The 42,238-nt window shown below is 64.3% G+C and carries 38 protein-coding genes and 1 pseudogene; 15 read left to right on the top strand and 24 right to left on the bottom strand.

The annotated features are described in order from the left end of the window. The 24 genes from ABW22_RS03980 to prpR form a co-directional block, all read right to left on the bottom strand. Positions 1-396, bottom strand: a 396-nt coding sequence (locus ABW22_RS03980; protein WP_193393276.1) for an alpha-D-ribose 1-methylphosphonate 5-phosphate C-P-lyase PhnJ, incomplete at its 3' end; no start/stop codon positions are given. Further along, positions 393-1,520 carry a carbon-phosphorus lyase complex subunit PhnI gene (locus ABW22_RS03975; protein WP_059752157.1) on the bottom strand — a complete coding sequence of 376 codons (1,128 nt, stop codon included), beginning with the start codon at positions 1,518-1,520 and terminating at the stop codon, positions 393-395. The genes ABW22_RS03980 and ABW22_RS03975, both read right to left, overlap by 4 nt. Next, positions 1,520-2,098: a phosphonate C-P lyase system protein PhnH gene (gene phnH / locus ABW22_RS03970; RefSeq protein ID WP_202813907.1), complete on the bottom strand. Its 579-nt coding sequence runs from the start codon at positions 2,096-2,098 to the stop codon at positions 1,520-1,522. The genes ABW22_RS03975 and phnH overlap by 1 nt, the downstream gene beginning before the upstream one ends. Continuing rightward, positions 2,091-2,582 (bottom strand): phosphonate C-P lyase system protein PhnG, encoded by a 492-nt coding sequence (gene phnG, locus ABW22_RS03965; RefSeq protein WP_059752154.1) that lies wholly within the window; start codon positions 2,580-2,582, stop codon positions 2,091-2,093. The genes phnH and phnG overlap by 8 nt, the downstream gene beginning before the upstream one ends. Before the next feature lie 43 nt (positions 2,583-2,625). Next, on the bottom strand, positions 2,626-3,435 hold the full coding sequence (gene phnE, locus ABW22_RS03960; RefSeq protein WP_059752152.1) for a phosphonate ABC transporter, permease protein PhnE: 810 nt from the start codon (positions 3,433-3,435) through the stop codon (positions 2,626-2,628). Continuing rightward, entirely contained in the window at positions 3,432-4,247 is an 816-nt protein-coding gene (gene phnE, locus ABW22_RS03955; RefSeq protein ID WP_059752151.1) for a phosphonate ABC transporter, permease protein PhnE, read from the bottom strand. The genes phnE (ABW22_RS03960) and phnE (ABW22_RS03955) overlap by 4 nt, the downstream gene beginning before the upstream one ends. Beyond that, positions 4,210-4,989, bottom strand: coding sequence for a phosphonate ABC transporter ATP-binding protein (phnC, locus tag ABW22_RS03950; protein WP_059752149.1), 780 nt, complete (start codon positions 4,987-4,989; stop codon positions 4,210-4,212). The genes phnE (ABW22_RS03955) and phnC overlap by 38 nt, the downstream gene beginning before the upstream one ends. A 55-nt stretch (positions 4,990-5,044) precedes the next feature. After that, positions 5,045-5,914, bottom strand: a complete 870-nt coding sequence (gene phnD, locus ABW22_RS03945) for a phosphonate ABC transporter substrate-binding protein (protein WP_059752147.1) — start codon at positions 5,912-5,914, stop codon at positions 5,045-5,047. Positions 5,915-5,962: 48 nt separating this feature from the next. Then, the gene (phnF, locus tag ABW22_RS03940; RefSeq protein WP_059752146.1) at positions 5,963-6,691 is read right to left on the bottom strand and encodes a phosphonate metabolism transcriptional regulator PhnF; all 729 of its coding nucleotides are present in this window, start codon (positions 6,689-6,691) and stop codon (positions 5,963-5,965) included. A gap of 299 nt (positions 6,692-6,990) precedes the next feature. After that, complete coding sequence (locus ABW22_RS03935) at positions 6,991-7,854, bottom strand: isocitrate lyase/PEP mutase family protein (RefSeq protein WP_059752144.1); 864 nt, start codon at positions 7,852-7,854, stop codon at positions 6,991-6,993. A 2-nt stretch (positions 7,855-7,856) separates the two neighbouring features. Beyond that, a complete protein-coding gene (locus ABW22_RS03930; protein ID WP_059752142.1) occupies positions 7,857-9,245 on the bottom strand; it encodes an FAD-dependent oxidoreductase in 1,389 nt (462 codons plus the stop codon). Further along, positions 9,242-9,844, bottom strand: coding sequence for a cysteine hydrolase family protein (locus tag ABW22_RS03925; RefSeq protein ID WP_059752140.1), 603 nt, complete (start codon positions 9,842-9,844; stop codon positions 9,242-9,244). The genes ABW22_RS03930 and ABW22_RS03925 overlap by 4 nt, the downstream gene beginning before the upstream one ends. Beyond that, positions 9,841-11,892 carry a hydantoinase/oxoprolinase family protein gene (locus ABW22_RS03920; protein ID WP_059752138.1) on the bottom strand — a complete coding sequence of 684 codons (2,052 nt, stop codon included), beginning with the start codon at positions 11,890-11,892 and terminating at the stop codon, positions 9,841-9,843. Before ABW22_RS03920 ends, ABW22_RS03925 begins: the two co-directional genes overlap by 4 nt. After that, a complete protein-coding gene (locus ABW22_RS03915; RefSeq protein WP_082708502.1) occupies positions 11,889-13,613 on the bottom strand; it encodes a hydantoinase B/oxoprolinase family protein in 1,725 nt (574 codons plus the stop codon). The genes ABW22_RS03920 and ABW22_RS03915 overlap by 4 nt, the downstream gene beginning before the upstream one ends. Next, positions 13,610-14,104, bottom strand: a complete 495-nt coding sequence (locus ABW22_RS03910) for a 3-isopropylmalate dehydratase (RefSeq protein ID WP_059752134.1) — start codon at positions 14,102-14,104, stop codon at positions 13,610-13,612. Before ABW22_RS03910 ends, ABW22_RS03915 begins: the two co-directional genes overlap by 4 nt. Continuing rightward, positions 14,101-15,378 carry a 3-isopropylmalate dehydratase large subunit gene (locus ABW22_RS03905; RefSeq protein WP_059752133.1) on the bottom strand — a complete coding sequence of 426 codons (1,278 nt, stop codon included), beginning with the start codon at positions 15,376-15,378 and terminating at the stop codon, positions 14,101-14,103. The genes ABW22_RS03910 and ABW22_RS03905 overlap by 4 nt, the downstream gene beginning before the upstream one ends. Then, positions 15,375-16,322 (bottom strand): tripartite tricarboxylate transporter substrate binding protein, encoded by a 948-nt coding sequence (locus ABW22_RS03900; RefSeq protein WP_059752131.1) that lies wholly within the window; start codon positions 16,320-16,322, stop codon positions 15,375-15,377. Before ABW22_RS03900 ends, ABW22_RS03905 begins: the two co-directional genes overlap by 4 nt. 27 nt (positions 16,323-16,349) lie before the next feature. Next, entirely contained in the window at positions 16,350-17,060 is a 711-nt protein-coding gene (locus ABW22_RS03895) for an ABC transporter ATP-binding protein (RefSeq protein ID WP_059752129.1), read from the bottom strand. After that, positions 17,057-17,821 (bottom strand): ABC transporter ATP-binding protein, encoded by a 765-nt coding sequence (locus ABW22_RS03890; RefSeq protein WP_059752127.1) that lies wholly within the window; start codon positions 17,819-17,821, stop codon positions 17,057-17,059. The genes ABW22_RS03895 and ABW22_RS03890 overlap by 4 nt, the downstream gene beginning before the upstream one ends. Further along, positions 17,814-18,794, bottom strand: coding sequence for a branched-chain amino acid ABC transporter permease (locus tag ABW22_RS03885; RefSeq protein WP_059752125.1), 981 nt, complete (start codon positions 18,792-18,794; stop codon positions 17,814-17,816). Before ABW22_RS03885 ends, ABW22_RS03890 begins: the two co-directional genes overlap by 8 nt. Then, a complete protein-coding gene (locus tag ABW22_RS03880) occupies positions 18,791-19,663 on the bottom strand; it encodes a branched-chain amino acid ABC transporter permease (RefSeq protein ID WP_059752123.1) in 873 nt (290 codons plus the stop codon). The genes ABW22_RS03885 and ABW22_RS03880 overlap by 4 nt, the downstream gene beginning before the upstream one ends. A 17-nt stretch (positions 19,664-19,680) precedes the next feature. Then, positions 19,681-20,883, bottom strand: a complete 1,203-nt coding sequence (locus ABW22_RS03875; RefSeq protein ID WP_059752121.1) for an ABC transporter substrate-binding protein — start codon at positions 20,881-20,883, stop codon at positions 19,681-19,683. Between the two features lie 19 nt (positions 20,884-20,902). Further along, positions 20,903-21,697 carry a GntR family transcriptional regulator gene (locus tag ABW22_RS03870; RefSeq protein ID WP_059752119.1) on the bottom strand — a complete coding sequence of 265 codons (795 nt, stop codon included), beginning with the start codon at positions 21,695-21,697 and terminating at the stop codon, positions 20,903-20,905. A 259-nt stretch (positions 21,698-21,956) separates the two neighbouring features. Further along, on the bottom strand, positions 21,957-23,870 hold the full coding sequence (gene prpR / locus ABW22_RS03865; RefSeq protein ID WP_059752117.1) for a propionate catabolism operon regulatory protein PrpR: 1,914 nt from the start codon (positions 23,868-23,870) through the stop codon (positions 21,957-21,959). 206 nt (positions 23,871-24,076) lie between these two features. Here prpR and ABW22_RS03860 point away from each other — a divergent pair, with 206 nt between their 5' ends. The 15 genes and pseudogenes from ABW22_RS03860 to ABW22_RS03795 form a co-directional block, all read left to right on the top strand. Then, positions 24,077-25,306 (top strand): CaiB/BaiF CoA-transferase family protein, encoded by a 1,230-nt coding sequence (locus tag ABW22_RS03860; protein WP_330218745.1) that lies wholly within the window; start codon positions 24,077-24,079, stop codon positions 25,304-25,306. Between the two features lie 56 nt (positions 25,307-25,362). Beyond that, positions 25,363-27,435, top strand: coding sequence for a hydantoinase/oxoprolinase family protein (locus ABW22_RS03855; protein ID WP_059752113.1), 2,073 nt, complete (start codon positions 25,363-25,365; stop codon positions 27,433-27,435). A gap of 31 nt (positions 27,436-27,466) precedes the next feature. After that, positions 27,467-29,362 (top strand): hydantoinase B/oxoprolinase family protein, encoded by a 1,896-nt coding sequence (locus ABW22_RS03850; RefSeq protein WP_059752111.1) that lies wholly within the window; start codon positions 27,467-27,469, stop codon positions 29,360-29,362. A gap of 19 nt (positions 29,363-29,381) precedes the next feature. Further along, positions 29,382-30,335 carry a hydroxymethylglutaryl-CoA lyase gene (locus ABW22_RS03845; protein ID WP_059752110.1) on the top strand — a complete coding sequence of 318 codons (954 nt, stop codon included), beginning with the start codon at positions 29,382-29,384 and terminating at the stop codon, positions 30,333-30,335. Then, positions 30,332-31,324 carry a WD40/YVTN/BNR-like repeat-containing protein gene (locus tag ABW22_RS03840; RefSeq protein ID WP_059752108.1) on the top strand — a complete coding sequence of 331 codons (993 nt, stop codon included), beginning with the start codon at positions 30,332-30,334 and terminating at the stop codon, positions 31,322-31,324. The genes ABW22_RS03845 and ABW22_RS03840 overlap by 4 nt, the downstream gene beginning before the upstream one ends. A 17-nt stretch (positions 31,325-31,341) precedes the next feature. Then, complete coding sequence (locus ABW22_RS03835; protein WP_059752106.1) at positions 31,342-33,729, top strand: efflux RND transporter permease subunit; 2,388 nt, start codon at positions 31,342-31,344, stop codon at positions 33,727-33,729. A gap of 52 nt (positions 33,730-33,781) precedes the next feature. Then, a complete protein-coding gene (locus tag ABW22_RS03830) occupies positions 33,782-35,335 on the top strand; it encodes a DUF1302 family protein (protein WP_202813906.1) in 1,554 nt (517 codons plus the stop codon). A gap of 26 nt (positions 35,336-35,361) precedes the next feature. After that, positions 35,362-36,615, top strand: coding sequence for a DUF1329 domain-containing protein (locus ABW22_RS03825; RefSeq protein WP_059752104.1), 1,254 nt, complete (start codon positions 35,362-35,364; stop codon positions 36,613-36,615). A 114-nt stretch (positions 36,616-36,729) separates the two neighbouring features. Then, on the top strand, positions 36,730-37,605 hold the full coding sequence (locus tag ABW22_RS03820) for an isocitrate lyase/PEP mutase family protein (RefSeq protein WP_059752102.1): 876 nt from the start codon (positions 36,730-36,732) through the stop codon (positions 37,603-37,605). Next, positions 37,602-39,014, top strand: a complete 1,413-nt coding sequence (leuC, locus tag ABW22_RS03815) for a 3-isopropylmalate dehydratase large subunit (protein ID WP_059752100.1) — start codon at positions 37,602-37,604, stop codon at positions 39,012-39,014. The genes ABW22_RS03820 and leuC overlap by 4 nt, the downstream gene beginning before the upstream one ends. A gap of 11 nt (positions 39,015-39,025) precedes the next feature. Further along, positions 39,026-39,679, top strand: a complete 654-nt coding sequence (gene leuD / locus ABW22_RS03810) for a 3-isopropylmalate dehydratase small subunit (RefSeq protein WP_059752098.1) — start codon at positions 39,026-39,028, stop codon at positions 39,677-39,679. A gap of 52 nt (positions 39,680-39,731) precedes the next feature. Continuing rightward, positions 39,732-40,262, top strand: a pseudogene (locus ABW22_RS18240) (AbrB family transcriptional regulator); the annotation flags it as partial. A gap of 21 nt (positions 40,263-40,283) precedes the next feature. Further along, the gene (locus ABW22_RS18235; RefSeq protein ID WP_269083893.1) at positions 40,284-40,817 is read left to right on the top strand and encodes an AbrB family transcriptional regulator; all 534 of its coding nucleotides are present in this window, start codon (positions 40,284-40,286) and stop codon (positions 40,815-40,817) included. A 110-nt stretch (positions 40,818-40,927) separates the two neighbouring features. Continuing rightward, the gene (locus tag ABW22_RS03800; protein WP_059752096.1) at positions 40,928-41,572 is read left to right on the top strand and encodes an N-carbamoylsarcosine amidohydrolase; all 645 of its coding nucleotides are present in this window, start codon (positions 40,928-40,930) and stop codon (positions 41,570-41,572) included. Positions 41,573-41,597: 25 nt separating this feature from the next. Beyond that, positions 41,598-42,238, top strand: a 641-nt coding sequence (locus ABW22_RS03795) for a polysaccharide deacetylase family protein (RefSeq protein ID WP_059752094.1), incomplete at its 3' end; no start/stop codon positions are given.

Below are 42,238 nucleotides of genomic sequence, written 5' to 3'. Positions count from 1 at the left end.
TTGCAGCACCAGCACCTGGTCTTCAGTCAGCGGCGTCTCGGGAATGCGGTGGCGCGACTGGATCAGCGTCGCTTCCTGCGTGCGCTCGGTGGTGTCGACGCCGGGGCAGGTCAGCTCGACAAACTGGCGCAAATTGACCGCGTTGACCGAGTCGTCGGCGCCCTGGTCAATCACCTTGAGGTTGTCGTCCGGGCCGATTAAAGACAAGGTGACTTGCAGGCCGCCGGTGCCAAAGCCCCGGCCCATGGGCATTTCGCGCGAAGCGTAGGGCGTCTGGTAGCCGGGGATGCTGATGGCTTTGAGGATGCAGCGGCGCACCTCGCGCTTGGCGTATTCGTCGAGAAAACCGAAGCTGTAAGCGGCTTCGTCTTGTGGCAGTTCGTAGCCGGGGTTCATGCCTTGACTCCTTGTGTGGCAGTTACCGTGGACTGCGTGGCCTTGGACTGCGTGGTGCGCAGACGGTCCATATCGGACTGGAAGGTCACGTAGTGCGGCATCTTGTAGTGGCTGGCAAAACCCATCGAATCGACGCCGTCGACGTGCAGCAGCACGAATTCCGGGTCTTCCGAGGGGTTGCTGGGGCCGTCGCGCATGCCTTTTTGCAGCGCGCGGTCGAGAATCGCCATGGCAATGGCCTTGACCTCGTTGTGCCCGAAGCAGGCGCCATAGCCGAGGGTGAAAACCGGCGGTCCGTCGTTGTCGTCGCTTTCGTACATGGCGACCACCTCGCATTCGGTCATCAGCACCTCGCCGGCCTCGATCAACTCACCGGTGACCGGGTGCGGCAGCATGACGGGCAGGTAGCCCACGCGCAGTTCGGCAATGGTCGGGTGTACGTCGCCGTAGCCGCGCATGTTGGAGTACGCAATGGCCAGCAGCGACCCGGTTTCGGCCCGCGCCATGGTGGCCAGCGCCGCCGAGCGCGGCACCGGAAAGACCAGCGGCTCGCGGGTGATGTCAAAGGCGTCTTGCGCCCGGGTAGCCAGCGGCGGCAGCAAGCCGTCGGCGCGCAAGGCGTCCAGCACTTTGGGGAAGGTGTCGGGCAGGTCCGCGCCCGGGCGCTGCTGCATGAAGCGGCTGGCGACGCTGCGAAACGCCTCGGGCGATTCGTCGGCCAGGTCCAGCCGCATCAGGCGCAAGGCGTAATCGTAAGTCGGCCCGAGCATCTGGCCGCCCGGAATGTCCTTGAAGGCCGAGGAGATGCGCCGGATCAGGCGCATCTTCGAGGTGTCCTGCACCGGCATTTCCAGCAGGCGCGGCTTGGTCGAGCGGTAGGCGCGCAGGGCAAAAGCGGCTTCGAGCGTGTCGCCCTGCATCTGCTTGATGGCCAGTGCCGCCAGACGCGGGTGGTAGAGCCCGCCCTCGGACACCACGCGCGAGGTCAGCAGACGCAACTGGTGCTCAATGGCGGACAGCGACAAGGGCGCGCCCGCATCGCCTTCTGCCGTGCGCAGGGCTTCGACGGCGGCGTGCGAGCCTTCGATGGCGCGCCCGCCGCCTTTGATGGCAACATAACCCATTATTGTTCTCCTTGTGCGGTGATGCGGGTGACGGGCGTGATGGACGTGGTTCTGGGCAAGGCAAGGACGCGGCTGCGGTCGATCAGGATCAGGTCCACGCCCAGCGGGAAACCTTCGTTCCAGCACCGGCGGCGCGCTATCCAGGCCGGGTCCAGCCCGGCGATGGCCAGCGACTGGCTGGCGGCGATGCCGGGGCCTGAAAGCTGCCATGCGGCGCCCTCGCCCAGCTTGGCGACTTGCAGCAAGATCGTGGCGCCCAGCTCGGGCGACTCCAGCGTGCCCAGGCTGGGCTCGAAGGCCGGTGGCAGGCCGCCGTCGGCCACAATGAATTGCGCCCGTTCGGCGCCTGCCATGCGGGTTTGCAGGCGCTGGCGCGTCAACGCGTCGATCAGTTGCTGCGGGTCGGCCAGCGTGACCTCGCTGTCGACCAGCGTTGCCAGCGTTTGCGTCAGCGCGGCGTCGCCCGCCAGGGTTTCAATGCGGCCCGGAAAACTGAAGGCGCGCATCAACTGGCGAAACACGCCTTGCTGGCGCTGCGGGCCCCAGGCTTGCAGGTCTTGGTCTGTTACTTCACTCATCATCGTCTTCCTCTGTTGTGCCCAGCAGCGAAAAATCCACCCGCGTGGTCGCCAGCAAGGCTTGGCGCTGCGCTTTTTGTTCGGACAGGCGCGCCTGTCCGGCGGCCAGCACCGGCAGCGCTGCTTCATGGCCAGGCAACTGGCCCGCCAGCACGGCATCGATCACGGCGATGGCGCGCGCCAGGCTGGCGCGGTCGTCGAGCAATTGCGCAGCGCCTTCGGACAAGGTGCCGTCGGCGCTGGTCACGCGCACACGGGCCACAGCCAGCGGCACTTCGCCGGGGTAATAGGCCTCGCCCTGTGCGCTGTCGCGCAGCTTGAGCAGGGCCAGGCCCGATTGGGGCAGTTGAATATCTTGCACCGCGTGCTGCTCGCACAGGCGGCGTGCCAGGGCGCGCACCGACTCGGGCGGGCAAGCCAGCAACAGGCGCGGCCATTGGGCGCGCACCGGCATGCCCTCGGGCATGGGATAGGTAAGTGTCATGGGGGAGTGCTTTCAGATAGCGGTTCTTTGCGGTCCAGGTTGATCAGCCCAGTCGCCTGCGCAGCCACGCCGAGGCGTAGTCGATGATCAAAATGGTGACCAGGATGACGAGAATCAGCGCTCCCGACTTGCCGTAGTCAAACATTCTGACCGTGTCGTGCAAGGCCAGTCCGATGCCGCCGGCGCCGACCAGGCCGAGCACCGAGGCCATGCGCACGTTGCGGTCCAGGATGTAGAGGGTGAAGCCCAGCGCCTCGCGCAGGATCGACGGCCAGCCGGCATACATGACGAGTTGCGGGAAATTCGCGCCGGTCGATGCAACGCCTTCATAGACCCCCTGGTCGACGCGCTCCAGGCTCTCGGCAAAGAACTTGCCGAGGAAACCGGCGGTATGCACCCCCAGCGCCAAGGCGCCGGGCAGCGGCCCCAGCCCAAGGGCGGCGACGAAGACCAGGGCCAGCAGCAGGTCGGGCATGGCGCGCATGAAGTTCAGCACCTCGCGCACCAGGCGGTAGACCAGCGGATGCGGCGACAGGTTGCGCGCCGCCAGCGGCGCCAGGAAAAATCCCACCACCAGCGCAAACACCGTGCCCCACAGGGCGGTGGCCAGCGTGATCCCCATCAGCTCCAGATATCTAGATAAGTCTGAAAAATCGGGCTCGCGGTAACGGCTGAAATATTCGCCCATGTCCGCCACGCCGTAGACCAGCGTCTCGAACGATATCTCCAGGTCGTGCACGATCAGCCACAGCACCGCCAATGTCGCCGCCAGCCATACCGGGAACAGGTTGCGCGGCCTGGGGGGAAAGGCCGGCACCGACGAAGCCGTATATATTTTGCTGATCTTGTTCATGCCCGCGCTCCGTGAATGATGCGGCTGCGCAACTGATCCGACAAGCGGTCCAGCAGCGTCACCACCAGGTAAATCGCCAGCGCGATCAATATCAAGCGGTCGTACTGGAACAGGCGCATCGCCATCACCAGGTCGTAGCCGATGCCGCCGGCGCCGACCAGGCCAAGAATGGTGGCGGCGCGCAGGTTGTGGTCAAGGATGTACATCACCGTGCCGACGAAATCGGGCAGTGCCTGCGGCAGCATGGCGAACAGGCGCACCTGCAACCAGCCGGCGCCGTGCGCCCGCACACCTTCGACCGGCTTGTGATCGACCACCTCGATGGCTTCGGCAAAGAACTTGCCCATGAAGCCGACCGTCACCAGGGCCAGCGCCATCACGCCGGGCAGCGGCCCCAGCCCCACGGCCGAGACGAACACCAGCGCCCACACCAGCTCCGGCAGCGCGCGCATAAGGCTCAGCAGATCCCGGACCACGCGGTACACGACGATGTGCGGCGTGGCATTGCGCGCGGCCAGCACGCCCAGCGGCAGGCTCACCACGATCGCAATCGCCGTCGCCAGCACCGTCATCTCGATGGTCTCCAACATTTTGTCGAACAATTGCGGCAGATACTCCCAGTCGGGCCTCACGAGGAAATGGCCGGCGAAAGCCGCCATTTTGCCCAGCGAGCCGACGAGGTGGACCCAATCCACCTCCACCAGCGACGCGGTAAACCACATCGCGCCCAGCACCGCGCACAGCGCCGCGACGAGCGGCAGCGGCGGCAGGCCGTTAGGCGTAGGCCAGCGCCAGATCGAGATGGTTGTCATGTTCCATGCCTTCGCGTTGATAAATGGTGCGCAGGGCCTGCGGCGACAGTTCGGCGGGCGGGCCGTCGAACACGACGCGGCCGCTGTTCATGCCGATGATGCGATCGGCGAAACGCTTGGCCAGGTCCACCTGATGCAGGTTGACGACGACGGTAATGCCGTCGCGGTCGCGGATTTCACGCAGCAAGCCCATGATCTCTTCGCTGGAGACCGGGTCGAGGCTTGCCACCGGCTCGTCGGCCAGGATCACTTTCGGCCGCTGCGCCAGCGCGCGGGCGATGCCCACGCGCTGCTGCTGCCCGCCGGAGAGCTTGTCGGCCCGGCTCCAGGCCTTGTCGGTGAGCCCGACGCGCGCCAGGGCTTGCTGGGCGATATCCATGTCCTCGGTGCGGAACAGATAAAACACGCTGCCGACCCAGGAGCGGTGCGCGAGACGCCCGGTCAGGACGTTGGTGACCACCGACAGGCGATCGACCAGGTTGAACTGCTGGAACACCATGGCGACACTGGAGCGCAGCTTGCGCAAGTTGCCCTTGTCCAGCGCTTCACCGGCAATCCGGATGCTTCCGCCGCTGGGGATCTCCAGGCCGTTGAGCAAGCGCAGCAAGGTCGATTTTCCGGCGCCGCTCGGCCCGAGGATCACGGTGAAACTTCCCGCGGCGATCTCGGTGCTGATGCCCTTGAGCGCCTCGAAGCCATTCGGGAATCGCTTCGTCACGGATTCAATTGAAATGGTAGACATGATTATCTTTTTGGTGAGACGGGATGGACAACAAGCGTTGCCCACCCTGTCCGGGTTATTTGAGCAACTGCTCTCGCTTCAGGCTGAGTTCATTCACCATGTCGCGGACCGGCTGGTAATCGGCCGGCGTGATCGCGTCGTAGCGGGCAATGGTGCCGAAGCCGGACACCTTGACGCCCTCGTTATGGGCATTGACGATGGCGTCCTGAATCTTCTTCTTGAGGTCAGAAGGCAGATCCTTGCGATAGGTCAGCGGCGGGCCCGGCAACTCCAGACGGGCGACGATGCGCAGGGTGTCGGCGTTGATGATGCCGGCCTTGATCATGCGTTCGTAGGTGGCATCGGCGGCGGCGGCCACGTCCACGGTTCCGTTCTTGACCGCCATGATCGAGGCATCGTGCGAGCCGGCCCAGGTGAACTTGCCGAAGAACTGCTCAGGCGTCATCCCGCTGGCCTTCTTCACCATGTAGGTCGGTGCCAGCCCGCCGGAACCGGAGGCCGGCTCCACGAAGGCCGCCGATTTGCCGCGCAGGTCCGCCAACGACTTCGCCGGGGAATCCGCGGGGACTAGCAGGTAACCCCAATAGGTCGGCTTGCCCGAGGAACCGATGCCCACAGCGAAAGCCTCGGCGCCGGCTTCCCGCTCGGCGAGGTAGTAGGACAGCGCGCCAAACCAGGCAATATCGAGCCGTTTTTTCTTCATCGCCTCGATCACGCCGGAATAGTCGGTGGCCGTGTAGAGCTTGACCTTCTGCCCGAGTTTTTTCTCAAGATGGGCGCGCATCGGTTCGAACTTGGCGATCATCTCCTCGTTGTTTTCGGCCGGAAGAATGCCCATGACGATGTCGCGTGCCTGCGCGGAGACAGCGGCCAGGGAAAGGGTCAGCGCCAGCGCGCTTGCCATAAGGGTAGGTTTCAAATACATCAGAAAAGCTCCTGTGGGGTAAATAAACAAGGTTGATTGACTGGTCAGTCACGGGTTGATGCGCAGTTGGATCCGGTCGGCGCGAAACCGGGTGATGGCGTATTCGACTGGGCTTCCATCCCGGTCGTCTACATTCACACTCTTCACCCGCAGCACCGGTCGGTTCTGCGGCATGCCCAGCAACTTTGCGTCATCTCCCTGCGGGAGCACCGCTGTCACCAGGCTTTCTGTTCTTCGCAATGGGCAGCCGTACGTGGCGGTCAGAAACCGGTGCAGCGACTCACCGGTGTAGCGTGTATCGAGGCCGGCAAAGCGCTCTGCCGGGATGAAATGCGAGATCACGCACAGTGGCCGATCAGCCGCGGTGCGCAAAGTTTCAATCCAAAACACCCTATCGCCGACATTCAGCGCCAGGCGTTGTGCCACGCGTTCTGTAGCGGCCAGTGTCTGTAAGCACAAAATGCGATTTTCCGGTTGTAGTCCGAGCGCTGCAAGGTTCTCCGTGAACCGCGTACCAGCACCGATCTGATAGTCAATCTGACTGTCCAGCACAAACACACCACGTCCGTGTCGGCGCTCCAGCAGGCCGGATTCCACCAACTCATCTATGGCGCGTCGCAACGTGTGGCGATTGACGCCGAATCGCACAGCAAGAAGGCCCTCCGCCGGGAGGCAATCTCCGGGCCCATAGGCTGTGGCAACTTCTTGCTCCAGTTGGCGGGCAATTTGCGCGTAAAGCGCTTCTCCGTTTTCTCTGCTGACTGCGTAAAGACTCATATGTAGTTATCTATACAAGTGGTTGTGCAGTAAGCGTAACCAGCCTATGTGTCATCTTCATGACGGCGCAGACTCGAACAAAAAAAGCGTGATTTTTTGTTGATGAGAAGTGTGGTCTTTGAGTGAAGATCACTTGGCGTGATCCTTTGGAAATTCAGTATTCCAACTCAAGAAAATTGCAGGTATTTTGTCGATTGACTACCACTGGAACTTCTAAGGCTCATTGTTTCCGATGGCACGAGCCAGTTCGATTTAGAGCCCTATCGAAGTGAGAAACTCGCAATGAAACCAAATGGACCCTACTGGTACCGCCTTCCGGCCGCCATAAGTTCCGCTGTGCCGATGACTTCATTGAGACCATCAAAGTCCAGCATCTGCTTCTGCCACGGCGCTGTGGTCTGGTGCTGGTGCAGGCTGGCGTAGTAGCCTTGCAGGGTATGCGCCACGGCGCGCGCCGTGCCGCCGGGGAAGATGACGATGCGAAAACCACGGGCTTGCAGTTCGGCGGCGCTTTGTACCGGCGTCTTGCCGCCTTCCACCATATTGGCCAGCAGGGGGATGCGCTGGCCAAAACGTTGACAGGCGGCATCCATCTGCTCGGGCGTGCGCAAGGCCTCGATGAACAGGGCATCCACGCCGCATTCCAGATAACGCTCGGCCCGCTCCAGGGCGGCGTCGAGCCCCTCCACCGCCAGCGCATCGGTACGGGCCAGGATCAGCGTGTCGCTGCTGGTGCGCGCATCGAGCGCGGCCTTGAGCTTGCCCACCATCTCCGCCACCGGCACCACGGATTTTCCGTCCAGATGGCCGCAACGTTTGGGAAAGGTCTGGTCTTCGAGTTGGATCATGGCCGCGCCCGCGCGCTCGAAGCCCCTGACCGTGCGCATCACGTTGAGCGCATTGCCAAAGCCGGTGTCGGCGTCCACGATGATCGGCAGGCTGACCCGCTCGGTGATGCGGGCCAGCGTGTCGGCCACTTCGGGGAAGGTCGTGAGGCCGACATCGGAGCGGCCCAGCCGGGTGTAGGCGATCGAGGCCCCCGACAGGTAAAGCGCCTCAAACCCGGCCTGCTCTGCCAGCAGGGCGCTCAGCGCGTCATAGACACCGGGGGCCAGCACGGCCCGGGCTTGCGCCAGACGCTGCTTCAAGGTGGGTTTGTTCATGGTTAGGTCTCCAATATCGTTTTCGCGGTCTGGGCCGCAATGAAACCACCGGCAATGGCACTCAACAGGCCATTGCCCGACAGGTAGCCCCAGACGGCATGGCCGGAGACGCCCCGCGCGGCACCACCCGCCGCCAGCAAATTATTGAATGGGCTTGCGTCTTCCCGCAAGACACGGCAGTGGGCGTCGATGTCGAGTCCGCCCTGGGTGTGGAACAACGCACCCGTCACCTTGACGGCGTAAAACGGCGCTTGCAACGCACGCGTGAAGACCCGCCCATCCGGCGCCGCGGCACCGGGCGACACGGCCGCCAGCGTTGCGCGCAAGGCGCTGGCATCGCAACCGATCAGACCGGCCAGCGCCGGTTCGTCGGCACACCGCTTGACAGCACCGGCGGCCTCGGCTTCACGAAAATCAGGGAAGCCGCGCGCGAACGTCAGCAAAGTTTCATCGAACACATTCCACGCCACGCCGCCGGGCTGCGCCAGCACCTGCACGGCGGCTTCCGAATAGCCCTGCGTTTCATCGTGAAAGCGCCGGCCCGGCGCATTGATCTGCACCGCGCCTTCCATCATCAGCGCCCAGGTAATCAATGCGCCCTGCGGCACGGCCCACGAGCCATGGCCCTGGTAGCCGCCCAGATCGGCCAGCCGCGCCCCGATGGCGCGCCCCCACGCAATCGCGCTGCCGTCGTTGCCGCTGTGCCCGGCATAAGTCGCGTCGCGCATCTCGGGCAGCAGTTCCCGCACCATGCTGGCGTTGCCGCCAAAGCCGTTGCAGGCCAGGATCAGCGCATCGCAGGCCAAGTATTCGAGTGCGCCGTCTGGTCGTTCATAGCCGATACCGATCACCTCATCGCGTGGGTTGAGCCAGAGCTCGCGCACCAGGGCGCGGGTCACGATGGAAACATCGGCTGCCGTGGCAGCCTGCTGCAGGCGCGCCATCAGGGCGGCGCCGGTTTTTTCTGGCACGGCATGCATGCGGTGGGTGCTGTGGCCGGGGTAGAGAAAATCGTCCAGCAGCACAAAGTCAAGCCCATGCCTCGCCTGCAGTGCATCAACGGCCGGGCCAATCGCCTGCGTATAAGCTGTGACCAGATGGGGGGCCGCCGTGCCGTTCGCCTTGGCCTGGATGTCGGCCGCAAAGCGCTGCGGGCTGTCTTCAATCCCCAGTGCCTGCTGCACCCGCGTGCCAGCCGCGGGAATGAAGCCCGAGGACAGCGCGGTCGAGCCGCTGGGTGTCGCGTCGCGCTCCAGCAGCACGCATTCGACCCCGGCGTCATGCAGCATCAGCGCGGCCGTCAGGCCGCAGGCCCCGGCGCCCACGATGGCCACGGGCACATGGACTGCCGCGTCCATGCGCTCGGCACGCTGGATCACGGGTTGGTTCATGTCAGGGTTTGGATAAATTCATCGCAGGTCATGACATCGGCCACCGTGCCCATGTCGGCCAGCGCGGCCGCATGCACCTCGGGCTTGAACGCGGCGCAGCCGTCGCCCAGCACAATGGTGTGGTACTCCCGCATGTGGGCATCGCGCACGGTGCTGGCCACGCCGCCGTTGGTCACGATGCCGCAGACAGCGACGGTATCAATACCCGCGTGGCGCAGCACCCAGTCGAGCTGGGTGTTGAAAAAGGCCGAATACGCGACCTTGCAGACCGAGACATCAATGAACGGCTGCAGCTCGGCCACGTTGGCCTGGCCCATACTGCCCGGCGCGAAGTCGCCCCGGCGCAAAAAGGGGCGCAAGGCCTTGAGATGCGGCGAGATCATCGGCTCGCCCTGGGCATCGGGCCAGAGCGTGAACTGGCTGGCAGCCACGAGGCCGCCGCCGGCCTTGAGCGCGCGCGCCACGCCGGCCACGCGGCCCGGCAGTTCGCGGGCGGCCTCGCTGACCGCGCCGCCACGCGCGTAGGCGCCATCGGGCGACAGAAAATCGTTTTGCAGATCAACAATGATCAGGGCGATTTTTGGTTTTGGACTGTTCATGATGGTTTAACGAGCAGGTTGCCAAAGGCATCGACCGTGGCGTGGAAGCCCGGCTCCAGCCAGACCGTGGTGTCGGGCTGCTCGAGAATCGCCGGGCCGTCTATGCGCGCACCGACCGGCAAATCGAGGCGCGGATAGCGCACGGCGGCCCACCAGCGCCCGGCATGAAACACCTGCTGTTCGCCGCTGGACTGCGTTGAGCCGGCGCCCGTCGGGGCCAGCACGGCCAGATCGAACTTGGGCCGCACGCCGATGCGGGCGTAGCGCAGGTTCATGACCCGGATCGCGATGCCATCGAGCACCCGGCCGAAGGCCGCCTGGTAAGCCGCTTCAAAGGCGGTTCGAATCACCTCCGCGCTGATCTGACTGGCCTGCGTCACCGGCAGCGGCACCTGCACCGTGTGGGTCTGGCCAGCGTACAGCATGTCCAGCGCAATGACTTCCTGCACCTGCTCGAAGCGCACGCCGGCCGAATCGAGCCGTTGCTGGCAGGCCGCCGCCACCGTGGTGATGCGCTGGCGCAGATCGGCGATGTCGAGTTCGGCCAGGCCCTTGTTCAGGGTCTGCACCGCGTCGTGCCGCATATCGGCCATCACGCAGCCCAGGGCCGAAGTCACGCCGGGGTAACGCGGCACGATGCCGGTGGTCACGCCCACCTCGCGCATCATGGCGCACACATGCAGCGCGCCGCCGCCGCCGAAAGGCATGTAGGCAAAGCTGCGCGGGTCGTGCCCGCGTTCGATCGACACCACCCGGATGGCGCCAGCCATCTTGGCATTGGCCACGGTCAATATCGCTTCGGCCGCGGCGAGCACATCGAGTCCCAGGGGCTGGGCCACATGCTGCTCAATCGCTGCACGCGCCTTGTCCGCATCCATGGCAGCCAGCAGGCCGCCACCCAGTGGCCGGTCGGCCGCAATCCGGCCCAGCAGCACATTGGCGTCGGTCACGGTGGGGCGCATATTGCCGCGGCCATAACAGGCCGGACCTGGGTTGCTGCCGGCCGACTCGGGGCCGACCTGCAGCATGCCACTGGCATCGACCGAAGCAATCGAGCCGCCGCCGGCACCGATGGTCTCGATCTGGATCATGGGTGAGCGCACCACCATGCCGAACTCGATCGACGTCTGCGCCGCCAGCGCCGCTTCGCCCTTGGCCACCAGCGACACATCGAACGAAGTGCCGCCCATGTCGCCGGTGATGACGTTGGGGCAACCAGCTGAGCGCGCAATCGCCGCGCAGGCGATCACACCCGCCGCCGGGCCCGAGAGCGCGGTTCGCACCGGCACATCACAGGCGGTCTGGCGTGACATCACGCCGCCGTTGCTCTGCACAATCAGCAGCTCGCCGGCAAAACCCTGGGCCCGCAGATCCGACTCCAGGCGCGCCAGGTAACTGCCCACCACCGGTTGCAGCGCCGCGTTCAGGGTGGCCGTGGAGCAGCGTTCGAACTCACGGATTTCGGGCAAGACCTCGCTGGCCGCGGTCACATGGGCGTTGGGCCAAAGCTCGCGCACGGCGGCCACGGCGGCACGTTCATTGGCCGGGTTGGCATAGGTGTTGATGAAAAACACACAGACCGCCTCGCAGCCCGCCGCCAGCAGGGCTTGGGCCTGTGAGCGGACCTGATCCAGATCCACCGGGGTGTGGATGCTGCCATCGGCCAGCACGCGTTCATCCACCTCGAGCCGCAGATGGCGCGGCACGATGGGCTCGAAGCTGCCGCGCAGTCCCCAGGTCTGCGGCCGGTCACGCCGGCGCATCTCCAGCACGTCACGAAAGCCGCGCGTGGTGATGATGCCGGTGCGCGCCACCTTGCGCTCCAGCAGGGCATTGGTGCCCACCGTCGTGCCATGCACGATGGTGGCAATGCGGGCCGCTGAATCGGCCACACGGCCCACGCCATTCATGAAGCCACGAGCTTCCTCGCCGCGCGTCGAAGGCACCTTGACGATGCGCGCGCTGCCACTGGCTTCGTCCAGCACAAACAGGTCGGTGAAGGTGCCCCCGACATCGACCCCGACGACCAGACCAGTTGGCGTACTCATGCGCCCTCCTTCGTCACTGCAAGCGCAGGGGCCGTCACATAGCCAAGCGCCTGATCGCGTTCACGCGAACTCTGCAGCCTGGCCGAAGGCTTGCCATAGCCGCCGCCGCCCGGCGTCTGCAGCCGCACCCGTTCGCCTTTTTTCAGCTTGATGCCGACCATCTTGGAGACCATCGGAGGTGTTTTCCATTCATTGTTGTTTTGATAGCTGAAGACATTGACCGCAGCCGGGCCGCCGCCCGCAATGCCTTTGGGGGCGGATTTGCCACGCTCGCCGAAGATGAAGACCTCGGCATCCTGCTCCAGCAACTCGATCTCGTAGTTCGCGCCCAGCCCGCCGCGGTACTGGCCATCGCCGCCGGAGTCGGCCCGCAGCGACCATTCGGTGAAGCGCACCGGGTAGGCCGCCTCCAGGATTTCCAGTGGCGGGATGGTGGCCGTCGAGATCGGTGCATTGCCGTGACTCAGGCCGTCACCGCCCGAGTGGGCGCCGTGGCCGCCACCGAAGAAGCTGAACATGACCCAGCGTTGCCCCTTGCGCGCGGCATCGGTGCGGTGCCCGGCAATCGACAGCGCGTTGATGGTGCCGTAGGCCTGCGCCACGGCGCGGGTCGGGTCCGCCTGCGCCGCCGCGCTGAAGATCACGTCGATCATGCGCAAAATAGTTTCGGTGTAGCCGCCCACCGGCCGGGGCCGCGCCGCGCTGATGACCAAGCCGTCCGGCAGCACGAAGTCCACCGCGTCGAGCACGCCGGCGTTGGCCGGCACGTCGGGAAACAGGTGCTTGAGCGCGACATAACAGGCCGCGATGGCCGTGGCGCGCGAGATGTTGACCGGCCCGGCGCACTGGGGCGAGCTGCGCGAAAAATCGAGTGTCATGCGCTCGCCCTGCACCCTCATGTCCAGCGCAATGGTCAGCGGCTCGTCCTTGACGCCATCGTTGTCCAGAATATCGCTGAAGGAGTAGCGGCCATCGGGCAGCGTGGCGATGTGGGAGCGCATCAGTTTGACGGCGCGCGAGCGCAACTCGCCCATGGCTTGGAGCACCACCGCGTCGCCATATTCGTCGAGCAGGCCATGCAGGCGGCGCACGCCCAGCTCAAGTGCGGCCAGCTGGCCATTGAGGTCGCCCCAGAGACTGTCGGGCAGGCGGGTATTGGCCTTGAGAATGGCCAGCACATCAGCGTCCAGAACGCCAGCGCGGATGATGCGCACCGGCGGGATCTGCACCGCTTCCTGCCAGCACTCGGTGGCCGCCGGGTTGTAGTTGCCCGGCACCGCGCCGCCCACGTCGTGCCAGTGCGCGGCCGACGCCAGGTAACAGAACAGCTTGCCGTCACGGAAGAAGGGCCGCACCAGCTTGAAGTCATTGGCATGGGTGCCGCCTTCATACGGGTCGTTGAACAGCCAGGTGTCACCGTCCGCCATGCCGGCATGCGGGTCATCCGGGCCGCTGCGCTCGCGCGCCACCCTGGCCGCCGCGCGCACGGCGAACGCCATGGCGCCGACAAACACCGGCAGGCCCGATTTGCCCTGCACCAGCGTGTCGCCCGAGACGGCGTCATAGAGTCCGTGGCAGGCGTCATGCGCTTCGGCAATGATGGGGTTGAAGGCGCTGCGGTACAGCGTGGCGTCCATCTCGTCAGCGATCTGTTCGAGGCGGCCCTTGAGGACAGCCAGGGTCACCGGGTCCATCGCCGGACCAGCAGAAAATTCAGTCATTGAACAGGTTCCTTGCCAAATCGGATTCGTAATTGATTCATCAAGCCGCCGCTGCGCACCATGTCCAGCAGGAACGCGGGGATGGGCTCACAGCTCAGACGTTTGCCTGTGCTTGAAATAACTGTCAGATTTTTGGTATCGAGGGTGATTCCCTCTGCTTCCTGCAGCCGATCAGCGTCGGGGCAGGTCAGCAGCAACAGGCCGACATTGAAGGCGTTGCGGAAATACAGACCGCTGAACGACGGGGCAATCACTGCCACCACGCCAAGCTTGACCAGCACGGCAGCGGCCTGCTCGCGCGAGGAGCCGATGCCGAAGTTGGGGCCGGCCACGATCACGTCGCCCGGCTGCACCTGGGTTGCGAACTCGGGGCGGACCGACTCCAAGCAGAAAGTAGCGATCTTGTCAATGCCGTGCTTCATCGCGTGTCCCGGTGCCAGCACATCGGTGTCGATGTCAGCACCGAGCTTCCAGACCCGATGTGTGGTCATGCCAATACCTCGCGCGGATCGGTGATGACGCCGCGCAAGGCCGAAGCCGCGACAGTGTAGGGCGAGGCCAGGTAGACCTGCGCCGTGGCCGAGCCCATGCGGCCCTTGAAGTTGCGCGCCGTGCTGGAAATCACGGTGGTGTTGTCGCCCATGGTTTCGCCATAACCGGCGCAGGCGCCGCAGGCCGTGGGAAACAGCTCGGCCCCGGCATCCAGCAAGACTTGCAGCACCCCCTCTTCCCGGGCGGCGGCCTGGTCTTTCTGACTGGCCGGCGCCACCATCAAGCGCACACCGGGCGCCACGCGCTGGCCGCGCAGCACCTCGGCGGCTGCGCGCAGGTCATCGAGCTTGGCGCCGGTGCAGGCACCGATATAGGCCACGTCCACCCGGGTGCCGCTGTAGCGCCCCACGACATCAGCATTGGCAGGGCTGTGTGGGGCCGCCACGTAAGGCGTCAATGTGCCGGCGTCAAATTCGTGGCGGGTCAGCGCAGCGCCTTCATCGGTATGCCAGTCGCTCGTGTCGGGCGTCGGCGCACCGGCGGCCTGCAGCCACGCTGCCGTGACCTCGTCGGGCGCGATCAGGCCCACTTGGGCACCCAGCTCGGCACTCATGTTGGACAGCGTCATGCGCTCCTGCATCGACAGGGCTTTCACCGCCGGGCCACAAAACTCCACCGCCTGGTACTGCCCGCCGTTCATGCCGAAGCGGCCGATCATGTGCAGCATCATGTCCTTGGCGGTCACGCCTTTTTGCAGTTCGCCAAGCCAGTGCATCTGCAGGGTGTGCGGCACACGCAGCCAGATTTCGCCGGTCACCACCACGCCCAGCATTTCGGTGCTGCCGATGCCGAACATATAGGCGCCGAAGGCCCCACCCGTGGGCGAATGCGAGTCGCCGCCGACACAGAACATGCCGGAGCGGATGTGGCCGTGCTGCGGCACCACCACATGGCAGATGCCCTGGCCGTCGTACACATGGGGCAAGTCCTGCTCGCGCGCCCAGTCGCGCGCGATGCGCACGATCTTGCGTGACTCGTCATCGCGTTCCGGCACATAGTGATCCATCACCAGCACGACGCGCGACTTATCCCAGATCTGCGCGCCCAACTCTTCGAGCATGGGCTTAAGCCGGCGCGGCCCGGACGAGTCGTGAAACATGGCCAGATCGACCTGGCAGTTCACGATCTCGCCAACCGCCACGTTCTCACGGCCGGCGGCACGCGCGATCAGCTTTTGCGCCAGGGTCTGTGCAACAGGCGTTGATGTACTCATTCCGGCCGGGCTCCTGAAAACTTCACCACCTTGGCCCAGCGCTGGATTTCGCCTTGCACGAACTTCGAAAAGTCTTCAGGCGAGTTGCCAACCGGTACCGCGCCTTCCGCATCGAGCCGCCGGCGCACCTCCGGCGCGGCAATCGCCTGCCGGGCCGCATCGCTGATGCGCCGGGCCAGGTCAGGATTCATGCGCGCAGGGCCGAACAAACCGAACCAGGCGCTCGACTCATAGCCAGTCAGCACTTCGGCGATGGCGGGAACGTCCGGGAAGGCGGCCAGGCGCCTGGCGCTGGTCACGCCCAGCGCCTTGAGTTTGCCGGCCTTGACTTGCGCCTGCGCATTGCCGACTGCGGCGAACATCAGCTCGACCTGTCCGGCGATCACGTCCTGAATGGCAGGCGCCGTGCCCCGGTAAGGAATGTTGACGATGAAGACGCCCGACTGCATCTTGAACAGGTCGCCCGCCAGATGCAGCGAAGAACCCACCGCCCCGATGGCGAAGTTGAGCTGTCCCGGTTTGGCCCTGGCCAGGGCGATCAGCTCACGCACGTCTTTCGCCGGCACCGAAGGATGGGCCACCAGCATCGAGGGCGAGGTGGCGACACAGGTCAGCGGCGTGAAGTCCTTGACCGGGTCAAACGGCAGCGAGGGGTAGAGCGACGCATTGATGGCGTGGCTGGTAAAGCTCATCAACAAGGTATTGCCATCGGGCGCGGCCTTCGCCACGGCATCGGCGGCGATGTTGCCGCCGGCGCCGGGCCGGTTCTCGACAATCACCACTTTTCCCAGCAAGCGCCCCAGTTCCGTGGCCAGCGTGCGGGCCAGCGTGTCGGTGGAGCCGCCGGCCGGCGCGCCGACCAGGATGCGTGTTGGCGCGGCTTGCGCAGACGCGCCTGCAGCCAGCAGGGCGGCAGACGAGAGCAGGATGTCACGGCGTTTCATGATCAGGCTCCATCGAGAATTAAAGGATCAAAGGCCCAGGTAGGCACGGCGCAGTTCATCGCTGCCCAGCAATTCATCTGGCGTACCGCTAAAACGGATCGCACCGTTTTCCATCACATACGCCCGGTCTGCGATTTCGAGCGACTGGCCCACGTTCTGCTCTACCAGCAACACCGCCAGACCGCCTTCGCGCAACTGGCGGATCAGGCCGAACATCTCGTCCACCAGCAAAGGCGACAGCCCCAGCGAGGGCTCATCCAGAATCAGCAGGCGGGGCTCGGCCATCAGGCCGCGGCCAATCGCCAGCATCTGCTGCTCGCCGCCGCTCATGGTGCCCGCCAGTTGCGCCAGGCGCTCCTTGAGGCGGGGAAAGATGGCAAACACCTTGTCGAGGTTGGCGGCGCGGCGCTCACGGGCCCGGGTGAATGAACCAAGCTCCAAGTTTTCCAGCACGGTGAGGTTGGGAAACACCTTGCGGCCCTCGGGCACCTGGATCAGGCCGGCCTTGACCACCTCGCGGTAATGGGCACGGCTCAGGTCCTTGCCATCAAAATGCACCGTGCCGGCCCATGCGGGATAAATGCCGCAGACCACGTTGTTCAGCGTGGACTTGCCAGCGCCGTTGCTGCCCAGCAGCGCGACCGTTTCACCGGCCTGTACCGTCAAGTCCACGCCGCGCAGCACTTCCACCTGGCCGTAACCGCCGCGCAAGCCCCGGATTTCCAATAACGCGCTCATGTCGCCGCTCCTGCCAAGGCGGCGGCGCGCAGACGCGCCGCCGTGCCATGCCCCAGATAGGCTTCCACCACTTTCTCGTCGGCGGTCACTTCAGCGGGCGTGCCCTGCGCAATCAACTGGCCTTGCGCCAGCACCCACACATGTTGCGCCAGGTTCATGACCGCCTGCATCACATGCTCGATCATCAGCACGGTCACACCACTTTGCGCGATGCCCCGCACTACGGGAATCATCTCCGCAATTTCCTGCGGGTTCAGGCCGGCCAGCACTTCGTCCAGCAGCAGCAGGCGGGGCCGCGTCGCCAGCGCACGCGCCAGCTCCAGCCGCTTGCGGCCTGCCACCGTCAGGTCGGAGGCCGGTTTGTCGAGTTGCGCCGACAGCCCCACACGGGCCGCCACTTCTTCCGCCTGGCTCAGGGCACTGCGCCGTTCCTTGAGATGCAGATGCGCACCCACGGCGATGTTTTCCCTCACCGTCTGCGTCGCGAAGGGCTGGACAATCTGGAAGGTGCGCGTCATGCCACGGCGCGCGTTGAGGTGCGGGGCGCAACCGGTGATGTCCTGCCCGGCAAACTGCACCGTGCCGCTGTCGGGTTTCAAAAAGCCGGACATCAGCGCGAACAGCGTAGTTTTGCCCGCGCCGTTGGGGCCGATCAAGGCCGTCAGGCTGCCCTCGGGCACGTCCAGGCTGACGTTTTGCACGGCCTTGAGACCGCCGAAGGAGATGGACAGGCCCTTGATGGCCAGCAAGGGTTCAGCCACGCCGGCCTCCGCTCTTTTTCCATAGCGACTTCGCCGTCGCCCCCAGCCCCGCGATGCCGCGTGGCAGGAACATCACAATCAGCACCAGCACCATGCCGTAGATCACCATGTTGATGCCGGGCAACTGGCCGAACAGGTTGCGCGTGAGGTCCGCGAGGACATGCAGCACCAGCGCGCCCAGCACCGGCCCCCACAGCGTCCCCATGCCGCCGACGATGGCGGCGACCAGTGCTTCCACCGAGGTGCCGGGGCCATAGGCAATGCCGGGATCGATGTACTGGAACACCTGCACATAGAAGGCGCCGCCGGCCCCCATCAAGCCGCCCGACAGCACAATCGCGCCGAGCTTGACGCCAAACGGATTGACACCGATGGCACGCGCCGCGTCTTCGTTGTCACGCACCGCCTGCAGGTAGGCGCCAAAGCGCGAATGCTTGAGCCACCACGTCAGCAGCAGGGCTGCCGCCACAAAGGCCAGCACCAGGTAGACATAGCCCTTGCGCGAGCCGAACTGCATGTTGGCGAACGATTCGTGCAAGGGCAGCATCAGGCCCACCCCGGCACCGGTGAAGGGCACCGACAGGGCCAGGATGCGGAACACCTCGGCGAACGCCAGCGTCACCAGCGCGAAATACGAGCCTTTGAGGCCGTAACGAAAGGACAAAGCCCCCACCAGCGCGCCGACCCCGGCACTGCCGGCCACCGCCATGAACAGGGCCAGCCAGGCATTGAGTCCACCCTGCAATTGCGCGATGGCCTGAATATAGGCCCCCGTGCCAAAAAACAGCGCATGACCAAAGGAAAATTGCCCGCCAAAGCCGCCCAGGATATTCCAGGCCTGGGCCAGCAGGGCCGCATACAGCGCCATCATCACGAAGTTCAAAATGACGCCGGAATCCGTCGCCAGCGGGATGCCGGCAACCAGCGCGACGAAAAGAAAAATGCCCGCCAGTTCTTTTCCGCCGCTCGTCATGCTTTGGCTCCAAACAGGCCTTGCGGGCGAAACAGCAGCACCGCAATGAAGATGGCAAAGATGCCGATCTGACCGAGCGACTCGCCCAGGTACAAACCGCCCAGCGACTCCACCACGCCGATCAGCAAGCCGCCGAGCAAGGCCCCGACAAAACTGCCCATGCCTCCGAGGACGACGACGGTGAAAGCCACCAGCACAAAGCCGCCGCCTACCTGCGGGTTCACATAGTAGGCCGGCAGCAAGAAGCAGGCGGCGGCCCCCAGGCATGCCAGGCCGATGCCAAAGCTCATGGCATAGACATGGTCCACGTCGATGCCCATCAGCTTGGCGCCATGTTTTTCTTTGGCGACCGCACGAATCGCGCGACCCAGATCGGTCTTGCCGACGATCCACAGCAGCAAGCCCGACACCAGCAAGGCGCCGGCGAACGCCACCAGTTTGGGCAAGGCAATCATGGCCGGGCCGATGGCCACGGTGGTCAGCGTGTAAGCCGTTTCGATGGTGCGCGTGTCGGACTTGAAAAACAGCAGGGCGGCGTTCTCCATGACGATGGACAGCCCCAAGGTGACCAGCAGGATGTTTTCGTCCTTGCCGTGGCTGGCCCGGTTGATGATCAGGCGCTGCAAGGCATAGCCCAGCACGAACATGCCGGGCACCACCAGGGGCAGCGCCAGATAGGGGTCAATGCCGAAGCGCTCCTTGAGCAGGTACACCGCATACAGCGCCACCATCAACGCCGCCCCATGGGCAAAGTTGATGATGTGCAGCACGCCGTAGATCAGCGTCAGGCCCAGAGCGATCAGTGCATAGACCGCCCCGGTGGTCAGTCCATTGATCAGGGACGGGAAAAGAATTCCGGAGTCAAACATCTTTAGCGACTGGGTCTTCAGGCTCTGAGCGGGAACACCGGATCGGTTTCGCGGTACTCGCGCGGAATGATGACCTTGATGTCGTTCTTGACGACTTGCGTCATCAAGGGCTGGGCGCCGGTGTTTTGCCCGTTGACGAACTTCGTCGCGCCATACGGCATGATGTGATCGGCAAAGGTGCTCTTCTCCAGCGCATCGATGATGGCTGCGCGGTCGCTTGACTTGGCGCGTTCAATGGCGTCGGCCAGCAGGCGCATGGCCGTGTAGGTCATGAACACTTCGTAACTGAAAAACAGGCCCTTGGCCTCGACCCGCTTCTTGAGTTCGGCCGAGCGCTTGTCCTTGGGGTTGAACCAGTGGTTGCAGTCAATGATGCCGTTGGCCGCATCCGGAAACTCCTTGACAAACTTGTAGCTGGACGCGGCGCCGCCCAGCACCGAATAAATCGCCTTGGGGCTGATCTTTTGCTGCTGCATGGTACGCACCAGCAAGGCGTATTCGTTGTAGTAGTTGGCGGGTATCACGATGTCGGGGTTGACCGCCTTCATCCGCAGCACGATGTTGTTGAAATCGCGCGTCGGGTTCGCGTGCTTGATGACTTCCTTGACCTCGTAGCCGTAGCCGGGCAATTCGCGCGCCAGCAGGTTGGCCGTGCCGGTGCCAAAGAGCGACTCTTCGTGAACAATCATCACGGTGCGCGCGGGCTTTCCCGCCGCCATGTTCAGCACATGCAGGTTGGCGACGGCCGCTTCGGCACACTTGCGATAGCCCGGCCCGAAGCGGAAGGTGTTCTTCAGGCCGCGCTCCATGATCTGGTCGGCAACCCCCACATCAACGACGTGGGGCAGGTTGTATTTCGCCGCGGCCTGCGTGGTCGCCAGACAGATGGCCGAGGCGAATGCCCCCACCACCGCCGAGACCCCGGCTTCATTCATTTTTTCAATCTCGGCGGCGCCCGCCTGCGGCTGGGACTGTGCATCACCCAGCAAGGCCTCGATGTTGGCCCCACCCATCGACTTGATGCCCCCCGCCTTGTTGATGTCCTCAATGGCCATGAGCGCTCCTACCCGGCACTGCTGGCCGGAATAGGCCAGCGCGCCCGTGACAGGATGCAGGACGCCCACCTTGATGGTCCTGGGCTGCGCACCCCCGACCAGGGGAAATGCCATAGCCGAAGCGGCTGCAGCAGATTGGGACATGAAATGGCGACGTGTACTCATGGCATTTTCCTTGCGTTGATTAATGAAACTGAGCGGACAACTCTTTGCTGACCCACACCTTGGCATCGATGCTGCCAACGCGCGACAACTGCATTTGATATTCATACCGGTCTGGCCGGTACAGGCCATGCAGCCATTGAATCGGGCGGTCCTGGTCGTCGTAGATCAGGCGGCGAACCGCCAGCAGGGCCGAGCCGACCGCAATATCCAGATGTTTTGCAACCTGGACATCGGCCAGGCGCGCCGAAATGGTCTGGTGCGCACGGCCGACCGTGACGCCGGACTCTTCCAGCAGGACAAGAATGGGTTTTTTGGCCAGTTCGCGGCGCCCGAACTGGCGGGCGATGTCGGCCGGCACATACGTTGTGATGTGGGACAGTGGGCCTTCCCGCGTGCTGCGCACCCGAACCGCTTTCTGCACCAGGTCACCCACTTTCAGTTGCAAGGCATCTGCCACGTTCACAGAAGCCATCACCACCTCCACATCCAGAACGCGGACGGATGTTTTCAGTCCCATGCTGACCAGGTTCTCAAGCAAACCGGTGAGCTGGGCGCGTTGCCCCCCTTCACCATGCGTTACGGCCTTGGATGCGCCGAGGTCCAGCGCCCGCGTGCCGCGTCCCGGCTCGCGCGAGATCAGTCCTTCTGCGGCCAGTTGCTCCAGCGCCCGGCGCACCGTCACGCGCGCCACGCCAAACTGCTGCATCAAAGCCAGCTCCCCGGGGACTCCCTGGGAAAACCTGCCTTCATGCAACTGCTCGCGCAACACCAGGTAAATCTGGTGGTACTTGGTCATGGGCAAGGCGGGCGACATGAGCGGATCGTACGAACAGTCCTATTGTTCTGTCAATAGGACATTTCTTCAATTTGAAGCGTTTAAGGGTTTCTACCGAGCCTGGAATTTACCGTTGACCTGATCGATCAGGTTGAGTTGCATAGGGTTTTCGCCGGTCCATCATCGCGTCCTGTTCAAAGTGCAGTTCAAGGTACTTCTGGTATGGCGCATGTTGACGGTGGCCGAAAACTGACCAGTAAACCGATCTAAGGCTACGCGTGTTGCCGTCCCCGCTTTCTCAGGCCATGGCACGCAGACGACGCCACAGGGTGGTCCGGCTGATGCCCAGCCGCTGTGCTGCGGCGTGACGATTTCCCTTCAATGCGGCAAGTGCATCGCGGATGGCCTGATCGGTCAGCAAGATGCGCGTCTGGTCGCTCGCGTCTTCTCCCGTGTCGTAGAGCTCGGGGAGCGTCATGCGCAGTTCGTTGTGATCGATGGCCGATTGATCCGGATACGCAGACAGAAACACCGCGAGCCGCTCGGTGATATTTTCCAGCTCCCGCACGTTTCCGGGCCAGGCATAACGGCAGAGCAGGGGCTCGATGCTTTCGATCACCGTATCGGCCCGCAGTGGGGAGGCTAACCGCAGCAACGCAGCCTGCAACAGCAGGGTCGCGAGGACAGGAATGTCTTCGGCGCGGTCCCGAAGCGCCGGCAGGTGCAGATTCAGGATGTTGAGGCGGTAGTACAGGTCCTCGCGGAACTGGCGCAGCTTGACCCGGGTCATCAGTTGCTGATGGGTGGCCGAGATGATGCGCACATCCACCGGAATGGTGTCCGTGCTGCCCAATCGAACCACTTCCTTTTCCTGCAACACGCGCAGCAAGCGGGTCTGCAACGAGATCGGCATGTCGCCGATTTCGTCCAGGAACACCGTGCCGGTGTGCGCCACCTCGAACAAGCCGGCCTTGCCGCCCTTGCGTGAGCCGGTGAACGCGCCTTCCTCGTACCCGAACAACTCGCTTTCCAGCAAGGGCTCGGGAAAGGCGGCGCAGTTGATCGCCACGAACGGCTTCCCGCTGCGGCGGCTGGCGTTGTGCATGGCTTGTGCAAAGAGTTCCTTGCCGGTGCCGCTTTCGCCGGTCAGCAGCACGGTCGAGACGGTCGCGGCATAGCCTTGCGCCAGCTTTTTTGCGCGCACGAAGGCCGGGCTGGTGCCCGCGATCTGGTCGAAAAAGTAGCGCGCAACCGGCTTGCGTGCGCGCGCTGCAACGCGCAATCGGGTGTCAGCCTGGCGGATGTTCTTGGCGTCGTAGAGCGTCAGCACGGCGCCGGCCAGGCCGCCGCGTTCGCGAATCGCAATCCGGTTGGCAATGAAGGCCTGATGGTTGAACTCGATGACCTGCCCGATTTCATCCTGGCCCGATTCCAGCACGGCTTTCAGCGACAGCGGCGGAGCGATGCTGGACAGCAGCTTGCCGAGGGCATCGGCTGCAGAGCAGTCCAGCAACTGTTCCATGGACGGGTTGACGGCGGTGATCCGGCCGGCCTCGTCGGTCGCCAGAACCGCTTCCTGAAGATGCTGCAGCACACTGTTCAAACGCTCGTGGCGCGCCGCTTCCAGGCGTGAAACCCGAGCCAGGTCGAGCGCATCGTCCAGCGCCAATCGCACGGCCGTGGCGCTGTAAGTCAGTATGCCGTGGAGGCCCTGCTGCTCGGCGAGTTCCACCACGACGCTGGAGCCCACGATCACGGTGTGGCCGGCTGCGGCCAGGCTCATGAAGCAGTCGCGCGCTTCGTCGGCTGTCTGGTAGGCGAGCTGGTCGATTTGCAGCTTGAGCAGGGCCTTGACGGAAGCCAGTTCACGCCCGGTGTCGCGGTAGGTCACCAGCCCCACGCGCTCGGAGATCTGGCGCGCCTTGAGCAGCGCCACCAACACGTCGTAGCCGCTGACCTTGATCGCGGCCACGGGGGTGGACAGGGTCGATTTCAGGATGGCTGCATTGGCGCCGGCTGAAATGAACACATCGACGCGCCGGTCGCGTTCGCGTTGCCGGGCTGCGAGATTGGCCTGCTCGAACACTTCGTCGATGACCTCGATGTCGGCGCGCCCGGCATATTCCGGCAGCACCGAATGAACGATCCGGGTCAATCCCTTGTAGCCGATGACGCAAATGCGTGGCAGCGGGCCGGTTTGCAAAGACTGCATGACTGGATTTCCTTTTTAGCCTGATCTTAAACGGGGGTAAACCCCTTGTTTCAACAACGTTTCGCGACGTTCCAAGTAACAAGTACATGAAACAAATTCCGGGTATCCAACACGAGATTGAAAAAGGTTTTCAATATAAATCAACGGCTTGCTGATAACAACCCTTGATGGCACGCTAATTGCTGATTTGTTTCGATACAAATTCCATGCAACAACCCATCAAGGGTAAACCCTCAATGAAATCATTGGCCAATGTCCTTATTCTTGATCTCACGCACATGCTGTCAGGGCCCTATGGCGCCATGCTCCTGACCGACCTGGGTGCGCGCACGATCAAGGTCGAGCCTCCCGGTAGCGGTGAAGGCACCCGCCAGTTACTGGCCCAGAGTAGCGACTATGCGCGCCAGGGCATGGGTGCCTATTTCCTGACGCTCAACCGCAGCAAGGAAAGCGTCTGCATTGACCTCAAGTCGGACGAAGGCCGGGCGGTGTTCTACGACCTGGTGCGCCAGGCCGATGTCGTGATCGACAACTTCAGTGTCGGCGTGACGCGCCGCTTGCGCATCGACCACGAGACCCTGGCCGCCATCAACCCGCGCATCATCACCTGCTCCATTTCGGGCTTCGGCGAGACCGGCCCCGAGACCGCCCGCCCGGCCTTCGATCAGGTGGTGCAGGGCATGGGCGGCGGCATGTCAATCACCGGCACCGAGGCCAGCGGCCCGGTGCGCTCGGGCATTCCGATCGGTGATCTGGGGGGCGGCGTCTTCGGCGCCATGGGCGTGCTTGCGGCGCTGGTGTCCCGCGGCAGCACCGGCCTGGGCAAGCATGTGGACGTGTCGATGCTAGACGTCCAGATTTCACTGCTCAACTACATGGCCACCATGTACCTGATGTCGGGCATCGTGCCTGAACGTCTGGGCAATGGGCACTTCGTGCACGTCCCGTACAACACCTATCGCACCCAGACCGGCCACATCATCATCGCGTGCATCGGCGACGCCTTTTTCGAGCAGATTCTGACGGTCCTCGCCCGCCCCGAACTACGCGACGAGCGCTATCGCCAACAGCCAGCGCGCCTGGCCGACAAGGCTTTGATCGACCGGGTGATCGAGGAAGAACTGCTGACCGGCACGGCCGAACACTGGCTCGACAAGCTGCGCGCGGCGCGCATCCCCTGCGCCCCGGTCAACAACTTTGCGCAGGCACTCGACGACCCCCAGGTCAGGGCGCGCAACATGGTGGTCGATGTCACGCTGCAGTCGGGCGAGGTCGTGAAGATGCCCGGCAATCCGATCAAGTTCTCGGATGCGGGCGAAGAATCGTTTTCCGCCCCACCGCTGCTCGGCGAGCACACCGACGCCGTGCTGCGGGGCGTCCTTCACTACCCCGACGAGCGCGTGTCAGCGCTTCGCAAGACAGGCGCTATCCAGTGAACCCGGCGCCAACCCCTATCGCCGCATCTTCCCATCCGAAACTTCAGGAGAATCCCATGAATCAAGGCCCAACGACAACCTACCGACTTGGTGTCGACGTCGGTGGCACATTTACCGATTTGCTGCTGATCAACGAATCCAGCGGTGAGACTTTTTCGGCCAAGGTGCCGTCAACGCCCGCTGACTCATCGATCGGCGTGCTCAACGGCATCGCCAAAATCTGCGAACAGAACGGCATCGCGCCCGAGCACATCACCCACGTGATGCACGGCACCACGGTGGCCACCAACACCGTGCTCGAAGGCAAGGGCGCGCGCGTCGGCCTGGTCACAACCACGGGCTACCGCAACGTGCTGCAGATCGCCCGCTCCTTCGTGCCGGGCGGGCTGGGCGGCTGGGTGATCTACAACAAGCGCGCCCTGATGGCGCCGCTGGAACTCACCATCGAAGCCGACGAGCGCCTCGACGCCCGCGGCGAGGTGGTCAAGCCGCTCGATGAAGCCGCGCTGACAAAGTCGCTGACGGCCCTCAAGGCCAAGAACATCGAGGCGCTGACGGTGTGCCTGGTCAACGCCTACGCCAGCGGCAAACACGAACTGCGGGTGCGCGAAATTGCCGAGCAGGTCATGCCCGGGGTGCCGGTGTCGATCTCCTCGGAAGTGATGCCCGAGATGTACGAATACGAACGGGCCGAGACCACGGTGGTCAATTCCTACATCCGCCCGGTCGTGTCGCGCTACATCGACAACCTGCACCGCGAGCTGAAATCGAAAATGAAGGATGTGCAGCTGCATGTGCTGCGTTCCGATGGCGGCCTGTCGTCGGTGGAAGCGGCCCGCAAGAGCCCGGTCAACCTGCTGATGAGCGGGCCGGCCGGCGGCGTTTCGGGTGCGCAGTGGATTGCGCGCGAGTCGGGCTTCCCCAACCTGATCACCTTCGACATGGGCGGCACGTCAACTGACGTGGCCTTGATCGAAAAAGAGGTTGCGCAGACCCGCCGCGAAACCCGGGTGGCCGACGTCACGGTGCGCGCGCCGTCGATCGATGTGCGCACCGTGGGCGCGGGCGGCGGCTCCATCGCCTACGTGCCCGAACTGACCAAGGCCTTGCGCGTCGGCCCGCAAAGCGCCGGGGCCTCGCCCGGACCTGCGGCCTACATGAAGGGCGGCGACAAGCCCACGGTCACCGACGCCAATGTGGTGCTGGGCTACCTGCCCTCCTCGTCGCGTCTGGGCGGCGACATGAAGATTGATCGCGCTTTGGCCGAGACCGCCATGGCCACGATCGCCGGGCCGCTGAACAAGACGGCCAAGGAAGCGGCCGAGGGCGTGATCAACATCGTCAACGAGAACATGTTCGGCGCGCTGCGGCTGGTGTCCATCGAGCAGGGCCACGATCCGCGCGACTTCGCCCTGGTGGCCTTCGGTGGCGCCGGCCCGCTGCATGCCAATGCCCTGGGCCGCCTGATGGGGTCATGGCCGGTGATCATTCCGCCCGCGCCGGGCGTGTTGTGCGCCTATGGGGACGCCACCACGCGCCTGCGCGACGAGGCCTCGCGCACCTACATTCGCCGTATCAGCGAAATCTCCGATGCCGAAGTGCTGGGTCTTCTTGACGAGCTGACCACCACGGCGGCGCGCTCGCTGCTCAGCGAGGGAATTTCGCCAGAACAGCAAAGCGTGCAGTTCCAGATCGACATCCGCTACCGCGGCCAGGGCATGCGCCTGACGCTGCCGGTGACGCGCGAGGAGCTGGTGCAGGGCGGCATTGCCAGCGTGGCCAAGCGCTTTGACGACATGCACACGCAACTGTTCACGTTCGCACTGGATGCGCCGCACGAAGTGGTCAGCCTGCGCGCCGTGGTGCAAGGCCCGGAAACCAAGGTTCGTGCCGAGCAGTTGCCGCGCGGCAATGGCGACCCGGCCGCCGCCATCATCGACGAGGCCACGGTGTTCGTCGATGGCGCCGACCATGCCGCCAGGATCTACGACCGCGCCCGACTCAAGGCCGGCGACCGCATTCCCGGTCCGGCCATCGTCTGCCAGATGGACACCACCACGCTGATCCTGCCGGGTCACACCGGCGAGGTGGATGCCGTCGCCAACATCCTCATCCGCCCCAACGTCTGACCGGCGCGAACGCCAAAAACAGGACATTGCCATGACCGCTCACATCATCCAGACCAACCCCGCCCCGTTCCAGCCGGTCGACCTCGACTCGATCACGCTGGACATCATCGAGAACGCACTGCGCAACGCCCGCGCCGAAATGGATGCCGTGCTGTTTCGCACCGCCATGTCGCCCGGCATCCGCGAACAGCACGATGCCTTTCCAATGATCGCCAACAACGAAGGCAAGATGGTCGTCGGCCAGTTTGGCTCGTTCATCCACGGCTTTGTGTCGAACTACGACGACACCATCGAGGAAGGCGACGTCTTCCTCACCAACGACCCCTACTCCTGCAACGGCGCCGTGAGCCACCTGAACGACTGGCTCACGCTGATGCCGATCTTTCACGACGGCCGGCTGGTCAGCTGGGCCGCGATGTTCGGCCACATGACCGACAACGGCGGCAAGGTGCCGGGCAGCCTGCCGACCGACGCGGCGCAGATCTTCGAGGAAGGCTTGCAGATTCCGCCGGTGAAGATCGTGCGCAAAGGCGTGCTGAACAAGGAGCTGCTCAACCTGCTGCTGCGCAATTCGCGCGTGCCGGAGTGGAACCGCTCCGACTTCAATGCCATGCTGGCCTCGCTGCGCCTGGCCGAGCGCCGGGTGCATGAAATCGTCGCGCGCTTCGGGGTGGACCACTACATCGCGGCAATGGCGGAGATGCTCGACCGCAACAAGCGCGCCATGAGCGCCATCATCAAGATGGTGGTGCCTGAGAAAAAGGCCTACTTCGAGGACTACATCGACGATGACGGCGTCGGCATGGGGCCGTACAAGGTCGCCTGCAGTCTGTGGCGCGAGGGCGACATCGCCCATTTCGACTTCACCGGCACCGATCCGCAGTCGATCAGCTCGGTCAATTTCTTCCTCAACGAAGAAATGTTCAAGATGTTCCTGGGCGCGTTCTTCATCAACATCTTCGACCCGCAGATCCTGTTCAACGACGGCTTCTACGAGCTCGTCGACGTCAAGATTCCCGAAGGCAGCATCCTCAAGCCCAAGCGCCCGGCGGCGCTGTCGTGCCGCACCCACCTGCTGGGCCGCATCTTCGACATCATGGGCGGCTTGCTGGGCCAGGGCTCGCCCGACGTGCTGAACGCTGCGGGTTTCTCCGACAGCCCGCACCTGATGTATTCGGGCTACAACAAAAGCGGCGAGTGGTACCAGCTGTTCCAGATCGGCTTCGGCGGCATTCCGGGCCGCCCCGCGGGCGACGGCCCGGACGGCCATTCGCTGTGGCCTTCGTTCACCAACGTGCCCAACGAATTCCTGGAAAGCTACTTTCCGCTGCGCATCGTGCGCTACGAAGCCATCGCCGACTCGGGCGGGGCGGGCCTGCACCGGGGCGGCAACGGCGTCTGCACCGCTTATGAGTTCCTGGAGCCGGGGGAGATCTCGATCCACGATGACCGCTGGCTGACCTATCCCTGGGGTGTCAACGGCGGCAACCCCGGCGCGCGCAGCACCAAGGAGCTGGTACGCAAGGACGGCAGCCGTGAATGGCTGCCCTCCAAGTGCGACCGGATCAAGGTCATGGAAGGCGACATCCTGTACTTCAACACCTGGGGCGGCGGCGGCTGGGGCGACCCGCTCAAGCGCCCGGCCGAGCGCGTGGCCACCGATGTCGAGCGCGGCCTGGTTTCGGTCGATGGCGCACGCGCCTACGGTGTCGTGGTGCGCAGCGACTTCAGCCTGGACCTGGCGGCCACCGAGGCCCTGCGCGCCGACATCGCCGCCACACGCCCGCCCATCGAGCTCTTCAACCGGGGCGGCACCATCGAGCAGCTGAAGGCGCGCTGCAAGGCCGAAACCAGCTTCGACCCCCCGCGCTCGCCGGTGTTCGCCAACTGGATGGGCAGCCCCGCGCAGCCCCGGCAACCGGCCTGATCGCCACGCAGGACACGCCATGAACGATCAAGTTCTCATCAATGAAGTGGGGCCGCGCGACGGGCTGCAGAACCAGCCGGTGACGGTGAGTTGCGACGACAAGCTGCGCCTGATCGCGGCGCTGGCCGACGCGGGCCTGCGCGCCATCGAGGCGACCAGCTTCGTCTCGCCCAAGGCCGTGCCGCAGATGGCCGACGCCGACGCGCTCTATCCCCGCTTGCCGCAGGCCGGGCATATAGCCTATTCAGCGCTGGTGCCCAACCTGCGCGGCCTGGAGCGCGCGCGCGTTGCCGGCGTCAAGGAAATTGCCGTGGTGCTGTCAGCGACCGACACCATGAACCGCCGCAACATCAACATGAGTCTCGGCGAGGCGCTCGCAGCCAGCAGCGAGACCATTGGCGGAGCGCTTGGCCTTGGCATGCGCGCCAAGGCCTACATCGCCGTCGCCTTCGAGTGCCCGTTCGAGGGCCGGGTGGCGCCGGCGGGCGTGCTCGGTCTGGCGGAAGCGATGTTCAAAGCCGGTGCCGCCGAAGTGGTCATCGCCGACACCATCGGCGCCGCCGCACCGCGCGCCGTCTCCGGCTTGCTCAAGGAATGCGTGGCGCGCTTCGGCGCCGGGCGTCTCTCGGCGCATTTCCATGACACCCGCGGCTTCGCGCTGGCCAACGCATGGGCGGCGCTCGAACAAGGTATTCGCAAGTTCGACGCCAGCCTGGGCGGCCTCGGCGGCTGCCCCTTCGCGCCGGGCGCCGCCGGCAACGCCGCGACGGAGGACCTGGTGCTGATGTTCGAACAGTGCGGCCTCGCCACCGGCATCGACTTGCAAAAGCTGCGCCAGGCGGTCGTCCTGGCCGGGCAACTGGTCCAGCGGCCTATCGGCGGCCGCACCGCAGCCTGGCTCGATGCCCAGGATGAGCGCCGCGCGCGCGGCAACGATGGCGCACTGAGCGAGACGGACAGGAAAAACAAATGACAGTGAACAAAGTGTGGCGCCTGCTATCTGCAGTGATGCCCTTCGCCGTGATCGGCGGCTTGCTCTACGCCGGCATCTTCATCAAGCCCGCCTCGGTGGGCGCCAGCGTGGCCCCGCCGGTGCTCGCGCCAAGGGATGCCTTCTACGGCGTGGCCATGCCAGCGGATGGCGTGATCTGGGCGGTCGGGCGCGGCGGCAAGATCGTGCGCAGCGACGATGACGGCAGGAAATGGTTGCTGCAACCTGCGGCGACGGATGCGAACCTGCAGTCCATCACGGCTTGGGATGCTGAGCGGGCCGTTGTCGTGGGCAACGACGGCACGGTTCTGCAGTCCGCCGACGGCGGCCGCTCCTGGCAAGCCGCGGTCGGCTTGCCCGCCGAGGCGGCGGGGCGCAAGCTGATCCGTGTCAGACGCTCTGCCGACGGTCGCGTCTATGCCGTCGGCGAGTTCGGTCTGGTGCTCTCGGCCACGGGCTTCGGCGCTGCCTGGGACAGTATCGGCAAGCGGGAAGACGTCGGCTGGAACGACCTTGCCGCTCGCGAAAACACCCTCATCCTGGCTGGCGAGTTCGGCCGCATCCGCCGCTCCGGCGACGGCGGTCGCAACTGGCAGGACGTCGCCAGCCCGGTCAAGAGCAGCCTTCTCGGCGTGGCGTTCTCCGCCGACGGCCGACTGGCGGTGGCCGTCGGCCTGGACGGCGTCGTGCTGCTGTCGACCGACGACGGCCAGAGCTGGCGCGCTGTGTCTTCCGGCACCCGTGAGCATCTGTTTGCCGTCACCGCCCATAACGCCGGATGGGCGGCTGTGGGCGACAAAGGGCTGTTGCTGCGGGCGCCTGCGGACGCGCAGACCTGGGAGGTGCGCCGTCTGGCGGAAAACAGCTATGCCTGGCATGCCGATATCGAGGCGCACGCCGACCGTCTGTATCTGGCGGGCGCAACGCTGTCCGCCGTCGGTCAAGACAACAAATTGGAGCAATTCAAGTGATTTCCCACAAACCAGGCATGAACCCTTCCCAAGAGCATCAGGGTCGTCTCTTCCGTTTCGTCGAGTTCTGCATCCGGCGCCGTGTCCTGGTGGTGGCGGTGATCGCGCTGATCACCGCACTCATGGCGGTCCTGGCGGTCCGGATCGAGATCAAGACCGTCTTTGACGACCTGCTGCCGGCCAATCACCCCTATATCAAGGTGCACGAGCAGTTCAAGCAGAACTTCGGCGGCTCCAACCTCGTCAGCATCATGCTGGAGGTGGAGGACGGCGACATTTTCAAGCCGGCCGTGCTCAGCAAGGTCCAGAAGGTGACGCAGGACCTGCAATACATCGAGGGCGTGAACCAGTTCCAGATCATCTCGCTGGCCGCCAAGAAGGCCAAGGAGGTGCGTGCTTCCACCGAAGGCATCGACATCAAGCCGCTGATGTGGCCGTCGGTGCCGCAGAGCGCGGAGGACGTCGCCAAGCTCAAGGAAGCGGTGCTGCACAACCCGCTGATCTACGGCGCCTACGTGTCGCGCGATCTCAAGGCGGCCCTGATCACCGTCGATTTTTACGACAAGGAGGTGCGCTACGACCGCATCTTCGACCAGATCGGCAAGATCGCGCGCTCGGTCGAGGGCGACGGGGTCGCTGTCAGGGTGGTCGGCGAGCCGATGCTGTATGGCTGGGTGAACCATTACCTGCCCGAGACCGGTCGCATCTTCCTGATCACCATCGCTGCCTTGATTGTGCTGCTGTTCTTCACCGCGCGCACCTGGCGCGGCACGCTGCTGCCCCTGCTGGCGGGCGTGGTGAGCGCGGTCTGGGCGCTGGGCGCGGCGCGGCTTGCCGGCCTGCACCTCGACCCCCTGGTGATCGTTGTCGCCTTCCTGATCTCGGCGCGGGCGATTTCGCACTCGGTCCAGCTGGTCATCCATTACGACGACGAGCTGGCCAAGGGCGCGCCGGACTCGACAGCGGCCGCCAAGGCGGCGATGACGGCCCTGTTCAAGCCCGGCATGCTGGGCGTCATTGCCGATGCCGGCTGCATGATCGTCGTGATCCTGACCCCCATTCCGCTGTTGCAGAAAGTGGCGGTCATCGGCACGGTATGGGTGAGCACCATCGCGGTGAGCGCCTGCGTGCTGACGCCCGTTCTGCTGTCGTGGATCCGCAAGCCGAACAGCTACGCCCATCCGGTCAATATCCAGCCGGTGCTGCGCTGGCTGCTGCAACGCTGCATTGGCGTCGCCACCACGCGGGCCCGCTACGTCGTCATTGCGCTGACTGCCGTGCTTTTCGTCGCCTCGGGGATTTACGCCTTCAATCTCAAGGTGGGTGACGCCAACCCGGGTTCGCCCATCCTGTGGGGTGACTCGCGCTACAACCTCGACGCGGCGGCGATCAACCAGCGCTTCGCCGGTGCCGACCGCATGTTCGTTGTCGTCTCGGGTGCGGGGACCGACTCGCTCAAGGAGCCCAAGGCGCTGGCGACCATGGCAGCCTTCCAGGCTTTCATGGAAAACCAGCCGGAGGTCGGCGGCACCGTGTCCATGGCCGACCTGGTGCCGGTGATGAAGCGCATCCTGCGCGAAGGCAACCCGCGTTACGAGGAATTCGGCGCCAACAGTGGCGAGAACGGCGAGATTCTGTACCTCTTCACCTCCGGCACCGACCCGGGCGACATCGATCGCTTTGTCGAACCCCAGTACAAGGACGCTTCGGTGACCATCTTCTTCCGCGACCATAAAGGCGAGACGATCCGTACCGCCGTCTCGCGCGTGGAAGAGTTCGCGCAAAAGCACCCCGACAGCCCGGTGCGCTTCCAGCTCGCCGGCGGGCTGATCGGCGTGCTGGCCGCCGCCAACGAAATCATCCTGGCCAAGCAGATCGAAAGCATTGCCCTGGCCCTGCTGGTGCTGGTGATCTGCTGCGCCGTGGCCTACCGCTCGCTCGCGGCCGGCATGTTCTTCATGGTGCCGGTGCTGCTGTCGAACACGCTCACCTTCGCCTTCATGGCCTGGATGGGCATCGGCATGAACGTCAACACCCTGCCGATCGCGGCGCTGGGCATCGGCCTCGGCGTGGACTACGCGTTCTACGTGGTCGACGAGATCCGGGAAGAGCTGCACAAGGGCAATACGCTGTTCGGGTCGATTGAACGCTCTCTGCTCAGCGCCGGCAGGGGCGTGCTGGTCACGGCGGCGACGCTGATCACCAGCGTGGTCATCTGGTACTTCTCTTCGATCCGCTTCCAGGCCGAGATGGGAATGCTGATGGCTTTGTGGCTGTTTATTTCGGCGGCGAGTTCGCTGCTGCTGATGCCGGCGCTCGTCGTCGTGCTCAAGCCGGCATTCGTGTTCAAACGGGGAGTTCGGAAACAGGCAGAGACGGGCGTTCAAGCCACGGCGACTGCTTGATGCGAAGCGGGGAAGCATCTTTTTAACTGGCAATAACCAAGAGGAGACAATCATGAAGAGAAGAGGAAATTCATTCTGTTCCACCAAACCCCGCAAGATCGCGGCAGCCCTGCTGCTGGCGTCGCTCGCGGGTTCGGTGACTGCGGCCGAGAACGATGGGGCGGAACCGACATTCACGATGGGCGGTTATCTGCGCGGCTCGGCGTCGTTCAACCTGCAGAATCCACCCGAGACTGCGCAGAACGACAGATACGATTTGTCGATGCTGCGCGGCTCCCTGCTGCTTGATGCCGACGCCAAGCTCGGCGCTGGCATCAAGCTGAAGGCGATTGCCCGCCTTGATCGCGAGGCGAAGACCGGCTACATGAAACGCCTGGACAATTTGCCCGGGCAAGCCGGCAATTTGATGGACGAGTACAACAACGCCGACATGCGTGAGCTGTATGTCGACTTTCCTGTCGGTGATCGCGTGAATTTCCGGCTCGGCAAGCAGCAGGTGGTGTGGGGAGAAACCGACTTCTTCCGCGCCCTCGACGTGGTGCATGGTTTCGACTACCGCTGGCGCTCCTTCCTCGAGGTGGAGAACGAGGAGCTGCGCAAGCCGCTGATCCTGGGCAATATGCGCATCCAGGTGCCCGAGGCCAATGGCTCGCTGCAGGCGATTGTCCGGCCGGGCTGGGACCGCGGCAAGGACATTGGCAACACCTACGACCTGTCGGGCGGGCGCTGGGCGAATCAACCCAACAAGGGCGTCAACTTTTTCGGTCCGAGCCCCGTGCCCGGGATGAATCTGACCAACTATGACTACGACCATCCGGACGGCAACATCAAGGACGTCACGGGTGGCATGCGCTGGGCGGGTGAGGCAGCGGGACTCAACTACTCGGTCGCTTACATGAAGACCTTCAACAACGACCCGGTGGTCAACCCCAGCGCGCTGATCGGCGGCACGCCCTACAAGGTCGCGCCCAAGGGCCTGCTGGGCGATTTCATCTATCCCAAGATCGACGTCCTGGGGGCCACCGCCAGCGGCTACTCGGAAGCGCTCGACGCCGTGCTCAGCACCGAGATCGTCTACAACAAGGATGTACCGTTCAACTACGGCAGCAACTTCGGCGGCGGCTTTCTGCCGGGTTTCGCCGGTGTGACGCTCAAGAACACGCTGGTGACGATGTTCCGCATCGACAAGCAGGTCAACTTGAGCCCGCTGATCGGCACCAGCCGTCCGTCATTCTTCTCGGTGCAGTTGTTCAATACGCGCGTGCTCGACTTTAACCAGAAAGACGACATCGTCTTTCTGGCAGGTTACGGCGCATCGCGCAAACGCGACAGCACCATGCTGACCATGATCCTGGCGATGAACTACGACAACGACCGCATCAACCCGGCGATTGCGGCCGGCTGGGATGCCAGCTACGGCGGCGGCTTCTTGATCCCGAGTGTCGAGTTCGTCATGGGCGATAAATGGCGCCTCAAGGCAGAGGCCAATCTGTTCTTTAACGGGGGCCGCAACAAGCAGCCCGGACAAGTCGAAAACAAAACCGCCCTGATGGGCTACTTCGCCAACAACAACCAGCTGGCTTTCCGGCTGACCCGTCAGTTCTGATGGCCACTCACCAAAAAGGATACACGATGAAAACGCAATACAAAATCAGCATCGCCATGGCCGCCTTTGCAGCCTGCGGTGCGACAGCCATCGCCGCCGAACTGCCGGCGGGAACAGTGATCAGCAAGGCCAACTTCGACCAGGTCAAGAATGAAACCTTCGAGGGCAAAACCATCGCCAGCATGGTTCCCGAGAAGGTGGAGTGGCAGATCCGCAACTGGGGGCTTACCATCAAGCTGCGCAAGTCCGAGCCGATCACCATGGACCCGAAGATGGTCGAGGCGACGAAGAAATATGCGGGCGAGGTGAAGTACGACGCAGCGATGAACGAGGTGAGCGGCTACAAGGCAGGCCTTCCGTTCCCCGATGTCGCGTCCTCGGACCCCAACTACGCGGCCAAGCTGGTCTGGAACTTCTATTACGGTGCGCCGGTGGGACAGGTGATGAACCTCAACTTCACCTATCTGCTGGTGGACGGCGACAAGGGGCTCGAGCGCACGCAAAACTGGGTACTCTCCCGCTACTTCATGAAGAACCGTCTGACGGGCAAGAACACCCCGGTGGAAGGCGACGGCAGCGTGTTCGCCAAGACGCTGCTCTTCGCCACCTATCCGCAGGATGTCAAGGGCCTTGGGCTGTTTACGATCCGTTACGACGGACCGCAGCTCGAGGAAAATTCGGTCTACATCAAGTCCTCGCGGCGCACGCGGCGTCTGCCGGGCGGCGCGTGGATGGACCCGATCGGCGGCACCGACCAGTTGAAGGATGACCTCGAAGTCTGGGACGCGCGTCCGAGCTGGTACAAGTCCTTCAAGTATGTCGGCAAGCGCTGGATACTGGCGGTCGCGCATCAGTCGAACTCGTCCGACCTGAGCAAGAAAGGAACGCCTGACGCCTGGCCGACGGTGGACCTCAAAAATCCGCCTTACTGGAACCCGGTGGACGCGTGGGAGCCGCGCGAGGTGCATGTCATCGAAGCGGTGGCACCCGATGCCCACCCCTACAGCAAGAAGATCATGTACATGGACGTGGCCTATCCGCGCATCTACATGGGCGAAGCCTACGACAAGAAGGGCGAATTCTGGAAGTGGCTGTTCTTCTCGGGACGCCCCCTCAAGGGCGAGGACGGTGTGCAGACCTATATTTCCGGTCAGGGACACACGATCGACTTCAAGCGCAAGCACGCGACGATCTTTGTCAACGCCCCCGACGTCAAGACCAACAGCCCCTGGACGGCTGACGATGTAAGCCTCGGCAAGCTGGAAGCCGCTGGGCAGTAAGCCCGCGGTCCTGCGCGGGGCGGCAAAAAATCGCCCCGCGCCTTCTTGAAATTCACGGGATGTCGCACGGCAAGGCGCAGGTCGAGTCCTGACGACATCCCCCAAGGAAGCTCCATGTTGACGACCAGCAAAACCCTTCGTTTAGTGCTGAATGCGCCCGGCATTGTTGTGGCCCCCGGGGCATTCGACGTCCTTTCCGCCAAGCTGGTGGAGCAGGCAGGATTTCCGGCGGTCTACATGACCGGCTTCGGCGTCTCGGCCTCACGCGCCGGCCTGCCGGATCTCGGCTTGCTCACGCGCTCGGAGTTCGTCGACCAGATCACGCAGATGGCCCGGGCGGTCGGCATCCCCTTGATTGCCGACGCCGACACCGGCTTCGGCAACGCGCTGCAGCTGGAACGCACCATGCAGCTCTACGAGCAGGCGGGCGCCGCTGCCCTGCAACTCGAAGATCAGGACCTGAACCGGCGCTGCGGACATCTCGCCGGCAAGGAAGTCGTCCCCGCCAGCGAGATGGTGGCGAAGATTCGTGTCATGAAGGCGGCCCAGCGTGATCCCGAGACGGTGTTGATCGCCCGCACCGACGCGCGCGCCGTCGCTGGCCTCGACGAGGCGTTGCGGCGCGGCGAGGCGTACCTGAAGGCCGGTGCCGACGTCCTCTTCATCGAGGCACCGCAAAACGTTGAAGAGCTGGAACGCATCGCCGCCGAATTCCGCGGCGCCTGGCTGCTGGCCAACATGCCCGAGGGCGGCTTGACGCCCTACCTCTCCTATCGCGAGCTGGAAAGCCTAGGCTACAAGATCGCCATCTATCCGGTGGCGACGCTCTTCACCGCCACCCGCGCCATGCAGGCTGCGCTGACGGAATTGCGCAGCCAGGGGCGCCTCGTGAACCCCGAGCGTCATGTGGACTTCGCCGATTTCATCGAGATCATCGGCGCGCCGGCTTATCTCGAAAAACTTGCCCACTACGAGACCCTCAAAAAATGACGCCAGCACGGACTCTCTACGAAAAACTTTGGGATGAGCATTTCATCCGCGAAGTGGGCAGCGGCCTGGGCCTGCTTTACATTGATCGTCATCTCTTGCACGAGGTGACCACGCCGCAGGCCTTCGAGGGCTTGAAGCTGGCCGGGCGCAAGGTGTGGCGCATCGCCGCCAACCTGGCGGTGGCCGATCACAACGTGCCGACTTCGCACCGCGACCGCGAGATCGCCGATCCGCTGTCCCGGCTGCAGTTGCAGACGCTGGACGCCAATTGCGCCGAGTTCGGCATCACCGAGTTTGGCCTGCACGATCCGCGCCAGGGCATCGTCCATGTGGTCGGACCCGAGCAGGGCTTCACCCTGCCGGGCATGACGGTGGTGTGCGGCGACTCGCATACCGCGACACACGGCGCGCTCGGCGCGCTGGCCTTCGGCATCGGCACCTCCGAGGTCGAACACGTGCTCGCCACCCAGACGCTCACCCTGCAAAAAGCGCGGACGATGCTGGTGCGTTTCGAGGGCAGCCTGGCGCAGGGCGTCAGCGCCAAGGACATGGCCCTGGCACTCATTGGCTTGGTCGGAACCGCCGGGGGAACGGGGCATGTCATGGAGTTCGCCGGCCCGGCGGTGCGCGCACTCAGCATGGAAGGGCGGATGACGCTTTGCAACATGGCGATCGAGGCCGGTGCGCGCGCCGGCATGGTGGCGGTGGACGACACGACGATCGACTATTGCGTTGGTCGCCCTTTCGCCCCGACGGGCCAGTCACTGGACCAAGCCGTGGCTTATTGGCGCACCTTGACCAGCGACCCGGAGGCGGTGTTTGACCGGGTGGTCGAGGTGGATGCGGCAAGGATCGCGCCCCAAGTCACCTGGGGCACATCGCCAGAGATGGTGACGTCGATTGAAGGCGTGGTGCCCAATCCGGATGGCGAACACGATCCGGTCAGGCGCGCGGGCATGGCGCGGGCTCTGGCGTACATGGGCCTGGAGCCCGGGGTGCGAATCGCCGACATCCCGCTCGACAAGGTCTTCATCGGCTCGTGCACGAACTCGCGCATCGAGGACTTGCGCACGGCGGCGGCGGTCGTGCGCGGCCGGCATATTGCCCCCGGAATTCAGCAGGCGCTGGTGGTGCCGGGATCCGGCCTGGTCAAGGCGCAGGCCGAGGCCGAAGGATTGCACCGCGTGTTCATCGAAGCCGGCTTCGAATGGCGCGACCCCGGCTGCTCCATGTGCCTGGGCATGAACGAGGACAGCCTCAATCCCGGCGAGCGCTGCGCATCCACGTCGAACCGCAATTTCGAAGGCCGCCAGGGCGCCGGCGGCCGCACGCATCTGGTCAGCCCGGCGATGGCCGCCGCAGCCGCGATTGCCGGGCACTTCGTTGACATTCGCCAATTTCACGGCTGAGGAGCTGACAAATGGACAAATTCACTCAGCACGAAGGCATCGTCATCCCCCTGGATCGCGCCAATGTCGATACCGACGCCATTCTTCCGAAAGAATTCCTGAAGTCGGTCAAGCGCACCGGTTTCGGACCACATCTATTCGACGGCTTGCGTTACCTCGACCCTTACCGCGATGAACAAAGCAACGCGCTCCGACGACCGAACCCCGACTTTGTCCTGAACCGTCCCGAGTACGCGGGCGCCACCATCCTGCTGGCCCGCGAGAATTTCGGCTGCGGCTCCAGCCGGGAGCACGCGCCGTGGGCGCTGCTGGACCATGGCATTCGCGTCGTGATCGCGCCGAGTTTTGCCGACATCTTTTTCTCCAACTGCTTCAAGAATGGTCTGCTGCCGGTGCGCCTGACTGCCGCGCAGGTCGACACGCTGTTCGCACAGCTTGCGTCCACGCCCGGCTATCGCTTGCACATCGATCTGCCAGCGCAGTGCGTGCGCACGCCCGACGGCACATCGTTCACGTTCGAGATCGATGCGTTTCAGAAGGATTGCCTGCTCAATGGGCTGGACGAGATCGGGCTCACCTTGCAGCACCGCGAGCAAATCGCGGCGTTCGAGGCGCGGCGGCTGGCGGATCGCCCCTGGTTGCGTGCCGATCCGGCCGGGCACTGATGCAACATGAAGCCCTTCGTTCCAGCAACGACCGGCCGTATTCGCGGCGCGCTGGTCGTCGCCAACTGCGGCGGTGGGGCCATTGAAACCCATGGACCACGCCAGCACGCTGGCACCCGGCATGAGGCTTGCCGGCGCTGCGCTGGCGGCCCTGGCCGGCGGTCTGCTGTGGCAGGCGCTGGGATGGCCGCTGCCCTGGGTGACCGGCGCCTTGGTCGGCACAGCCTGCCTGGCGATGACGCGTTTTCCCGTGAGTTGTCCGCCGCTGCTGTTTCTGATCGCGCAGTGGCTGATCGGCGCAGCGGTCGGCGCCCGCTTCACGCCCGCGGCAGCCGCGCAACTGACGGCGCATGCCGGCGCCATCGTTGTCGCCACGGTCTTTTCCCTTGCACTCGGCCTGCTGCTGGCATGGCTGCTGCGGCACTGGGCCCGGCTCGATGCGGCGACGGCCTTTCTCGCCGCAATGCCGGGCGTCTCCGGCGAGATGGCCCGCCTGGCCCAGGAGCACGGTGCGCGCACCGATCAAGTCGCCCTGGTGCAGACGGTGCGCCTGTGCCTGGTGGTGATCCTGGTTCCACCCGCGTTTCGACTCCTGCTGCCGGGCATGGGCTCGCCCGTGCCCGATCCGGTGACGCACGAGGTGCAGGGCCAGTTGTGGCTGCTGCTGATTGCCTTGGGGGGCGGCTGGAGCCTGAAACGATTGATTGGCGGCACGGGCTGGTTTGTCGGCGCGCTGGTGGCCGCCGCAGCCGCGACGGCCTTGGGTGTGCCGGTCGCGGCGCCAGCCCCTGCCCTGGCCGATACGGCGCAACTGCTTCTCGGCTGGAGTCTGGGCAGCCGTTTCCGGCGCGAGTCGCTGGCGCGGCTGCCCAGACTGCTGGTGACTTCCACGATCCTGAACGTGGCGGCGATCGGCGCCAGCGCGCTGCTGGGCCTCCTGCTGGCGCACCGCTGGGGCTTGAGCGAGAACAGCGCGATTCTGGGAGCGATCCCGGGCGGCATCGCGGAGATGTGCATCACCGCCGCGTCGCTCGGCGAGCCGGTGGCGATCGTCGCGGCGTTTCATGTCGTGCGCGTGCTCGGTCTGCTGCTGCTCGCCGTGCCGCTGCTGCGGCGGATCACAAAGGCCAACAACTAACCCCGATCATTCACTTCACTGAAAGGAGGCTTGCTCACAGCGTTTTATTCAGACCGTGTTCACGGCGAGTTCGTCACAGCAAAATTTTAGTAACGGAAAAAGGAGATCACATGGCACAGGACAGACAAAGCAATTACGCAGGCGTTTGGGACAACAGGATCGGGTTCGGTGACACGCCGGCGTTGATCGTCGTCGATTTCATGAAGGGCTACACCACCGAGGGCTCGCCATTGTTCGCGCCTGGCGTGCCACCCGCCGTGCGCGAAAGCGTCGAACTGCTGGACGCGGCGCGCACGGCGAAGATCCCGGTGCTGCACACGATCGTGCGCTACAACCCCATCACATTCGACGACGGCGGGGTATGGATCCGCAAGGCGCCGGTGCTCAAATGCCTGGTCGAGGGCAATCCCTATGCGCAGACCTGCGACGAAGTGCTGCCCCGGCCGGAGGAAACCGTCATCACCAAAAACTATGCCAGTGTGTTCTTCGGGACCAGCCTGGTGGCCACGCTGAACGCCAGGCGGGTCGATACGGTGATCCTGATCGGCTGCTCCACCAGCGGCTGCATCCGGGCCAGCGCGGTCGACGCGGTTCAGTACGGTTTCCGGACCATCGTCGTGCGCGATTGCGTCGGCGACCGCCATCCGGACGTGCACGAGGCCAACCTGTTCGACATCAACGGCAAGTACGGCGATGTCGTGATGAAGACAGAAGTAATCGACTACCTGAAAAAACTGCGCGCAGTATCGCGCTAACCCATAAGCACAAAGGAGCATTGACATGAGCAACCCACTGACCCAGACCCGCCGTTACGACTACTCCCCGATCATCGACCGCCAGCCGATGAAGCTGCCCAACGGGGCGCGCGTGGCGATCGTGCCCTACATCAACATCGAGCACTTTCCGGAAGACATTGCGGGCACCGCGCTGGTGCCCGGCACCGCCAAGTTCACGCCGGATGCGCTGAACTACGGCTGGCGCGACTACGGCAACCGCGTCGGCCTGTGGCGCATGATGGACATGATGGACCGCTATGGTTATCGCGGCACGGTGTGCCTGAACTCCGACATCATCCGCGAATATCCGCGCATCATCGAGGAAGGCGAGAAGCGCAACTGGGCCTGGATCGGCCACGGCATCAACAACGCGCCGGCGAATTTCCTGAGCGGCAAGGACGAGCCCGAGGAGCGCGAGATCATCCGTACCGTGCTCACCGAGATGGAGAAGCGCCTGGGCCGCAAGACCAAGGGCTGGCTGGGCCCCTTCCTGTGCGAGACCTTCAATACGCCGGACCTGCTGGCCGAGCTGGGCGTCGAATACCTGTGCGATTTCACCGCCGACGACCAGCCGTTCCAGTTCAATGTCAAGAAAGGCAACCTGATTTCAGTTCCGTACACGGTTGAGCTGAACGACATCCCGGC

The sequence above is a fragment of the Thiobacillus denitrificans genome (assembly GCF_001530125.1).
Classification (GTDB): domain Bacteria; phylum Pseudomonadota; class Gammaproteobacteria; order Burkholderiales; family Thiobacillaceae; genus Thiobacillus; species Thiobacillus denitrificans_C.
Note: the sequence above shows the minus strand (reverse complement) of the source record. Positions and strands in the feature narration are given on the sequence as shown.

Coding starts and splice junctions, on each gene's coding strand:
- ABW22_RS03975 (WP_059752157.1), bottom strand. CDS start 1,520: ATGGGTTATGTTGCCATCAAAGGCGGCGGGCGCGCCATCGAAGGCTCG.
- phnH (WP_202813907.1), bottom strand. CDS start 2,098: ATGAGTGAAGTAACAGACCAAGACCTGCAAGCCTGGGGCCCGCAGCGC.
- phnG (WP_059752154.1), bottom strand. CDS start 2,582: ATGACACTTACCTATCCCATGCCCGAGGGCATGCCGGTGCGCGCCCAA.
- phnE (WP_059752152.1), bottom strand. CDS start 3,435: ATGAACAAGATCAGCAAAATATATACGGCTTCGTCGGTGCCGGCCTTT.
- phnE (WP_059752151.1), bottom strand. CDS start 4,247: ATGACAACCATCTCGATCTGGCGCTGGCCTACGCCTAACGGCCTGCCG.
- phnC (WP_059752149.1), bottom strand. CDS start 4,989: ATGTCTACCATTTCAATTGAATCCGTGACGAAGCGATTCCCGAATGGC.
- phnD (WP_059752147.1), bottom strand. CDS start 5,914: ATGTATTTGAAACCTACCCTTATGGCAAGCGCGCTGGCGCTGACCCTT.
- phnF (WP_059752146.1), bottom strand. CDS start 6,691: ATGAGTCTTTACGCAGTCAGCAGAGAAAACGGAGAAGCGCTTTACGCG.
- ABW22_RS03935 (WP_059752144.1), bottom strand. CDS start 7,854: ATGAACAAACCCACCTTGAAGCAGCGTCTGGCGCAAGCCCGGGCCGTG.
- ABW22_RS03930 (WP_059752142.1), bottom strand. CDS start 9,245: ATGAACCAACCCGTGATCCAGCGTGCCGAGCGCATGGACGCGGCAGTC.
- ABW22_RS03925 (WP_059752140.1), bottom strand. CDS start 9,844: ATGAACAGTCCAAAACCAAAAATCGCCCTGATCATTGTTGATCTGCAA.
- ABW22_RS03920 (WP_059752138.1), bottom strand. CDS start 11,892: ATGAGTACGCCAACTGGTCTGGTCGTCGGGGTCGATGTCGGGGGCACC.
- ABW22_RS03915 (WP_082708502.1), bottom strand. CDS start 13,613: ATGACTGAATTTTCTGCTGGTCCGGCGATGGACCCGGTGACCCTGGCT.
- ABW22_RS03910 (WP_059752134.1), bottom strand. CDS start 14,104: ATGACCACACATCGGGTCTGGAAGCTCGGTGCTGACATCGACACCGAT.
- ABW22_RS03905 (WP_059752133.1), bottom strand. CDS start 15,378: ATGAGTACATCAACGCCTGTTGCACAGACCCTGGCGCAAAAGCTGATC.
- ABW22_RS03900 (WP_059752131.1), bottom strand. CDS start 16,322: ATGAAACGCCGTGACATCCTGCTCTCGTCTGCCGCCCTGCTGGCTGCA.
- ABW22_RS03895 (WP_059752129.1), bottom strand. CDS start 17,060: ATGAGCGCGTTATTGGAAATCCGGGGCTTGCGCGGCGGTTACGGCCAG.
- ABW22_RS03885 (WP_059752125.1), bottom strand. CDS start 18,794: ATGACGAGCGGCGGAAAAGAACTGGCGGGCATTTTTCTTTTCGTCGCG.
- ABW22_RS03880 (WP_059752123.1), bottom strand. CDS start 19,663: ATGTTTGACTCCGGAATTCTTTTCCCGTCCCTGATCAATGGACTGACC.
- ABW22_RS03875 (WP_059752121.1), bottom strand. CDS start 20,883: ATGAGTACACGTCGCCATTTCATGTCCCAATCTGCTGCAGCCGCTTCG.
- ABW22_RS03870 (WP_059752119.1), bottom strand. CDS start 21,697: ATGTCGCCCGCCTTGCCCATGACCAAGTACCACCAGATTTACCTGGTG.
- prpR (WP_059752117.1), bottom strand. CDS start 23,870: ATGCAGTCTTTGCAAACCGGCCCGCTGCCACGCATTTGCGTCATCGGC.
- ABW22_RS03860 (WP_330218745.1), top strand. CDS start 24,077: ATGCAACAACCCATCAAGGGTAAACCCTCAATGAAATCATTGGCCAAT.
- ABW22_RS03855 (WP_059752113.1), top strand. CDS start 25,363: ATGAATCAAGGCCCAACGACAACCTACCGACTTGGTGTCGACGTCGGT.
- ABW22_RS03850 (WP_059752111.1), top strand. CDS start 27,467: ATGACCGCTCACATCATCCAGACCAACCCCGCCCCGTTCCAGCCGGTC.
- ABW22_RS03845 (WP_059752110.1), top strand. CDS start 29,382: ATGAACGATCAAGTTCTCATCAATGAAGTGGGGCCGCGCGACGGGCTG.
- ABW22_RS03840 (WP_059752108.1), top strand. CDS start 30,332: ATGACAGTGAACAAAGTGTGGCGCCTGCTATCTGCAGTGATGCCCTTC.
- ABW22_RS03835 (WP_059752106.1), top strand. CDS start 31,342: ATGAACCCTTCCCAAGAGCATCAGGGTCGTCTCTTCCGTTTCGTCGAG.
- ABW22_RS03830 (WP_202813906.1), top strand. CDS start 33,782: ATGAAGAGAAGAGGAAATTCATTCTGTTCCACCAAACCCCGCAAGATC.
- ABW22_RS03825 (WP_059752104.1), top strand. CDS start 35,362: ATGAAAACGCAATACAAAATCAGCATCGCCATGGCCGCCTTTGCAGCC.
- ABW22_RS03820 (WP_059752102.1), top strand. CDS start 36,730: ATGTTGACGACCAGCAAAACCCTTCGTTTAGTGCTGAATGCGCCCGGC.
- leuC (WP_059752100.1), top strand. CDS start 37,602: ATGACGCCAGCACGGACTCTCTACGAAAAACTTTGGGATGAGCATTTC.
- leuD (WP_059752098.1), top strand. CDS start 39,026: ATGGACAAATTCACTCAGCACGAAGGCATCGTCATCCCCCTGGATCGC.
- ABW22_RS18235 (WP_269083893.1), top strand. CDS start 40,284: ATGGGCTCGCCCGTGCCCGATCCGGTGACGCACGAGGTGCAGGGCCAG.
- ABW22_RS03800 (WP_059752096.1), top strand. CDS start 40,928: ATGGCACAGGACAGACAAAGCAATTACGCAGGCGTTTGGGACAACAGG.